Below are 57,671 nucleotides of genomic sequence, written 5' to 3'. Positions count from 1 at the left end.
GGGAATGCCCGGTCCCCGGTCTTCCACCTCGAACAGCAGCACTTCCCCGATGTCGGTCAGAAAGACGTTGACTTCCCTGGCGAAAGCCCCCGGTGCCAAAACCGCCTCCAGGGCGTTATCGACAAGGTTTCCCATGATGGTAATCAGATGGTGGCGGTCAATCCACGCCGGAATGTCGTGGAAGCTGCTTTCCCGGTCAATCTCCAGCTTCACCTTCAGTTCGTTGGCCCGATTCAGCTTGCCGAGCAGCAGACCGCCGATGATCGGGTCCGGGATCTCCCGCATGATAAACCGGGTGTGATTCACATGGACATCGGTTTCCCGGGTAATAAACTCAATCGCTTCCCGGTACGACTCCAACTGGATCAGGCCGGAAATCAGGTATAGCTTGTTGGAATACTCATGGGTTTGCGCACGGAGCGCTTCCGCGTATTCCTTGACGCGGGACAGCTCTTCGATAACCCGGTACAGTTCTGATTTGTCGCGAAAACTGGCCACAGCGCCGACAATCTGGTCGTGCGTGTCCAAAATGGGCACGCAGTTGACGACCAACACATGACCGGCTATCCAGGTCTCCTGGTCGACGACCGCCCGGCCTGCCTTCAGGACTTCCAGCAGCCGGAAGCTGTCCAGAATCTCGTCCGCCGGTTTGCCCGTGATTTCCTTCGAGCTGTCCAATCCCAACAGCTGCAGCGCCGTCTGGTTCGCCATGGTAATCGTCCCGTTTGCGTTGACAGCCACGATCCCTTCCCGGATGGATTCCAGGATGGCCTGCTTCTCCTGGTAGAGCTGACCGATCTGGGACGGCTCCAGGCCGAAAATCGCCTGTTTCACGCTGCGGGCGATCCAAAAGGTGCCGATCACGCCCAACGCGAGGGCAATCAACCCGATCGCAACGATCTTATCCCGATAGGAATGGATGGTTTTTTGAACATCTTCCAGCAAAAATCCGACCGAGACTACCCCGATGACCTGTCCTGCCTCGTTGAAAATGGGCGCCTTGCCTCGCAGAGCGGGCCCCAGGGAACCGGTCGTCTCCGAAACGATCGACTGGCCTGCAAAGACGGGCTGATTGTCGCCGCCCTGCATTTTCTGTCCGATCCGCTCCGGGATGGGGTGAGAGTAGCGAATTCCTTCCCGGTTTCCCACTGTCACAAAATCGGCATGGGTTTCCCGGCGAACTTTCTCCGCCAACGGGGCGATCGTCCTGGACGGATCAGAGTCGGAAAAAGCCCGTTTGATCTCCGGCATCGCTGCGACGGTTTCCGCGACATGGAGGGCGCGTGTGCCGATCTCCTTTTTCAGCGCGTTCGCCAGCATGTACTCATAGGAACATCCCAGGATCGCGATCACGCACAACAGCAGCGTGCAGATCACCAGGATCAGTTTGCTTTGAAACCGCACGAAACCACCTCTCCCCTCAGTGTAGCAGATTCCGGCGCAATCTCAGCCGCAAAAACAGTGAAAATAGAGGCCAAGGGGGCCTCTATCCGTTCGTGCGATTCTGTTTTCCCCAAGGGATGAGCTAGAACGACATCACTCCCGTAAGAACAGCGGTCACTATCATCACAAGCGATGTGCCGCAGGCCCACTTCAGGATAAACCGGTGATTTTCTCCGTAATCGACCCCCACCATTCCGAGGAGCAGATACTGGGCGGCATACAGCGGGCTCAAGACGTGCAGCGGCTGGCCCAGGATGGAGGCCCGGCCGATCTCTACAGGATCGACGCCATAGCTGGCTGCCGCTTCGGCCAGGATCGGCACCACGCCGAAGTAGTAGGCATCGTTTGACATGAAATAGGTAAAGGGCAGACTGGTAATTGCCACCAAAATCGGCATGTGTGTTCCCAGCGACTCGGGAATCAGGGAAACCAGCGTGTTGGACATTGCATCCACCATCTTGGTGCCGGTCAGGATGCCGGTAAAAATTCCGGCGGCAAAGACCATGGAAACGACGGTCAGCGCATTTCCGGCATGGGCGGTGATCCGTTCCTTCTGCTCCTGCAGGTTGGGGTAGTTGATCAGAAGAGCGGCTGCGGTCGCGATCATGAACAGGACCGGAAGCGGCATCCAGTTCATCACCAGGCCGGTCATCAGGGCGCAGGTCAGCAGCAGGTTGATCCACAGCCGTTTTGGACGATTGAGCTGGTCAGCGGCCGCCGCCTGTTCGGACATCGCCATCCGTTCGTCAGCGGTGTACTGAATCTCCGCCACGCCCAAACGCTTGCGTTCCCGCATGCCCAGTATACAGGCCACCGCGATCACCCAGATCAGCCCGCCGACCATCGTGGGAATGAGCGGCGTAAACAGTTCCGACGCATCCAGGTGCAGCACGCTCATCGCCCGTGCCGTCGGTCCGCCCCACGGCGTCATGTTCATGACCCCCATCGAGAGCATGGGCGTGACCGCCAGAATCAGCGGGTTCATGCCCAACCGTTTGTACAGCGGCAGCATCGCGGATACCGTAATCATGTAGGTCGTGGTCCCGTCACCGTCCAGTGCCACCAGCATCGACAGGACGGCGGTACCCACTACAATCTTCAGCGGGTCTCCTTTGGCCAGTTTCAGAATTTTCGCGATCAAAGGATCAAACAGACCCGCATCCATCATGATCCCGAAGTACAGGATGGCAAACAGCAGCATGATCCCCGTGGGAGCGATCTTGGCAATGCCCTCCAGCATCATCGCTCCCATCTCCGCCCCGAATCCTCCGATCAGGGCAAAGAATATGGGCACGACGATCAGGGCAACGAGCGCGGACAAGCGCTTTGTCATGATCAGGTACAGGAAGACGGCCATCATCAGGAAGCCGAGCAAAGACAGCATGTTTGTTTCCCCCCAAAAAGAATGCGCTTTCAAGAAAGTGTTTTCATTATAACAACAATATTTTGACGAGAATAGAAAACGGAAATAAACGATATAAGCCGCATAATCCTCATTTTGTTCATTAAATTTACTGACGCGAAACCCGCGTGATCATGCGGTTCACTACAGCAAGAAGGCTCCCGGACCAAACACGTCCCGGGAGCCTCCTTCACTAAGGATCGCCAGCCCAAAACAAAAGTCCCCAGGTTTGGGGACTTTGTCGTTCGTCAGATGCGCACCACGGTCAGCCGGCTGTCCGTGTCCAGTGTGCGCGGAATGCGGTTTTTCGTGTCAAACAGGATCGGCGTCGGCGCCATCAGTTCGGCGGCGTGCTGCCAATCCAATTCGGCAAACTCCTTCTGAACGGCGGTCAACAACAGCGCGTCCGCGCCGCGCAGCGCCTCTTCCAGGCTGTCCGTCTTGTGCCCGTAGCGGCTGGGCACTGCCGGGTCGTAGGAGCGTACCTCCGCGCCTTTGGCCTGCAGCAGCGCGATCAGGTCGTGTACCGGGCTCACCCGGTCGTCGTTGGAGAAGTCCTTCATCGCCAGACCCAGCACGGCGACGCGGCTGCCTGCCAGCGTCTTGCCTTTTTGCCGCAGGGCCTGTTCCAGCATCCCGACCAGGACGGCCGGCACGCCGTCATTCGTGTTGCGGGCCAACTGCAGCAAGGGCAGCGAGACGCCCAGCTCCTTGGCCTTGGGCTGCAGGTAGTACAGCGCGTTGGGCAGACAGAAGCCGCCTACACCCGGCCCCGGAGTCAACAGGTTGACGCGCTTGTGGGTGTTTGCCACTTTGATCAGCTCAAAGGTATCGATCCCGAATGCCTCGGCGAAACGGGCAAATTCCTGCACCATCGCGATGTTCACGTCGCGCTGGATGTTTTCGATCACTTTGGCGGTCTCAATCACGCGAATGTCGGAGACGATGATCTCCGTTTCACTGATGAAGGAGAGCAGTTCCTTGCCTTTGGCGGCGCTCTCCGCGTCAATACCGCCGAGCACGAGCGGCATGTGGATGAACTCTTCAAACGCCCGCCCTTCGGCAATTCGCTCGGAGCAGTAGGTCAGGTAAAAGTCGCTGCCCGCCTTCAACCCGCTGGCTTCCTCCAGGATCGGCAGAATCACTTCTTCCGTCGTGCCGGGAATCACGGTGCTGCGAATCATCACCATGTCTCCCTTTTTCAGCACGCGTCCCAAGGTGTGGGCACAGCTTTTCAGCGGTCTCAGGTCCGGGTCCCCGTTGTGGACAGGCAGACCGACCGTCACGATGTAGTTGTTCACTTCCGCTGCTGCTTCTTCGTAGGATGTCGTCGCCCGGAAGCGGCCCCCAGCGATTTGCTCGCGCAGGATTTCCGGCAGCGTCTTGCCTTGATAGGATTCAAGATGGTGGGAGATGCCGGCGTTGATCTCCTCGACGACGTTCGGCATGACGTCCACACCGACCACGCGGGCTCCTTTCATGGCGTACGTGAGTGCCAGCGGCAATCCGACGAATCCTAATCCGACAACAGCAACGCGTACAGGCTGAGTCATTGCAGATCTCCTCTTTCCCATTATCTGGTAAAGGTCCGCGCGGTCAGCGTGGCCTTTTTGCGTCAATTCGACAGGTACCATACTCCTGCCGCAAGAAACACTACACATAAGACGATGAGGACCTTGTACAAGGTTTCCAAGGTGAAGCCTCCTCATGCAGTGGCACCGTATGCCAAAGCCTTATTATACTCCTCAATGGGCAATGGTTCAACGAACGTTCACGGCCGGGCAGGGGCGGACGCATCCAAATAAACGGTCAAAGGACCGGTCACGTACACCTGACAGCTCAACCGCATCCCTGCCGCCACCGCCGCCTCTCCCAGGCGGTACCGCTCCGTGGAAGAAGGGGGTGCAGCCGAGCCGACCGGAATGTCCATGCGGAGACGACAGGTGGTACATTTTCCCGTCGTGCAGAAAAAGTCAATCGGCAGCCCTGCCTCAACCAGCGCCATGAGCAGGTTCGCTCCCTGCTTCAGGAACAGCTGCTTGCTTTCCCCATCGTGCAGCACCGTCACGACAACAACATCCGTCTGGCTCATCCTGCATCCCCCATATCCTTTAACTTCACATACGCTGGCGGACTACCGGTACGCTGTCAGACCACCGGTCCCATTACCGCATGCCCCCGGGCGATGATGAGCGTGCCGCCCTTCACTGCCCCGGCTTCGTCCGGCAGGGAGCCTGCTCTGTTCACCTGATCAGGCTGGCCCCGATCACGTAGGAAAACCCGACCGACAGCACCATGGCAATAAAGCCGATCGCCCGGTTGTCCGCGGCGATTTCCTCATCAATTTTATAGCTGGGCGTCATGAATTCAAAGATGAAATAGCTGGACAGCAGCAGGAAAAATCCCAGCGTTCCCCAGATCAACGCCTGTCCGATTGAGTCGTGATGCTGGATGGAGTAGCGAAAAATGTTGGCAATGCCAAAGATTTTTCCGCCCGTTGCCATCGCGACGGAGACGTTTCCCCGCTTCAGCTCCTGCCACACACGGTAGCGCGTGACCAGTTCAAACACGAATAAAAACACGATCATCGCCAATCCGGTGACAGTAAAGTATGCAACGGCGGCAAAGTATTTGTTGTGAAGCAAGTGTTCCATGCGGCACCTCCCGCTCTCCTACTTGAGCTCGACGATAGTGGCGCCCACGCCGCCTTCACCCTGGCCGCCCAACCGAAACGACTTGACGTTCCGGTGCTGGCGCAGATACTCGTGAACGCCTTTGCGGAGCACGCCGGTGCCGTGGCCGTGAATAATCGAGACGGAATGCAGGCCGGCCAACAGCGCCTCGTCCAGGTACCGGTCGATCTCCCTGATGCCTTCTTCCACGTTGTAGCCGCGCAGGTCCAACTCCATCTTGACCGTGTTTTTGGCCCGTTTGACCGACGTGTATGCGGCGATGGTCTGCTCCTGTTTGGAAGGCTTCACCACGTGCATGTCGTTTCGCTTTACCTTCATCTTCATGATGCCGATCTGGACCAGGAATTCGTCATCGCCTGCTTTTTCCAGGACGGTTCCCTTTTGGCCGAAGCTGGTCACCATTACTTCGTCACCCGGCTTGACCTGGGTGGCGCGCACGGCTTTGGCCGGCTTTTTCACCTTTTCCTTCTCCAGCTCCAGCACAGCGTCACCCAGGCGCTTCTTGGCCTCAATCAGCCGATGTTCCTTGATTTCCGCGCCTTCCGCCATCATGCGCCTGAGCTCGCGAATGACCGCGTCCGCCTCTTCCTTGGCAAGCTGCACAGCGATCCGCGCTTCTTCTTCTGCCCGTTCCAGCAGCTTGTTTTTCTCTTCGGCGAAGCGGGTCCGCTCTTCTTCAAGCTGCGCTCGCAGCGCTTCCGCTTCGCGCCGCAGCGCCTCGGCCGTCTGCCGCTCTTCTTCCGCCGTCCTGCGGTTTCGCTCCAGCGAGGCAATCATGCTCTCCACCTGATTGTCTTCCTCACTGATCGAAGCGCGCGCCTTTTCAATAATCTCCTCGGGCAGTCCCAGCCGCTTGGCGATGGCGAACGCATTGGAACGGCCGGGGACGCCAATCAGCAGACGGTAGGTCGGGCGGAGCGTTTCCACGTCAAACTCCACGCTGGCATTGATGACCTCCGGCCGGTCGTAGGCGTAGGCTTTCAGCTCGCTGTAGTGGGTCGTGGCAACCAGCCGGGCCCCGCGCCTGATCACGTCGTCGATGATCGCCATTGCCAGCGCCGCCCCTTCGGTGGGGTCGGTTCCCGCTCCCAATTCGTCAAACAGCACGAGGCTGTTCTCATCCATCGCACCGAGGATGTGAATGATATTGGTGAGGTGGCTGGAGAAGGTGGACAGGTTTTGCTCGATGGACTGCTCGTCGCCGATATCGGCAAACACGGAGGAAAAGACGGCTGCTTCACTCTCTTCCTCTGCCGGGATGTGCAGACCGGCCATCGCCATCAACGAAAGCAACCCGATCGTCTTCAGCGAAACGGTTTTTCCCCCGGTGTTGGGGCCAGTCACCACGATTGCCCGGTAGCTGCCCCCCAGCTCCACGTCCACCGGCACGACCTTGTCATGCGGGATCAGCGGATGACGCGCCTTTTTCAGCCGCAGGTAGCCCCGGTCGTTCAGCCGCGGACAGACAGCTTTCATGCTGGCGGCCAACTGAGCCTTGGCGAACATGAAATCCAGCTCCGCCAGCGCGTCGACATTTTCCTTCAGCGCTTCCACCGCGCCGGATACCATCTCCGTCAGGACGAACAGGATCCGCTCCACTTCCTTTTCTTCGCGCAGACGCAGTTCGCGCAGCTTGTTGTTCATCGACACGACTACTTCCGGCTCGATGAACAACGTTGCGCCCGACGCCGACTGGTCGTGCACGATCCCGCCGAAGACGTGACGGTACTCCTGCTTGACGGGAATGACAAAACGGTCGCCGCGAATGGTCACGATGCTGTCCATCAGCATTTTCTGGTACGCCGAAGACCGTGTCATCTGATCCAGCTTTTCCCGGATGCGCGCCTCCAGTTGGCGAATCTCCTGCCGCACCTGACGCAGTTCCGCGCTGGCGCTGTCCAGGATGTCGCCGTTTTCGTCCACACAGCGGCGAATTTCCGCCTCCAGCTCGCGCAGCCCCTCAATCCGCTCGGCCTGAAAGCGCAGCAGCGGCAGTTCCTGCTCCTCGCACAGGTCAAGCAAAAAATTGCGCAGCCGACGTCCCGCCATTACGGTGTCGGCGATATCCAACAGTTCCCTGGGCGCCAGCATTGCATTCAGCCGGGCACGCTGCACGGCGGCGCGGATATCGCGGATGCCGCCCAACGGCACGCTTCCCTTCAACCGCAGCACGGTTGCCGCCTCTGCCGTTCCCTGTTGGGCCGTCTGCACTTCGTCCAAGCGGACAAAGGGCGTCAAGGCGGATGCTTTTTCTTTGCCGTATGCAGATGTCGCTTTCTCCATCAGGAGGGCGACGATCTTGTCGTATTCCAAGGTTTTTAACACCCGTTGTTCCAAAATGGTGCCTCCTTAACGTGGTCAACGCTAACATTCCCCATTATAACATGCAGTCCGCCGCAAGCATAAATTTACACACCCGGTGCGGCATATTTTGTCGAAAAACAAGCCAGAATGAGTAGTGAAACAAACTCCAAAGGAGGATTCTTCATGACGATTTTGCGCCATGTCATTCGTTTCGTGGTCGCGGCAGTCGTGCTTATGTTCGTCGGGTTTCTCGTTCCCGGCTTTTCTGTAAACGGTTTTTGGCCCGCACTAATGGCCGCGGTGGTCATCGCCGTAATTGGTTGGCTTATTGAATTGATGTTCGGCGACCGGATCTCCCCGTACAATCGCGGGATTGTCGGTTTTCTGGTGAGCGCCGTGGTAATCTGGCTGACTCAGTTTGTCGTCTCCGGGTTCCGGGTGACCATCCTGGGTGCCCTGCTCGCCGCGCTGGTGATCGGGATCATTGACCTGTTCATCCCGATCAAGACGCATATGGACCTGCGCAACGGCGACGCCGGCAACAAACAGGAAACCTAATTTCACGTCCGTGAGCGAAGAGCCAACCCCTTGTCGGGTTGGCTCTTTTTATTACGGTTGCAGCGAGGCAGCGGCGATCTGCCGGTGAATCATGCCGGCCAGGTAGCCTGCGCCAAATCCGTTGTCGATGTTTACCACAGCCACGCCGTTGGCGCAAGAGTTGAGCATCGACAGCAGCGGGGCCAGGCCGTTGAAGTGAGCACCGTACCCGACGCTGGTGGGCACGGCGATGACCGGCTTGTCCACCAGTCCGGCAATAACGCTGGCCAGCGCTCCTTCCATGCCGGCGATGCAGATGATCACCGCCGCCTCCCTGATCTCATCCAAGCGCTGGAACAGCCGGTTGATGCCGGCCACCCCCACATCGGCGATCACTCTCGCTTCGCTGCCAAAACAGCGCACCGTCCAGGCCGCCTCCTGAGCGACCGGCCAGTCGGACGTGCCGGCGGTCACCACCGCCACGTATCCGTCCCGCACAGGCGTAAGCGGGCTGCTGGTGCCGATCAACAGTCCCGCTTCTCTCACATACTGCACGTCGGGCCACCGCGTCAGCACGGCCTCCGCCTGCTCGGCCGTCACCCGCGTGGCCAGCACGATTGTTTGATGTTCCCGCAGCCTGCTGAAAATCCCGACCAACTGTTCCGCTGTTTTGCCGGCCGCGTACACCACTTCGGGAAAACCGGTTCGCCGCGCCCGGTCGAGATCAAGCGTGGCGTACTCCAGACGGCTCGTGCCCGCAAGCAGCTCTTCCGCCTCTTCCACGCTCAATCTTCCTGCCTGCACCTGACGCAAAATCGCCGCTACATCAACCATGCGCCGCTTTCACATCCTTGTCCAGAACGGCGTTCATGCTGCCCGTCTGGTAGCCGGACAAATCCAGGGTGACATACTGAAAACCAATCTGCCGCAGCGTCCGGGAAATCTCGTCGCTATGCTCCAGCAGACGCGGAAAGTCGGCTGGGTCTACCTCAATGCGGGCGATTGCATCGTGATGGCGCACGCGCACCTGATGAAAGCCGAGACTTATCAGATACCCCTCTGCTCTGTCAATCTGGTCGATCTTTTCCAGGGTGATTGGCGAGCCGTACGGGATGCGCGACGACAGGCAGGCAAACGACGGCTTGTTCCAGGTGGGCAGCCCCATGGCCCGGGACAATTGGCGTATCTCCTCCTTGAACAAGCCGGCTTCCTGCAGCGGGCTGCGGACACCGCGCTGGACGGCGGCCAATCGTCCGGGACGATAGTCGCCCAGGTCATCCATATTGGCCCCGTCGCAGATGACGGCATTCCATTGATTTTCTTCCGCCAATCGGCCGAGATGCTCGTACAATCCGTCTTTGCAGTAAAAACAGCGGTTGACCGGATTGGCGACGAACTGCGGATTTTCCATTTCGCGGATCTCGGTGGTCACAAAACGGGCACCCAGGCGTTTGGCCAACTGCCTGGCCGCTTCAAACTCCCGCGTCGGGAACGTCTCCGACGCCGCGGTCACGGCGATCGCCTCATCGCCCAGTTCCTGGACGGCGCATGCCAGCAAAAAGGTGCTGTCAACGCCTCCGGAAAACGCGATCAGCACGCGCCCCATATCGCGCAGCAGCCCGCGCAGTTTTTCCTCTTTTTCTGCGAGAGACAGCCGGCGGGCCGCCTCCCGCAGCGCTTCTCTGTCCATCTCCTGACCCATCTTTTGCCCACGCCCCTCTTATTGACAAGCTTTTTCGCGACAATGGGAAAAGAGAGGCATACACTGCCCCTCTTTTTATGTGATTCGTCTATGCTTGGTTCGCGTCGTCATGCAGGATCTTCAACAGTGCCTCGTACTCCTGTCGCAGGCGGAAGTACTCGTCCGCAATGTTGACCGCGGTGAGCACGGCGATTTTGGCAGTGTCCAGGCGATGGTTGCCCTTGGCGATTTCATTCATCTTGTCATCGACGAAACCGGCCACCATGCGGATATGGTTTACGCTTGCCTTTCCGCTCAGCCGGTATTGCTGGCCAAATATATCAACCGTCAACCGATTTTTCCCATCACCTTGCACGAAGGCTTCCTCCTTCAACACTACTCTGCGACTTTTGTACTCCTGTATCTTTTTTAGGTTACTGAAAATGTCAGAATCCGTCAAGGTCCCTTACATGCGCAGTTCCGCGCCCGTTTGCGCCTTCAGTGCGTCCACGACGGCGGCAGTCACCTGCTGGATTTCGTCGTCCTGCAGCGTCCGTTCCGGATGGCGGAAGACGAGGGAGAAGGCGACGCTCTTCTTGTCGGCGGCGATGCGCTCCCCGGTGTAGACGTCAAACAGCGTGAGCGATTCCAGGAGCTCTCCTGCCGCCTGGCGAATCGCCGTTTCGAGAGCGGCCGCCGGCACACTGCGGTCCACTACCAGTGCGAGGTCGCGGGTCACGGCCGGGAACTTGGGCAGCGGCTTGTAATAGCCTGCATCCTCGACTGCTGCTGCCAGCTCCGTCAGGTCGAACTGAAACACGTACGTTTCCGACACGTCGTAGGTTTTTTCCAGTGCCGGGTGAATCTGTCCGAGATAGCCGAGACGCCGCTCGCCGACCCATACCTCCGCCGTGCGGCCGGGGTGCATGCCAGCCAGATCGGATGCAGGCTTGTAGGTCGCACCGACAATTCCCAAGCGGCTCAGGAGTGAGTCAACCAGTCCCTTGACGAGGTAGAAGTCAACCGGCTGGTTTGCGCCCATCCAATTCTGCGGCAGCCACTGCCCGGTCAAAGCTGCCGCCACGTAGAGGCGTTCCTCGGGAAGCTGTGTCAGCTTTTCTTCTGTGGTCAGAAAGACACTGCCCAGTTCAAACACGGCCACATCGTGGTTTTGCCTGTTTTTGTTGTAGGCGATCGTCTGCAGAAGGCCAGGGATCAGGCTGGTGCGCAGCACGCTGTGCTCTTCGCTCATCGGCATGGCCAGCGAAATCGGCTTGGCGTCAATGCGGTGCAGACCGGCTACATCCCCCACCCGCTCCGCGTGAACCAGGGAGTAGGTAATCGCCTCGTGCAGTCCCGCGCCAATCAGGTGGTGGCGAATTGTCCGGCGCAGACGCTGGTCGGGGTAAGCTGCCCCTGTGTGGCCTGGCCGCTCGGCAAGCTGGTCGGAATGTTGTCGTAGCCGTACAGGCGGGCCACTTCCTCCACCAAATCCTCCGGCAGGGTGATGTCACCGCGGCGGGTCGGTACGGTGACCGTCCAGGTGCTGCCGTTCTGCTCATACGAAAAGCCCAGGCGGTCGAAAATTGCGGAGACGTCCGCTGCGGTCAGCGACGTGCCCAGATGCTGGTTGATCTTCTCCAGCGCAACCGTTACGACGGCCGGCTTCACTTCACGGACAACAGCCGACGCCACTCCTTTGGAGACGGCCGCGCCCGACAACTGCTGGATCAGCGCAGCAGCCCGCTCGCCTGCTTCCTGGACGCGCGCCTGATCGACGCCTTTTTCCCAGCGGACGCATCCTTCCGTGCGCATGCCCTGGGTCCGAGCCGTGCGGCGAACCGTCTGCGGCGTAAACCAGGCGGCTTCCAAAATGATTTCCGTCGTCTCGTCGGTGATCTCCGAGTTGGCGCCGCCCATCACGCCGGCGATGGCCAGCCCTTTTTCCCCGTCGGCGATCAGCAGGGTCTGGCTGTCCAGCGTTCGCTCCTGATCGTCCAGCGTGACCAGCTTCTCCCCGTCTTGTGCCAGGCGCACGACGATGGCGCGGTCTTTTACCTTGGTCGCGTCAAACGCGTGCAGGGGTTGGCCGTATTCCAGCATGACGTAGTTGGTCACGTCCACGACGTTGTTGATCGGCCGGATCCCCGCCGCCATCAGGCGGTTTTTCATCCACTGCGGCGAACTGGTGATTTTCGCTCCGGTAAAGTGGCGTCCCACGTAGCGGTAGCAGTGATCGTCCGCTTCGATGCGCACGCTTACCGGATTGTCGCCGCCGTTTTCGGTGACGGCAATCTCCGGCAGCTTGACCTCCCGGCCGAGAATGGCTGCCACTTCGTAAGCGACCCCGATCATGCTGAGGCAATCGGAACGGTTTGGCGTCAAGCCCAGCTCCAGCACGTAGTCGTCAAGCCCCAGGTAAGAGACAGCATCCATGCCCACTTCGGCGTCCTCGGGCAGGACCATAATCCCTTCCTGCTGGTCTTTGGCCAGCAGCTTGTCATTGAGGCCCAGTTCCTTGGCCGAACAGATCATGCCGTGCGACTCCACGCCGCGCAGCTTGGACTTCTTGATGTGCAGGCCGCCCGGCAGTTTCGCTCCGATCAATGCTACCGGCACTTTTTGTCCCTGCGCCACGTTGGGCGCACCGCAGACGATCTGCAGGTCCTCGCCCTGTCCTGCATCCACGATGCAGACGCTCAGGCGGTCGGCGTCCGGATGCTTGCTGCGCTCCTTGACGTACCCGACCACTACGTTGGAGACGCCGGCGTTGCGCGGCTCTACAGTCTCCACTTCAATCCCGCTTCTGGTCAGCTTTTCCGCCAGTCCGTACGGGGTGATATCGTGTAAATCCACGTATTCCGACAACCATTGGTACGATACCTTCATCTCTGAAACGACTCTCCTTTCTAGCCTCGGTTGAACTGCCGCAGGAAGCGCACGTCATTGGTGTAGAAATGGCGAATGTCCTCTACCCCGTACTTCAGCATGGCGATGCGCTCCACGCCCATTCCGAAGGCAAACCCGCTCACTTCCTGCGGATCATAGCCGGCCATTTCCAATACGCGCGGGTGCACCATGCCGGAGCCGAGAATCTCGATCCAGCCCGTCTGCTTGCAGACGCGGCAGCCGTCTCCGCCGCAGCTGAAGCACTGCAGGTCCACTTCCGCGCTCGGTTCGGTGAACGGGAAAAAGCTGGGGCGCAGGCGGATTTGCTGGTTGGCCCCGAACATCTGGCGGGCAAACGTGAGCAGAATCCCTTTCAAGTCGCTCATGCCAATGCCTTTGTCGACGACCAGCCCTTCGATCTGCGTAAACTGGTGGGAGTGGGTGGCATCGTCGTCGTCGCGCCGGTACACCTTGCCCGGAGAGATGATTTTTACCGGCGTCTGGCCGGCCTTTTTCAGCATGGTGCGCGCCTGCACCGGAGACGTCTGGGTGCGGAGCAAAATGTCCTCCGTCAGATAGAACGAATCCTGCATGTCGCGCGCGGGATGATCCTTGGGCAGGTTGAGCATCTCGAAGTTGAAATGATCCGTCTCCACCTCGGGCCCTTCGGCAATTTCAAAGCCCAGACCGATGAAAATGTCCTCGATCTCTTCGATAATGCGGGAAAGCGGGTGCATCGTTCCGGTCGGAACCGGACGGCCGGGCAGTGTAACGTCCAGCGTTTGCGACGCCAGTTTGGCTTCCAGCGCTGCTTGTTCCAGTGCGGCCTGCTTGTCGGCAAACGCCGCTTCCAGCGCCGCGCGCACCTCGTTGACGAGCTGGCCGACGACAGGCCTCTCTTCCGGCGAAAGGCTGCCCATTCCGCGCAGAAGCTCGGTCAGTTCACCTTTTTTCCCCAGATATTTGACGCGCAGGTCTTGCAGCTGACCCGCGTCTGCGGCCTGGCTGATCTGGTCCAGCGCCGCCTGTTTCATCTCCTGTAACCGCGTTTGCACGTTGTATCGCTCCTTTGCTCAAGATTTGCAACCTTCCTGCGGTCCCGTCCGGCTGCGGCTGCCGCGTAAACCGGGAGGGCCCCGAAAAATAGAAAAACCCGCCCCGAAAAGGGACGAGCTGTTACTCGCGGTACCACCCTTGTTAAGCAGAAGGCTTTTCCCCCAACGATGCCTGGGGAACCCAGTCTTCCGCCTCACTTTGACCATGATAACGGGAATGTCCCGGCTGCTCCTACTGGGCTCATCTCGAGCGGTTCAGAGTGCGGCTCCAGAGTGAATTCGGCAGACATGGCGTTGGGATGCTTTCAGTCTGCGGCATCTCCTCCCTGCAAACGCATGGGGCCTGCGTACTACTCTCTGTCATCGCTTTCCGTTATATTACACACATTCAGGAAAATTATAGCGCAACCCTGGCGAACTTTCAATGATGCAAATCCTGCATGCGGTCAAGCGATTTTCCAACAGGCGCTGTGGCCATGGCTTGGGACGAACGCAAGCGGCTGGCGAAGCGTGTGCAGCGGACAGCAGCCGCTACCTATGCCTGCGTCTGCGCTGCGCCTCGTAGATGAGGATGCCGGCGGCGACCGCCGCATTGAGCGATTCCGCCCGTCCGTACAGCGGGATGTGCACGAACCCGTCAGCCGCTTCGCTCACGGCACGGGAGACCCCCCGCCCCTCATTGCCGATCACGATTGCCGTTTTGCCTGTGTAATCAGCCTCGTCATACCTGAGGCTGTTTTCATTGAGGGAGGACACGATAACCCGCGCGCCTTGCCGTTTCAATTCGGCGGCGGCCTCCAGCAGCGGCCGGGAAAAAACGGGCAGCCGGTACAGCGCCCCCATCGTGGCCCGCACCACTTTGCCGTTGTACGGATCGACGCTGCCTTTGCCGAGAATCACTGCGTCGACACCAGCCGCTTCCGCCGTGCGCAGCATGGTGCCGAGGTTGCCCGGGTCCTGAATCTCGTCCAGCATCAGCAGCAGGTAATCACGTTCTTCCGCCGCCTGCAGCCATGCGTTCCAGTCGTGCTCTGTCTTTTTCACTTCGGCGACAATTCCCTGCGGTGTCTTGGTCTCCGACAGCTTGGCCAATACCGCCGCGGAAGCGGGAACTACTTCGACTTCCCCCGCGCGCCTGTCAATCGCCCGCCGGCAGGCCGGGTCCATCTCCCGGCTGCTGTCGTACAGGACGGTGATCACCTCCGCGCCGCTGTTCAGGGCTTCTTCCACCAAATGGGCCCCTTCGACGAGAAACCGCCCCTGCTCGTCCCGTCCTTTTCGCTCCAGCAGGCGGAACAACCGCTTCACCAAGGGGTTATGCACCGATTGTATGACGTCGTGCTTCATTGTCTACGCCTGCTCCTCAAATGCATTCAGATGTTTGTTGTTGCCGATGACGACCAGCACGTCCCCGTACTGGATCACCTCGTCCGGACTGGGGGCGATGTTGAACTTCTCGCCGCTTTTGATGGCGATGACGTTCACTCCGTATCGGGCGCGGATGTCCAGCTGACGCAGCGTCTTGCCCACCATCCCGGATGAGACCACCACTTCGGCCACGCTGTAATCCTCCGCCAGTTCAATAAAGTCAAGCACATTGGCGGAGATCAGATTGTGGGCGACGCGCACCCCCATGTCCCGCTCGGGAAACACCACCCGATCCGCCCCCACCTTGTACAGCACCTGACCATGCCGCTCGTTCTGCGCTTTGGCGACGATCTTTTTCACGCCCAGTTCCTTGAGGATCAGCACGGTCAAAATGCTGGCCTGAATGTCAGCCCCGATCGCGACGACGACCACGTCGAAGTTGCGAATGCCGATCTCCTTCAGCGCCCGCTCGTCGGTCGAATCGGCGGCGACAGCGTGGGTGACGTACTGGATGTTCTCGTTGATGCGCTCTTCGTTTTCGTCAATGCCCATTACTTCATAATCCATCTCATACAGGGTCCGGGCCACGCTGGAACCAAACCGGCCCATCCCGATGACGGCAAACTGCTTTGACATGCTTTTCCACTCCTTGTGCTGTGGCCACATGACCAAAACGTCCTGCCTGGGCTGCCCCATCCGGAGCACCGGCAGGGCACTTTTAATACCAAGCATTATACCACAACGCTTCCATCGGCTACAAAACGGGTATGAGCCGACGATGCGGGACGAATACTATAGGCGCAGCCATCACGACAAAAGGAGTGGATGTCCGCCATGAACATTGCCGCACTCAATCTGCGCCAGGCGATCATGTACAAAATGCAGGGCTCCAGTGCCAACGACGTGCAGGAGACGATCACGGACGCGATCGCAAGCGGTCAGGAAAAAACCCTGCCCGGTCTGGGCGTGCTGTTTGAAGTCCTGTGGCAAAACAGTGATCAGGCGACTCGGCAGAGCATGGTGCAAACAATCGCCGACCATCTGCCAAAACAGGCACAATCGCCGGTGTAAGGACGCTTGGACCAGCGGGAGAGGCGCTGTCGTCTCTCCCGTTTTACGTGCGTCACAATTACGATTCTGCATCCACCTGTTGGACGAAAACCCCCCTGCTTAGCAGGAGCGGCTTCTCTCACCAGTTGCCTATTGGTTGAGCAGACAAACCCATATCAGAACGATCTGAACTGCGCAAATGAGCGGCACCCCCGTCATGAACAGCGCATGCCGGGTCTTGTGGCGCCAGGCCAGCATGCCCAACAGCGCGCCCGCTCCGCCGCCCACCAACGCGCTCAACAGCAGGCTCGCCTCCGGAACGCGCGGTCCGCCCCGCCGCGCAGCACGCTTGTCAGCGGCCATCAGACCGGCGGCGTACACGTTCAACACCAACAGTCCCGCTGCGACAAACGGCAGACGCGACAGCCACCAGCCGCACAAAACGAGCAGCCAGCCCGCCACCCATACCGCGTTGCGGCTCTGCCTGTGCCTTGTTACCCATTTATGATGACGCATCTCTTTATTCTCCTTTTGCCCGAAAGGAGCGGCCGGCCAGAAACAAGCGGTGAACCGCCCAGCCCGCAACGAGCAGCGCGATCACGATAAACAGGGCGAAGAAGCCGTAGGTGCGGATCATCGCCACGACCACATCCACGTTTTTTCCGAACACGTAGCCAATCAGATAAAAAAGGATCGTCCACAACAACCCGATCGGATAGGACAGGACCGCGTAGCGCCGATACGTCATCCCGCCCATGGCGACGATGTAGGGAACGACGTGGCGAACGACAGGAAACAGATAGCTGAAGCAGAGGGCAAAGGTCCCGTACTTCTCCACGAGACCGGTGGAGCGCTCTACCGTATGCCTCATCTTCTCACTCTTTGACAACCATGCAAGGATCGGCCGGCCGAAGAACTTCCCCAGTAAAAACCCAATCGTCAATCCCGAGGCCACGCCCAGGTAGCCGGCAAGAAACGCGCAAACAGGGTCCAGCAGCGCCAAGGACGCCAGAAACCCGCCGGTAGCGACGACCAGTTCGTCGGGGATCGGCAAACCGACAATGCCCAGCCAGAGCAAAAAGAAGATGGCCGCATATCCATATTGCTCGATAATTGACATCAGCATGTTCATTTCCATGACGCAAAATCCCCTACCCTCGCCACTCAGCGGCATTGTTTCCTGTCCATTTCCGGCATAGTTCCTTTTTCACAATCTGTAAGTAATACGGTTCGGGGCAAAAAAAGTTACGCGTGCACCGTCATCCCGTCCGCAGGCTGCCGCGGCTGCGCGCCTTCCTTATTCCGGCCGATTGATCTGTTGCACGTCTGTTCTCCAAATTTGTATTCTGCCCCGTTTTTGTCCGCTTACGCCAATCCGCTCGCGGCGGCTTCCCGTCTCACCACGACAAAGTCGTTCTCCCGTCCGTCTTCATACGGAAAATATACCACCAGAACATAGTCCCCTTCCACCAGCTCACCCGTCTCGATCCACGTCGCAATGTCAAAGCTGATGTTAGCCAACAGTGTGTGCTTGAAGAAGTCCTTTTGCTGCGCCGCCCGCCGGGCAAAGTCAGGCGGGAGATCATCCAGCCGCTGTTGCACTGCTTCAAAGGCTGCCTGCATCTCCCGTTTGTCCAGCAGATCATCCCACCACAGCTTGCGCGGACGGTGCTTCTGCTTGCGCAGGTAGTCAAATTTCATCAGGCTGATCACGTGGTCGAGGTGCTCCACCTGCCGCGTCTCCAGGAAGCGGCGTAGCCGCACAAACAGGTCTTCCAACTGGTGGCCGATCCGGCTCCAGCCCTGTTCTTCCCAAAAATCGCCGAATGCCTGGAAGAAATCAAATGGCGTCTCAAAACAGCGGGTCACCAGCCATTCCAGTGTGGTATCCATGCGGTGGGCGTTCCAGTATTTTTCCAATACGTCCTCCACCCGCTTGATCCGCTGGATGTCGGCAAACGACAGGACGTTGTTGCCGAGAATCTCATACGGCGCCTCGTCCATGAAAATGTACCCGTGGTTGGCCGCACGCGCGCGGACGCCGGTGCCGCGCAGCATTTTCAAAAAGCCGAGCTGCAGTTCCTCCGGCCGCAGCGCAAAGACGTCGTTGAATGTCTTGCGGAAAGAGTGGTAATCCTCCTCCGGCAGACCGGCGATCAGATCCAGGTGCTGGGCAATTTTTCCCGACTGCTTGATCCGGGTGACGGTGTGGGCCAGACGATCGAAACGCTGAATCCGCTGGACCAGCCGGTTGGTCTCGTCGTTGGTGGACTGGACGCCGATCTCAAAACGGAAAATGCCGGGCGGCGCGTTTTCCGTCAAAAAGTCGAGTACGTCGGCGCGCAGGATGTCGGCGGTAATTTCAAACTGAAAGATCGTGCCGTTGTGGTTGTCGATCAAAAACTGAAAGATTTCCAGCGCGTATTTTTTGTTGATGTTAAACGTGCGATCGACGAACTTGATCGTCTTGACACCGTGCTGAATCAGCCGCAGCAGGTCGGCCTTCACCCGCTCCAGACCGAAATAGCGCACGCCGTCCTCAATCGACGACAGGCAGTACTGGCATTTGAACGGACAGCCGCGGGACGCCTCAAAGTAGACGACGCGGTTGTTCAGTTCGTCCAGGTTGTCGGCATACGGAGACGGAATCGTGTCCAGGTTTTCGATCTGCGCCCGGGGAGCGGTGAAGCGCACGTGCCCCCCCTCGCGATAGGCAATCCCGGCTACATCCCGCAGGCGGGGCGGCTCTCCTGTCCGGCGGGATTCGTCGTAGACCTGCAGCAGTTCCAAAAACGTCTGTTCTCCCTCACCGATGACGATCACGTCAATCTCCGGATGCTTCTTCAACCACTCGTCGGCGTCGTAGGTCACTTCCGGCCCGCCCAGCACCACCGGCAGGTCGGGCCGCACCTTTTTCAGGTTGCGGATCACATCGAGCGTCTCGCGGATGTTCCAGATGTAACAGGAAAAGGCGGCAACGTCGGGTTGCCGCTTGTAGACGTCGGCGACAATGTTGAGCGTCACGTCGTTGATCGTGTATTCAACCAGCTCGATGTCGGGAAACGTCGGCCGGGCGTAGCTTCGCAAGTAACGCAGCGCCAGGGATGAGTGAATGTACTTGGCGTTCAGCGTAGACAGTAAAATCTTCATGTGTCTGTCGACTCTCCTTGAAATACGTGCTTGTTCTATCCGTAACCGTAACACAAGCCGCCGGCAGCGGCAAATGAAGATCCTGGCTCCGGCGGCCCTGCCCGCCTACTTGTTCAGTTCCCGGACGACGTGCCCCAGTTCTGGCACGATCAGCCGAGTCATCGCCAGCCGCACTGCACCGGTGGAGCCTGGGGTGGAAAAAATCGCTTTTCCCTTCCGGGTGCCGGCAATGGCCCGGCTCAACATTGCCGCCGAACCGATGTCCTCGGTGTAGCTGAGCATGCGAAACAGTTCGCCAAACCCGGGCATTTCCTTCTCCAGCAGTCTGGAGACCGCCTCATACGTGTTGTCGCGCTGAGAAATGCCGGTGCCGCCGTTCAGAAGGATCACCTGTACTTCCGGATGGGCAATCCCGGCTTCGATCGCCGCTTCCACCTCCGCCGGCTCATCCTTGACGATCCGGTACAAGATCGCGGCATGGCCGGCCTCCGCCAAGAGCTCTTTCATCAGCTGTCCGCTCTTGTCCGTCTCCTCGGTGCGCGTGTCGGAAACGGTAATCACCATGCAGCCCACCCGTTTGGGGGCCCCCGCTTTGTGTTCCTGTGTGCTCATTGCCACTCTCTCTCCTGTCTTGGCAGGCTGCTGCCCTCCCCATGGGGAACAACACACCCGCCGCTTTATCGCAAACGACCCTGTCTTGTCTGAAGCCATGATACCATGGAGCGAAAAGTCTATCCAGTCGGCTGCTTGAAGCGGTGGTGATCGACGGCCATCAGGCCCGGGGCACAATGAAAGGCACCGTCCAACCAGTGACGTTGTACGGTGCCCCTGCTGTGTTATTAAAAGCCCCACCAGTACCGGTGCATCCCGTTCGCGTATTGGGTGGCAAGCGTTTGACGGAACGAGCTCTGCGCCAGTTTGGACGCATCGGAGGCGTTGGAAATGAAGCCGGTCTCGCCAAGCGTCGCCGGCATATTGGTATAGGTCAGCACGTAGTACGCATATTCCTTCACCCCTCGGTGACTGGAGAAGGAACTTTTCAATTGATTGTACGTTTCGGTAGCCAATCGCTTGCCGTTTACCGATCCCGGGTACGCGTACGTCTCGATTCCGTTGGCCGAAGTGTTTGTCGCGGAGTTGATGTGCATGGAGACAAAGAAATCGGCATTCCTGGCGTTGGCAAATGAGGTCCGGCTGGACAGGGAAACGGTAGTGTCAGAGCTTCGCGTCATGTACACCGTAGCCGGATAATTGGCCACAATGTAGTTTCTGGTCCGCAGCGCGATGTCCAGCGTCAAGTCCTTCTCTTTCAACCCGTTGCCCGTGGCGCCCGGGTCGTCCCCGCCATGTCCGGGGTCGATGACGATGATTGGATTGGCGGCCATTCGAATCGATTCCTTGTCAAAGACGCGTTTGTCCGCTTCCTCCCGCTTTTTCGGGTCGAAGTTGCGCGGGGCGGGTTCACTGTCCCACGCTGGTTCGTTGGCGATTTCCCTCTCCGCAAACGCGGGAGCGGCAGCCGCCAAGCTGCTCACAATCAGTGTGACAGCCAACATTTTTGACCATTTCATACCCATCTCTCCTTTTTCCTGGTTTTTTTCTATTCGAAACGACGAATCGTCTCGGATAGACTACGCATGCGATTGGAACAACAACTGCAACCGCACAGGCAGGTCACTCCAGAACGCCCAAAAGCGATTGTTTTTTAAATTTTCTGTAAACAGGCAGTACAGATTTGCCCTCTTCTGCTCCTCCAGCCATTTTCCGTACACAATTGATTCTTTCTCCAGATAGAGCGTCCGGTAAATCTTTTCCCTCACTTCCGCAAGGCTTTGCGTTTTGGCCGGCATTATCTCATCCGGCAAAAACCAATACGTCCACTGTTCAGAGACGATCGGACCGACGACCTGCTTTATGGGCGAGCGAAACACGGCCTCAGCAGCCTCCTCGCCGACAGTGGCGGACAGTTCGGCTTGTGAAATCCATTCGTGGAATCCGGCTCGTCCCTCCAGATCGTACTCTTTGAGGAGGGAGGGAAAACGTTCTGCACGGATGGTTTTCAGCTTGTCCATCAACGGCTTGTCAGCTTGTCCAGCCCGGACATAATAGATGGTGCGCAGTTCGGGAATGCGAAACGACTCGAGATGCTCCCGGTAGTAGCTGTTTATTTCTTCCTCGGACACGGTGATCTCCCCGGTTACCCTACGCTTCACTTCAAAACCGATCAGGGCCCGCCGTATGTTCGTGACGCTGTCCGCTTCCGTCATGTTCATCTGCCGCAGCACCTGTTCGCGCTCCTCTTTCGTGCTCCCCAACTGCTTCATGTGCTCGTCGATGATTCGCTCGTCAATCCGGACGCCCATTTGTCTCCCCATGTAGAGAACCAGTTCTTCCAAACTGCGCTGTTCCAGCAGCCTTTCCTCTTCTTCTGGCGTATGCGGCCTCCCGTGAAAATAGATGGGTTTGATTCTCTCCCAGTCATCTTTGCGAAAGATGTGGTCGCCGGCAACAAAGAGAATCGGCTGGTACACCGCCATAGCGTAGATCAGCATCGCTGTCAGCGACAGGCATGCCGCGCACAAAAAGAGCCATTTCTTGCGCGTTTTCATCCAATCACCTGCGTCTCGGTATGGATAATTTTAATAAATATGCAAAAATATACCTATTCCTATAGTAACAGGAATTTACATTTTTGGGTATATATTTTTGAATATTTTTTATTTTCCTTCTTTTGTTTTGACAATAGGGAAACGCACCTTCAAAAGCAGAACATGCAGCCTTTTGCTCATGAAAAGGCTGCATGTTTCAAGAAAAGGTATGGCCCTCCTGCTCAGCCCATCGGCCGAAGCGACGGGGTGTTGCGTGCGATCATGCGGCCGGCCAGCAATGCAGCCGCGCTCCACAGACCGCTCACGTACAGCGGATCGATGCCGGTGAGGGGCAACAGCCACCACGCCCAGACGAGCGCGAGCAACGGTGCTCCCCAGACTGCCACGACCGCCCAATGCCGCTCCACCGGTGATATGTGAAAGAGGTAGAACAGCACCGGAAAGAAGATCGTCACTCCCCTGAGCGTCATGGCCAAAAATGCCCAGTGCAGGATCAACGCGTTTTCGTCCAGGCATACCACCGCATAGGCAACTGCGATGACGACCAGTATGAGCGCCCGGGACAGGCGCAGCTTGCTCTCCTCTGAACGGAACCGGGCGGTGTAGCTCTGGATCACGTCCCGGTTGAGGATCGTGGCGATGCTCAGCGCCAGAGCCGCTCCGGTCATCACGACGGACAGGAGTATGACGGCATAAGCGGCTCCCGCCAGCCAGGACGGTGCATGGATCAGGAAAAACATCGGGACAGCCTCGCGCGGCGCCAGCTCGGGGTGGGTGTCGTGCATGAACATGCCGATCCAGGCGCTGACCAGCCCGATGAGGATGATGATCAGACCGGCTGCAATCGAACCGCTGCGCGCTTCTCGTTCACTGCGGCTCGCAAAGATAGGCTGCAGATAGGCCTGCGTGGAAAAAATCCCCACAATCATCGACGCTCCCTGCACCCATCCCAGTCCCGCTTCGGGAACCACCAGGGAAAGACGCCCCTGCTGCCACCAGCTGACAATCGTCTCACCGCCCAACGCTCCCCACAGCCAGACACCCGTTCCCAGCAGCAGGAGGATGAGCATAACCGTTTTCAGCGTGCCGACGATACTCGCCCCCATAAATCCCCCGGCCAGCACGTAGGCGAAGATCAGAACAGCGGGAATCAGCGCCAGCAGCGGCAGCGGAGCCTTCCAGAAGACGGAGACAAAGGGCAGGGCGGCCAACAACTGCGCGATCACCTGGATAAACATCCCCAGCGACAGAAACAGGCTGGCTCCAAGCTGGGCTCGTCCGCCGTACTGCGTGCCGATCAGCTCGGGCAGTGTTTCCACCTGCAGCCGGAGGAAGCGAGCGGCACACAATCCGAGCAGGATAACAGCCACCCCGCCTCCCAGCGTAAACCACACTGCGGCCAGTCCATGCCGGAAAGCAAGTTCGCCCGTGCCGACAATCGACGTGCCGCCGACAAATCCGCCGACAAGCGCACCGGCCACCATTCCCGCCGACAGCGAACCGCTGGCGTTGCTAAAGTCACTGCTGCGGCGAACGGATCGCTTGGCGATCAGGCCGGCAGCGATCGTACACGCCAAAATGGCAACAAAACTGAGCAGAAAGCCAAGCGAAGACACGATGACACCTCTTTCGCACGAATCAGGAAATTGCGACTCATTCTATGAATGTTATTAGTATATGACGAGAACCGGTACAGTGACAAGTAAAAAACCACCGTGAAGACGGACCAGCGTGTAGGCTAAGTCCATGGCACGCAGTGGCTCCTGATGAAACGGCTATGTCGCCGGCCCGGTATGCTGGAAAACGTTTTTGCCAATCGGAAAAACCCTGAGTCTCCGTCCAATCCGTCGGACGAAGACTCAGGGTCTTTTTGCGGTACTCTGCTCTTATCGGGAAATGGCCTGGCTTTGGAGAGCTTCGCGGACCAGTCTGCCCATCTCCGCCGTACCGATCGCCCGGCTGCGGTCGGCAGCGATGTCACCGGTCCGGTGCCCCGCCTCCAACACCGACCAGACCGCACGCTCCACTGCGTCCGCTGCCGCGTCCATCCCGAATGAGTGGCGCAGCATCATCGCCGCAGAGAGAATCGTTGCCAGCGGATTGGCGATGCCTTGGCCGGCGATGTCAGGTGCCGAGCCGTGAACCGGTTCGTACAGCCCAAAGCTGCCTTCCGCCAGGCTGGCCGACGCCAGCATACCGATCGAGCCGGTCAGCATCGCTGCCTGATCGCTCAGGATGTCGCCAAACATGTTTTCCGTAACGATCACATCAAACTGCTTGGGCGCGCGAACGAGCTGCATCGCGCAGGCGTCCACCAGCATGTGGGACAGTTCCACATCAGGGTAGTCGGCTGCCACTCGTTCGGTCACCTTGCGCCACAGGCGGGAGCTTTCCAGGACGTTGGCCTTGTCGACCGAGACGAGGCGCTTCTGCCGCTTGCGGGCAATGTCGAAGGCAACGCGCACGATGCGCTCGATTTCCGCTTCGTGGTAGATGCACTGGTCTTCCGCCACTTCGCCATTGGGCCCGTCATAGCGCTTTTTCTCGCCGAAGTAAATGCCGCCGGTCAGCTCCCGGACAACGATCAGATCGACTCCGGAGACTACTTCCGGTTTGAGCGAGGAGGCCTCCACCAGCGAAGGGTGCATCGTCGCCGGACGGATGTTGGCGAACAGCCCCAACGCCTTGCGGATGCCGAGCAGCCCCGCCTCCGGACGGAGATGGCCCGGATTCTGATCCCACTTGGGACCTCCCACGGCGCCGAGCATCACCGCGTCCGCCTCCTTGGCGATCCTCAACGTCTCTTCCGGCAGCGGCGTGCCGTCCGTGTCGATGGCGATTCCGCCGATCCGTCCGTGCTTGAATTCAAATGTAACTCCTTCCCGTTCCGCCACGAGGGAGAGAACCTTTACTGCTTCCTCCATGATCTCCGGTCCGATTCCATCCCCGGGCAGAACGGCAATGCGAAAGGTTTTCTTCATCGTTTCATCCCGCTTTTCCGTGTATAGTTGTTTCTATTATATAGTGGTTCTGTACGTACTCTTTTCCGAACGTTCCTGGTTTCTCTTCCATCCTATCCTGCCGTCCTCGTCAGTTGGCGGCCACTGTCAGCGTGTTCTTGCGCTCCAGGATCTTGTTGACGGCCCGCACATACGCGATCGCGCTCGCCTCCAGCACGTCGGTGCTGACCCCGCGACCGGTAACGGTAAGGTCTCCCTGCTGCAGGCGGACAAACACTTCCCCGAGCGCGTCCTTGCCGTGCGTGACAGAAAGAATCTTGTAGTCCGTCAGCGTGACTTCCTCGCCTGTCGCCCGGTCAATCGCCTTGTAGATCGAGTCGACGGAACCGTTGCCGCACGCCGCTTCCTCGCACACTGTACCGTCGGCACGCACCAGTCTGACACTTGCCGTCGGCAGGGAGATGTTGCCGTAGGAGAGCTGCACCGACTCCAGCCGGTACATTTCTGTTCCGCGAACCATCTTGGCGTCAACCAGCGCGAGGATGTCGTCGTCGCTGACTTCTTTCTTCTTGTCGCACAAGTCCTTAAAGGCAGCAAACGCTGCGTCGATTTCCTCCTGTTCCAGATGGTAGCCCAGTTCCATCAGTTTCTCCTTGAAGGCGTGACGGCCGGAGTGTTTGCCCAGCACCAGTTTGTTCGACTTGAAGCCGACCGTCTCGGGACGGATGATTTCGTAGGTGGATGCCTCTTTCAGCACGCCGTCCTGGTGAATGCCGGACTCGTGGGCAAACGCGTTGGCCCCTACCACCGCCTTGTTGCCCGGTACGATCATCCCGGTCAGACGGCTGACCAGCTGGCTGGTGCGGGCAATCTCTTTCAGGTTGAGCTTGGTCGTGGCCTGGTAGTAGTCCTTGCGGGTCTCCAACGCCAGTGCCACTTCTTCCAACGCCGCGTTGCCCGCCCGTTCGCCGATGCCGTTGATCGTGCCTTCCACCTGGGTCGCGCCCGCTTCGATCGCCGCCAGGCTGTTGGCCACGGCCATGCCGAGGTCGTCATGACAGTGACAGCTCAAGCGGACTCCTTCGATGCCGGGAACGCGCCGGCGCAGTTCGCGGAAGATGTTGCCGTACTCGTACGGCGTCATGTAGCCGACCGTGTCGGGGATGTTGACAGTGGTGGCGCCCGCCTTGATGACTGCCTCCACCACTTCCGCCAAAAAGTCAATTTCGGTGCGGGCTGCGTCCTCCGCGGAGAACTGGACCTGCGAGAAGTACTTCTTTGCGTAGGTAACCGCCTCCACCGCCCGCGCCAGCACCTGCTCCTTGCTCATCCGCAGTTTGTACTGGCGATGGATCGGCGAAGTTGCGATAAAGACGTGGAGGCAGGCATCCTGCGCGTGGCGCAGCGCCTCGTACGCCTTATCCATGTCGTCCTTGACGGCACGGGCGAGGCTGACGATGGTGGAATTCTTCACCCGCTTTGCCACGTCGGCCACGGACTTTTGATCGCCCGGGGAAGCAGCGGCAAACCCCGCCTCGATTCTCGTTACGCCCAGCTTCTCCAGCTGCAGGGCGATCTCCACCTTTTCGTTCGTGCTGATGTTGACACCGGGAGTCTGCTCCCCGTCGCGCAATGTTGTATCAAAAATCTCTATGGTCCGCATGAACTCTCCACCTCCACTGGGTTCCCATTTCAATCTTTTGTCAGCCATTTTTCAGGCTGTTACTGACCAACCTTTGCTTCTTCTTTTTTTGTCTCGTTGTTCAGCCAGGACATCATGCTGCGCAGCTTCGCCCCTACTTGTTCGATACCATGCTCCGCTTCCAGACGGCGGCGTGCGTTGAATGCCGGACGGTTTGCCTGGTTCTCCAGGATCCAGTTGCGGGCAAAGGTGCCATCCTGGATTTCGGCGAGCACTTTTTTCATTTCCTGACGTGTCTGTTCCGTGATGATGCGGCGTCCGGTGCTGTAATCGCCGTATTCGGCGGTATCACTGATGGAGTAACGCATGCGGGCGAGGCCGCCTTCGTACATCAGGTCGACGATCAGCTTCAGCTCGTGCAGACATTCAAAGTAGGCGATCTCCGGCTTGTAGCCTGCTTCCACCAGGGTGTCAAAACCAGCTTTCACCAGCTCGCTCACGCCGCCGCAGAGTACTGCCTGCTCCCCGAACAGGTCGGTTTCGGTCTCTTCGCGGAAAGTCGTTTCGATGACGCCTGCTTTGGTGCAGCCGATGCCGCTCGCGTAGGCCAGCGCCGTCTCTTTTGCCCTGCCCGACGCATCCTGATAGACAGCGATCAGGCCCGGCACGCCAAAGCCTTCCTGGAAGACGCGGCGCACGAGGTGACCCGGGCTCTTCGGCGCCACCATGATTACGTCAACATCGGCCGGCGGCACGATCTGGCCAAAGTGGATGTTAAAGCCATGGGAGAAGCAGAGCGTAGCTCCAGCTTTCAGGTTGGGTGCGATTTCGTCGCGATACACCTGAGCCTGGCGTTCGTCCGGCATGAGGATTTGCACCACGTCGGCGCGGCTGGCTGCTTCAGCAACGGTTACCACCTGGAAGCCGTCCTTAACCGCCTGTTCCCAGGACTTGCCCGGACGCAGGCCGACGATTACCTGATAGCCGCTGTCACGCAGGTTCTGCGCCTGTGCGTGCCCTTGGCTGCCGTAGCCGATGATGGCGATGGTCTTGCCTCGCAATGCCTCTTTATTTACGTCTGCTTCGTAGTACATGTTTACCATTTGTTTAGCCTCCTTAAAAATTTTTAGATGGAATCACTATTCTGAATTTGACTGCTGCTGCTTACACGGTGGCCGGCACCACACTGCGCGCCATCGCGAGCGTGCCGGTTCGCGTCAGTTCGACGACGCCGTAGTTCTGCAGGAGCACCAGCAGTGCATCGATTTTCTCGGTATCTCCGGTCACCTGCACAATCAGCGAGGTGGGGCCGACATCGACGATCGTCGCCCGGAACGGTTCGACGATCCCGTTCAGCTCCGCAAGCTGGCTCGGCGTGGCGCTCACCTTGATCAGCGCCAGTTCCCGCGACACGAACGGATTCTCGCTCAGGTTGGTCACCGAGATCACGTCGATCAGTTTGGACAACTGTTTCATCAACTGCTCAATTTTCTGTTCGTCACCCCCGGTGGTGATGATCATCCGGGAGAGACCCGGCTCTTCGCTGGCGCCCACCGTAATGCTGTCGATGTTGAAGCCGCGCTGACCAAACAGATTGGCGACGCGCATTAACACGCCGGGGTAATCGTTGACGAGTACCGCAATCGTATGTCGCTGCATCTATTCGTCCCCCAATACCATTTGATCTAATGTGTTGCCCGCTGCCACCATCGGGTAGACGTTTTCCTCCTGGGCCACCCGGAAGTCCACGACCACCGGACCGTCATGCCGGAGCGCCTCCGCCCAGACATCTTCCGCCTCTTGCGGCGTGGTTGCCCTCAGTCCTTTGACGCCGTACGCTTCCGCCAGCTTGACGAAGTCGGGGCTGTGGGTCAGGTCAATCTGGCTGTAGCGGTTGTCGTAGAACAGCTGCTGCCACTGACGCACCATGCCGAGGCACTGGTTGTTGATGATTGCCACCTTGACCGGCGTGTTGTACTGGGCGAGAATCGCCAGCTCCTGACTGGTCATCTGGAAACCGCCGTCTCCCACCACCGCGATCACAGTGCGGTCCGGGTGGGCGATTTGCGCCCCGATCGCCGCCGGGAAACCGAATCCCATCGTGCCAAGGCCGCCGGAGGAGATAAGCGAACGGGCGTGCTTGAACTTGTAGTACTGCGCCACCCACATCTGGTGCTGACCGACGTCTGTGGTGACGATCGCTTCCCCGTTGGTGGTGCGGTACAAGAGCTCGATGACTGCCTGCGGCTTCAGCACCTGCTCGTCGCGCTTGTAGCGGTACGGATGCTGCTCCTGCCACTGTTTCAACTGGGCGATCCAGGCTTCCGAGTCGCACGCGGTGACGAGCGGCAGCGCCTTTTGCAGCGTGCTCTTCACGTCGCCTGCCACCTTGACGGCGGTGGCTACGTTTTTGCCCAATTCCGCCGGGTCGATGTCGACGTGGACGATCCGGGCCTTGGGGGCAAACTCTCTGGTGCGTCCCATCGTGATCCGGTCGTCAAAGCGGGCGCCGAGGCCAATCACACAGTCTGCGTTGAGCAGCGCCTGGTTGGCGGTGTAACTGCCGTGCATCCCCGGCATGCCCAGCGCCAATTCGTGTACGCCAGGGAAACCGCCCAGTCCCATGAAGGTGTTGATCACCGGAATCCGCGTCTTTTCCGCGAAAGCGAGCAGTTCCCGGTCGGCCCCCGCCGATATGATCCCGCCGCCGGCGAGAATGACCGGACGCTTCGCTTCCCGGATCGCCGCGACGAACGCCTGCACGTCCTCATCGCTCGGCACCTGAGATGCCTGGTAGCCGCGAATTTCCACAGTTTCCGGATAGCTGAACGGCGCCTTGGCGTTGCTCACATCCTTGGGGATGTCGATCAGGACCGGTCCGGGCCGCCCCGTCGTGGCGATGTGGAACGCCTCTTTGACGATGCGCGGCAGGTCGCGGACGTCGCGAACGAAGTAGCTGTGCTTGGTAATCGGAATCGTGATCCCCGTGATGTTGGCCTCCTGGAAGGCGTCGGTGCCGATCAGGTTCTGGGCCACGTTGCCGGTGATGCAGACCAGCGGCACGGAATCCATCTGCGCGGTGGCGATGCCGGTCACCAGGTTGGTCGCCCCCGGGCCAGAGGTGGCGATGACGACGCCCGGCTTTCCGGTCGCCCGCGCATACCCGTCGGCGGCGTGAATCGCGCCCTGCTCGTGACGGGTCAGGATGTGCTTGAAGTAGCTGCCGTACAGGGAGTCGTAAATCGGCAGCACCGCACCGCCCGGATAGCCAAAGATGTACTCCACCTGCTCCAGGATGAGACATCGCAGAAGCGTCTCCGCTCCCGTCAACTTTTCACCGAACCGGACCGGCGGCATGCCGCTTTTTCCCTGCAATTCGGCGATCTGAACACTCATTTTCTCTCCTCCTCCACTCCCATATTGAAAAAACCTATTGGCTAATAGAAAAACCCTTTCGCCCCGACACGGTTCTGGTTCCATGTCTGCTTGGGGCGAAAGGGTTCGCGGTACCACCCAACTTCATCGGCGCCTCACGGTCAGCCGATCTCAGCCAGTCATTTCGTCGACTGCAACACGCTAACGGGTGTCATCCGGTCTTGCCTACTGATTGACGGACAGGAGCAACGTTCGGCAAGACGGCTCGGAGGTGAGCAGTGCGATCGCATTCTTTACCCATTCTCAGCTCCCTGGGCTCTCTGTAAAAGAAGAGGCGGGCACCATCCTCGTCACAGCCTGTGATTATACCAATATTGCCAATTTTGAAGTTGTCAGAAAATAAAGTGTTATGTCTGATTATAGTCACGCGCCCAAGGGGTGTCAACGAGATCAAAAACATTTTTCCAGACTTTTGTCCGAACGAATGTTCAGTCAAAAACCGCGAAACGGCGCGGTTTTTACGTGTAAGCGGATACATGAAAATCGCTTTCTGTCCCCGCTTTTCTGCCCGGCATAGACCTAAAGCAGGACGAAGAAAAAAGCCCGGGAAAATCCCCGGACCCGCTGCCTCAGAAGATTGGTTTTCTCCTCCGTCACGATTTGGCGCAGCCTGCTTCAGCCAGCCCGGCGATCAGCACCTGGGCCACCTCGGGCCGGGTAATCTCGGGCGGCGGCGTCTGCCCGCTCTTCAGCATTTGCCGCACCTTGGTCCCGGACAGCGCCACGTGCCATTCCGCTCCGTGCGGGCAGGTCTTGGCTGTGGCCATCCCCTGGCAGGCCGTGCAGTAAAAGCTGTGTTCAAAAAAGAGCGGCTGGATGCCCAACTCACCCGGCGAAAATGCGGAGAAAATGCGCTGGGCGTCGTAGGTTCCGTAAAAGTTGCCCACGCCGGCATGATCGCGGCCGACGATAAAATGGGTGCAGCCGTAATTTTTGCGCACGAGCGCGTGGAACACCGCTTCCCGCGGACCGGCGTAGCGCATCGCGGCGGGAAAGGCAGCGAGGAAGACGCGTTCCGGGGGGTAATAATGGCGGAGCAGCACCAGATAACTTTCCATGCGTACGGCGGCCGGCACGTCGTCCGCCTTCGTTTCGCCCATGAGCGGATTGAGGAACAACCCGTCGACGATTTCCAGCGCCGTTTTCTGAATGTACTCATGCGCCCGGTGGATCGGATTGCGCGTCTGAAACCCAACGACAGTCTTCCAGCCCCTTTCCTTGAACGCAGCCCGCGTCTCTGCCGGCGTGCAGTAATAGGCGGCAAACTGCCGGGGGATCGGCCGCTGCATTAGCTCGATGGGACCGCCCAGATAGAGGGCGGGCTTGGCAAAGAGCTTGCTCACGCCGGGATGGGACGGGTCTTCGGTGCCAAAGACGAGCCTCGCCTCCCGCCGTTTGTCTGGACGATACCGGCTTTCGACGGTGAGCACGGCGTATGCCTTTCCGTCTTCTCCGCGCAAGAGCAGGCGCTCACCCTCCCGCACATCCGCGTATTCCTTCTCATCAACGGCAAGCGTAACCGGCAGCGGCCAAACCGTCCCGTCGGCCAATCTCATCGTCTCCACGACGGCGTCGTAATCGCGCTCCCCCAGAAACCCGGTCAGCGGAGAAAACGCCCCGATCGCCAGACAATCGAGATCGGACAACGTCCAGCGGTCGACCGTCACGCTTCGCAGCCGCTCGTCAACGCCATCCTGACAGGCATTTTCCGCGAGCCGATTGACCAGCGTACCGCCGTGCGGCAGGATCGTATGGCTCATGCTCATTCCTCCCTTGACATTCATTTGTGCAGCCCGCACTCAGTCTTGGCGAAGCCCGACCAGCGGCCGGCACGCAGGTCTTCTCCCGGACGAACAGGCCGCGTGCAGACACGGCAGCCGATGCTGGGATAATTCCGGTCGTGCAGCGGGTTGTACGGCACGTCGTGCTCCCGGATGTACTGCCAAACCTGTTCGTGGCTCCAATCGGCGAGGGGATTGACCTTGACCAACTGAAACTTTTCGTCCCACTCTGCCTTTTTCGCACCGGCCCGCGTCGGCGCCTGCTGCCGGCGAATCCCGGTGATCCAGGCGTCATACCCGGCGAGAAACTCACCCAGCGGTTCCACCTTGCGCAGTTGGCAGCAGAGATTGGGCTCCCTCTCCCACAGGTTGTCGCCGTATTGTTCCGCCTGTTCAGCCAGCGTCAGCTTGGGCAGCACGCGGATAAACTCGATCCCGTACCGTTCCCGGAGACGGTCGCGGACACCGTAGGTTTCTGCAAAGTGAAGTCCGGTATCCAGGTAAAACACGGGAGTGGCGGGTGCCAGCTTGTGCAGCATGTCGATCAACACCACGTCCTCCGCGCCGAAGCTGGAAGCCAGCGCCAAGCGGTCGCCAAACTGTTCGACCGCCCACGCCAGTGCGTCCTCAGGCCGCATGTTCTCCAACCGGCTGGCTGTCAGATTCAACTCGTCATCCGTTATCCTGCGGCGATGGTTCATGCTGATTCTCCCTTCTTGCTAGGCGTTACCCCAACATCATATGAGCCGCCGAGGCAAGTGGAGATTCGTCCACGGTGGCGATTGTCGTTACTTTGACGCAAAAAAAGAAGTAGACCTCCCTTGAGCCTGCCAGCCAGGAGGTTCACTGGTTGTACTGAGCCGTCCCTCTGCAGCGATCAAGTCCGTATTTGTGTGTAAAATTCCCTTGATCCCCACCGTTGGCTGAAAAAATCGCTTGTATGGTTTTTGGGAATATAGGCCCAATCACGACCAATGCCCCCAGACTCCGGGCCCCAGGTCGCAGGCCGCATCTCCAGCGCGATCAGCGCATAAAAAAAGCACCCGATTGCTCGGATGCTTTGTCGTGCGCAGCAAAACAGCTTACGCGTTCAGTTTGCTTTTAGCCAGTGCTGCCAGGTCGTTGAATGCAGCCTTGTCGTTAACCGCCAGGTCAGCCAGCATTTTGCGGTTTACTTCCACGCCGGCTACCTTCAGCCCGTGCATCAGACGGCTGTAGGACAGACCGTTCAGGCGAGCTTGCGCGTTGATACGGGTGATCCACAGTTTGCGGAAGTCGCGCTTTTTCTGACGGCGGTCACGATATGCATACAGCAGGGATTTCATTACCTGCGCATTTGCAGTCTTAAACAGGCGGTGTTTGGAACCGAAGTATCCTTTCGCCAGTTTCAGGATTTTCTTGTGACGACGGCGTGTAACAATGCCACCTTTTACTCTTGGCATACGTAATTCCTCCTGGTCATTCCAGCATGGCGGCCCCGCTTACGAGGCGCTTAGGGAGCGCATGCTGCGTAATAGTGTATGGTAGTGCGAAACAATCTTACAGGTACGTAACGAGTTGTTCGATACGTTTTTGGTCGCCTTTGGACACCAGAGAGCTTTTGCGCAGATGGCGTTTTGCCTTGGTGGATTTGTTGGCGAACAAGTGGCTGGTGTAGGCGTGGTCACGCTTCAGTTTTCCGCTACCGGTTTTTTTGAAGCGCTTCGCTGCGCCTTTATGGGTTTTCATTTTCGGCATGGTAGAAATCCTCCTGTCCTAAACGCTGATTACTTATCCGATTTCGGCGCCAGAATCATGATCATGCTGCGTCCTTCGATCTTCGGCTTACGCTCTGCGACAGCGATGTCCTCGCAAAGGGATGCGACACGCTCCAGGACCTGTTGACCGATTTCGGCGTGGGTGATTTCACGTCCGCGGAAACGAATGGAGCACTTCACCTTGTGATGGTCCTCCAAAAACTTGCGGACGTTGCGAAGCTTCGTCTGAAAATCGTGTTCCTCAATGTTGGAAGAGAAGCGCACTTCCTTCAGTTCGATGATCTTCTGGTTGCGGCGCGCTTCCTTTTCCTTTTTCGCCTGTTCGTACTTGTACTTGCCGTAGTCCATGATCCGGCAAACAGGCGGCTTGGCTGTAGGAGCGACGTTCACCAGATCCAAATCAGCTTCTTGCGCAATGCGCAGCGCTTCCCTGAGGGGCACGACACCCAACTGGTTTCCGTCCGGTCCGATCAAGCGGACTTCACGGGCACGAATCGCTTCGTTGACTAACAGTTGATCCTTGCTAATACTTGCCACCTCCGTCAATTTCGAGAAGGAACAAAAATGTGCGAACGCTGACGCGCCCGCACATATCTCACCTAGCAAATTCAACAGATCCACAGTTTGCTATTGCGTAAGAGTGACCTGTCAACAGTCAGGATGACGTCGAACCAGGTGAGAAGCTGGGCGCTTCTGCTTGTTTCTCGAAGAATGAAGTTTTGCACTGAACATTATGATACCGTGCAGATTTTGTCCTGTCAAGGATTTCATGACTTTGGGCCTCCAAAGTCACCCGCCGATGTGCGACATCTCCACCTTGGACCGATGGGACAGGCCCGGCGTCTGCTTCAGCCGCTGCTCCGAGTAACGGTCGTCGCGGCGGACCCAGATCGATTGAATGAGCTCCCGAATCTCTTCGTCGCTTTTTCCCTCCCGCAGCGGGCCGCGCAAATCTTCCCCGGACGAGGCGAACAGGCAGTTGTACATTTTCCCTTCCGCCGACAGCCGGGCACGCGTGCAGGTGGAACAGAAGGCCTGCGTAACGGAGGAGATGAAGCCGATCTCTTGATTCGTCCCTGCATACCGGTAGCGCGAAGCCACTTCTCCAAAGTAATTGGGCTCAATTGGCATAAGCGGCATCTCCTTGTGGATCATCTGCACAATTTCGCTGGAGGGTACTACCTGATCTAGTTTCCAGCCGTTGCTGTTGCCCACATCCATGAACTCAATGAAGCGCAGGATGTGCCCTTTTTCGCGGAAATAACGAGCCATCGGCAGGATGTCCTGGTCGTTGACGCCGCGCTGCACGACCATGTTGATCTTGACCAGCATGCCGGTTTCAGCCGCCGCATCAATGCCGCGCAGGATGTCCTGCACCCGATATCCTCTGTCGTTGATCCGGCCGAACCGCTCGTCATCCAGGCTGTCCAGGCTGACGGTCACTCTGTCCAATCCCGCCTGCTTCAGCGCCTTGGCATGTTTGGCCAAAAGCGAACCATTGGTGGTCATGGCGATGTCGCGCACGCCTTCCACCTGGCGAATCATCCGTATCAGTTCGGGCAGGTCTCTTCGCATCAGCGGTTCCCCGCCGGTGATGCGGATTTTTTCCACTCCAAGCGATGTGAAAATTCCGACGAGGCGCGTAATTTCTTCGAACGTCAACAGCTTGTGCCGCGGCAAAAACGGGTAATCCGTGCCGAAAATTTCGGCTGGCATGCAGTATCGACAGCGAAAATTGCACCTGTCCGTCACAGAAATTCGCAAGTCTCGGAGAGGACGTTTGCGTGCATCCAATACTTGTTCAGGCATATCGGATCACTCTCCTGATTCCATACTAGACCTGCAGCCTGCCAAGATCAAGCCGGAACAATGGCAGAAGTGTGACGCGGATATTGAGTGTCCGCAAAGAAACGGTCTTTCATCGTTTCCAGGCAAAAAGGCCTGCGCATTGATCAACCGAAGGTGGAGAAAACGTACGAGGCATGGATCAAGAGAGCGAGCGGGTGCTATCACCCATGCGCAACGGACTTTATCTACACGCTGAGGGCCGTCCCAATCGGGAACGGCCCTTTTGCAGCAGCTTACTTCATCTCGCTGATTTCCTGTTTGATTTTGGCGATGAACTCATCCACCGGAAGCGCCCCTTCGTCGCCTACGCCGCGTTTGCGGACGGACAGGGTGCCCTCCGCCACTTCTTTTTCCCCGATGACCAGCATGTACGGAATCTTTTGCACCTGGGCCTCGCGGATTTTGTAGCCGATTTTTTCGTTGCGGGCGTCCAGTTCCACGCGGATGCCGGCCTGTTCCATTTTCGCGAGCACCTCTTCGGCGTACGGCACGTGCGCGTCACTGATCGTCATCAACCGCACCTGTACCGGCGACAGCCAGGTCGGGAACGCACCCGCGTAGTGCTCGATCAGGATGCCGATGAAGCGCTCCATGGAACCGTACATGGCGCGGTGCAGCACGACCGGACGGTGCTTCTCGTTGTCCTGGCCGATGTAAGACAGGTCAAACTTCTCCGGCATCTGGAAGTCAAGCTGGATGGTGCCGCACTGATGGCGACGTTTCAGCGCGTCGGTGATCTGGAAGTCGATCTTCGGTCCGTAGAACGCGCCGTCCCCTTCCTTGATCTCGTACGGCATGCCGGACTCCTCCAGCACTTTTTTCAGCGAGCTTTCCGCGATCTCCCACAGTTCGTCGGAGCCCATCGAATCCTCCGGACGGGTGGAGAGCGCCACGCTGTACTCGAAGCCGAACACCTTGTAGATGCGGTCGATCAGCTGGATCATGCTTTTGATCTCGCTCTCGATCTGATCCGGACGAACGAAGACGTGCGCGTCGTCCTGGCAGAACGTCCGCACCCGCAGCATCCCGTTCAGCGCACCGGAAAACTCGTGGCGATGCACTTGACCGAATTCGGAGTAGCGGATCGGCAGATCGCGGTAGGAGTGAATCTTGTTTTTGTAAATCAGCATGTGGCCTGGACAGTTCATCGGCTTCAGGGCGTAGGTGGTGTTGTCCACCTCAGAGAAGTACATGTTCTCGTGGTAGTGGTCCCAGTGGCCGGATTGCAGCCAGAGGCGCTGGTTCATGATAAACGGCGTGCGCACCTCGGTGTAATGGGCCAACTGCTGCAAACGACGGGAGAACTGTTCCAGCTCGTTGCGGACAGTAAAGCCCTTCGGCAGGTAGAACGGCATGCCCGGCGCCTCTTCGGAGAACATGAACAGCTCAAGCTCTTTGCCCAGTTTGCGGTGGTCGCGCTTTTTCGCCTCTTCGATGAAATGCAGGTATTCGTCCAGCTCCGCCTTTTTCGGCCACGCGGTACCGTAGACGCGCTGCAGCACCTGGTTTTCCGCTTTGCCGCGCCAGTACGCGCCAGCCACGCTCATCAGTTTGAACGCCTTGATGTAGCCGGTGGACGGCAGGTGCGGCCCGCGGCACAGGTCGAAGAACTCGCCCTGCTCGTAGATGGTGATCACAGCGTCTTCCGGCAGGTCGCGGATCAGCTCCAGTTTCAGATGGTCGTTGATTCCCTGAAAGATCTGAATCGCTTCTTCGCGGCTGACCACCTTGCGGCGAATCGGCAGGTCTTCCTTGATGATCTTTTCCATCTCGGCTTCAATTTTGCCCAGATCGTCAGGGGTGAGCGTTACCGGAATGTCCATGTCGTAATAGAAGCCGTCTTCAATGACGGGACCGATCCCCAGCTTCACCTCTTTTCCGTAGAGGCGCTTGACGGCCTGTGCCAGCAGGTGGGCGGTGCTGTGGCGGTACACTTCCAAACCTTCCGGGCTGTCCAGCGTCACGATCTCGATCGCCGCGTCGTCTTGCACCGGCGTGTACAAATCCACCACCTTGCCGTTCAGCTTGCCGGCGACGGCCTTTTTCTTCAGGCTCGTGCTAATGGAGCCCGCGATGTCCTCGATGGTGATGCCGGATTCGTATTGGCGTACGGCCCCATCCGGGAACGTAATGTTGACTTGTGCCACGATCCATACGTCCTTTCTGCGTAAAATAATAAATAATGGATTTGGAAAAAATAAAAACACCCATCCCAAAGGGACGAGTGTTTCTTACCCGTGGTACCACCCTCATTTGATTCGGCTTGACAATTGCCGTCGGGACATCCTCCCGACCAATCGGACGAAAGCCGAATCCTTCCTTGCCATAACGGTATGCCCGGCGTGCCGATACTGAAAGCGCGTAGCTTTGTTCCCGGCCGCTACTCGAAGGGGGTAGAGCGATACGCGTTCGCAGCGGGCTTCCAGCCAGCGGCCCGCCTCTCTGCAGCGACGTGGATATCGTCCATGTCCTTCTCATCGTATTTCAACACATCTGCAGTTGTTGTCTGTCATTATAGAGGAGTCGGCTTGTGTCCGTCAAGTGCACGTCTGCCCGCCAGGCAGAGCGGACAGGAATGGCACGACATCACCTTGCCGTCAAAGATGCTGCGGACGGTCTGGAGCAGTGCGGGCCTGTCCTGCGCCAGATGCATCACGATGCGCTCTGGAGCGAGCGTTACCAGCGCGCTCACCAGGTAGTCTTCTTCGCGGCTGTTCTGCTCGCCAATGCTGAATATGGCATCGAGCTGGTCCAGCCGCAGCCGTGTGCCGTGTTTGTCATAGAGCAGGAACGGTTTGTCTACACTAGGAACGACGTGAACCACTTCCTGTTTGGTCTCCTGCGCGGCGATATAGTACCGCAGCAGCTCGACAAATTCCTGGTACTGCTTGTCTTCCAGATAATCGTCCAGGCCGGTTTCCACCAGTTCAAACAGTTCGTTCCAATGATCTTGCAGACGGAAACGGACGAAGCCGAGTACATTCAGCTCCCGCTCCTCTTCCAAATAAGCGAATACTTTGCGGTAGACGGCTGCCTTGCGGGCGGTGGCATGGAGCAGGTCCGTGTCGCCTTCTTGCTGGTCTTGACAAATCCGCTGCACATACGGAAGGATCAACGGCCACTCCTCTTCCAGAGCTTCCGCTGCGAGCAAGTCGGCGGCGATTTCCTCCAGCACTTCCGGTTCCTTGACCCGGAGAATCCATTCAGCCACTGCCAGGGAAACAAACGCACGGGCCCACTCAATCGTCTCCGCGTTGTACTCCTCGGTAGACGTGCTCTGAAAGAGGAACAAACGGTAGTCGCCCTGCTCCTGTTCCCTGTATGTAATGCGCACCGGCTCCATGTTGACCCGCTTCTTCAGCTCGGACACGATGGAGCGAAACGCGTCACAATGTGCAGGGACATTTTCCAGCCAGACGGCAAAACGCTGCATATCCATCCCCCCCATCCGCAGTGTAGTTACAGTATATGTCCCACCTGGGGCGATATACTTTTAAACGGTTGGAAACAGGGGAAGCCGCTTGCATAAAACAAACACGAAGCCGTCACGGCTCCGTGTTTGTTTGTGTCGGATCGGTCAATTCTGCATGACAAAGTCGTGTTCCGCCATCTCGCCTTCGCGGAAGATGCGCAGGATTTCATAGCGGGTATTGCGCTGCGCGGGGATTTTGCCCGCTTCGCGGATGAGTTTCAGGATCAGGTTGGTGTTCACCTTGTAGGTGCATGCGGCAGCGGAGACGACGTTCTCCTCCATCATCGTCGAGCCGAAGTCGTTGCAGCCGTAAGAGAGCGACAGCTTGCCGATCTCCGGTCCCATTGTCACCCAGGACGACTGAAAGTTTGCGATGTTGTCCAGCATCAGGCGGCTGATCGCCAGCGTTTTCAGGTATTCCTCCGGGGTGTTGTTGACCGCCTTCATGTTGGTGTTCTCCGGCTGGAACGTCCAGACGATAAAGGCCGTGAAGCCCTTGGTCTCGTCCTGCGCCTCGCGGATGCGCATCAGCGACAGCACGCGTTCTTCCATCTCCTCGCCAAAGCCGATCACCATCGTCGCCGTCCCCGGCAGGCCGACGCGGTGAGCCGCCTTTTGCGTCTCGATCCAGTCTTTCCAGGAACCCTTGAGGCGGGAAATCTTGCGCCGCGTGCGGTCGTCCAGGATCTCCCCGCCCGCGCCCGGCAGCGAATCGAGCCCGGCTTCCTTCAACTTCTTCAGCACTTCCTCCACAGGCAGACCGGACACCTGCGCCATTTTTTGCACTTCCGCAGTGGAAAACGAGTGCATCGTGATTTGCGGGAAGCGCTGCTTGATGTTTCGCAGCAGATCCAGGTAGTACTCAAACGGCAGGTCCGGGTTGGTGCCGCCCTGCATCAGGATTTCCGTGCCGCCTACATCCACCGTCTCCTGAATTTTTTGGTAGATGACTTCGTTGGGCAGCACGTATCCTTCCGGGGAACCCGGAGGGCGGTAAAAGGCGCAGAACCGGCAGTAGGTGTCGCACACATTGCTGTAGTTGATATTGCGCCCGATGACAAACGTGGTGATCGGCTCCGGATGCCACTTCTTCATGACCAGGTCGGCGTAGTGGCCCATTTTCTCGATCTCGTCACTCGCAAACAGGGTGAGGCCGTCTTCCAGACCGAGGCGTTCACCGGCGAGCGCCCGCTCCAAAATCTTATCGATCAAAAGGATCACTCCTTCTATACTGCGTCCACGATTCATCGTAACACAAAAAAACAACCCTGCCTATTGGCAAGGTTGCGCCAACACTATTCAAAACCGATTTCCTCGTACACTTCCGGCTCCCAGTAAATGACAGTCTGGACGAGCGGCAGATTCGTTTCCCGCGCGCCGTTTGGCCTTCCGTTGAAATAGATAATCTCCGTGACGGCCACACGGTCCCCGCGAACGTCGATTTCCCCTTTCAGCTCCAGGGTTGTCCCGTCCGGTGCATAGAAGATGACTTTCCCCGATCCCAGCGTTTTCATCCGGTACCTCCCGTTGTATGGACTGCACCTCTATAGTAGTGGACAATCTTTCCTACCGTCAACGCCCAAATTGGAACTTAATGACCAATTGTCGGATCGGATGGTGCATCCTTTTTGCGCCTTTTTACCTGGCGACCCTCCGTATCACGGGACATTTCTCCCATCAGATCTGCCGTCATCGAAGCGTCCTGACCGGCGATCATCGTCGTTTCTCCTGCCGGTACGCCGGCATGTGCCTGTCGATAGGCGGGGGAGGAAAAAATCTGGCTGGCATTGACCGGCTGGCCCGCTGCTCCGCCTGCTTGCAGGGACGACGACAGCGGCGTCTGCTGGACCGCCCCTCCGGGATTGACCGCATTCGTCAGCGTGCTGTCATTGGACGGCGGCGTCTGCAGTTGACCGGACGCGGCGGGCGGGACCTGTGCGGACATGGCCGTCTGTCCGTTCACGGCAATCGGCTGATAGCCGCGCAGCAGTTGAGCGCTCGTCTCCTGCGGCAGCGTCGCCAGCGGATAGTAGCCTTTCCGCTGCATGTAGCTCCACATGTCGTAGGCCTGTTGGGCACAGTTGACCGCCCCTTGCAGGAGCATGCCGCGCAGATGAGGATGGGCCGACTCCAGCGCTGCGGCCATTTTTGCTTTGGCCCCCGCCTTGTGCAGGCCGAGCACCGCTGACGCTACGTCGTGATCGTCCATCTGATCCGGGCGAGCATTGGGCTGGTGAGATGCAGCCTGCTGTGGAGCTGCCGGCGGTTGGGCAGCGGCGGTAGTAGGCAGGGCGCGCGTCTGCCACACCTGCGTGCTGGGCCGGTACGGCAGGCATTCCCCCACTCCCAGCCCGTGCACGGTATGTACCATGCTGTTGTATTCGTTTTGCATAAACTGCATCTGGTAACCGACCAGCTGGACCAGTTCCGGGTCGCGGATATAGGGGGTGTACAACTGCATCGTATTCAGCGCGTCAATCGTGCAGGTGAGCGCCTCGTGCAGTTCCATCACTTCATGAGCTGTGTACGAATGAGCTTGCAACATGATGGTTTCCTCCTTTTTTCCAAATCCCTAACAGTATGTCCGAAACGGCCGGCAGATAGAAGCGCACAGGAAAAAACCCTTGCTTCGTACAAAAAATGGGGGAGAAACCTTTTGACATGTGACGCGTATTACCTTGTCAGAAAAACATCGCTCCACTCCACCAATAATCATTCTGTTTGGCAAGAGCCTGTCATAGGATATCACTACAGAAACCTTTTTGTTTCCGGTATAATGAAGAAAAACGCCGGATGAAGTCCTTTCGCAGAAGCTGGCTCTGCTCAAAGCGACAGACGAGGAAAACCCTCCTGAAGGAGACGCTCATGTTCGATCAAATTACACAAATCTTTATGCAGTACGGTATATGGGGATTGTTTGGCCTCGCCTTTCTGGACTCATTTATTGTCCCTGTCCCGCCCTTTTTTCTGCAAATCGGGATGAGCCTGATCGATCCCACGTCCGCCATGCGGTACGCCACCGTCGCGTTTACCGGTTCCATCCTCGGTGCACCGGTGGGCTACATGCTGGGCAAATGGCTGGGCAAACCGCTCTTGCAAAAGCTGCTTCCTGAGAAGTGGACGGCGATGGCGACAGAGCAATTTGCCAAAAATGGCGATGCCGCCGTACTGATTGGTTCATTTACCCCCATTCCGTTCAAAGTCTTTACCATTTTGAGCGGCGTGTTCAACTACTCGCTGACCAAGCTGATGCTGTTTGCCATCCTGGGACGCGGCATCAAGTTTTACCTCATCGGGTTGTTGTTCCACCTCTACGGCAAACACGCCAAGGAGCTGCTGGACAGCTACCTGGAAGTGACCGTACTCGGAATTGGCGCCCTAGTCGCCATCGTCTGGCTGATCTGGAAAAAGCGAAAAAAATCGGCGTAACGCCGCTATTTCTCATGTAATGAAAGACGCGCCTCGCAGAGCTGCTGCGAGGCGTGTTTTTTTGCTGCCGGAGATGACGGCGCCGACAAAAAATTGGCGGGACATTCACCTACCGGCGTGCCGTCCGTATATTGTAAGTGTGAGTTTTCGGAGGAGGTGAAGCAATGGCCGTTATAAAAGCGAACAGCAGGGATGTAGACATGCTGGCGAGACTGATGCGTGCCGAAGCGGAAGGCGAAGGGGACTTGGGCATGCTGATGGTCGGCAACGTCGGCGTCAACCGCATCCTCGCCAACTGCCTGGACTTTCGCGGCATTCGCACGATGAGACAAATGGTCTTCCAATCGCCGGGCGGCTTTGAAGCGGTGCAAAAGCCGTATTTCTATCAACGCGCCCGCGACAAGGAAAGGCGCTTGGCCAGACGCGTCGTTAACGGCGAACGCCAACACCCTGCTTCAAACGCGCTGTGGTTCTTTCGGCCAGCCGGAAACTGTCCGCCTCAGTGGTATAACCAACGAAATGTAGGTCGCTATAAAGCGCACTGCTTTTTTGTACCCAACCCACAAGATTGTCCACGAGTTTACTAAAGGAGAGAGTTCATCATGAGCCAGCAATTTCCTTATCCGCCTTATGTGAATCCGTACGTCGATCCGTATGCGTCGTCGTCTTATCCGTATCCGGCGGCACAGCAGCCGACGATGCCAATGCCAACGCAAATGCCGATGCCGCCCAGCGGGTCCTTCATCCCCGGAACGCCGTTGGCACCGGGGCAAATAGTGGAGGAGTCCTACATCGAAAACATCCTCCGCTTAAATCTGGGCAAAGTGATCACCGTCTACCAAACGTTTGAGAACAACACCCAATGGAACGCCAAAATCTTCCGGGGCCGCCTGGAAGCAGCGGGACGGGATCACATCATCCTCAGCGATCCGCAAACGGGCCGACGCTATCTGCTGCTGATGGTCAACACGGACTACATCACCACTGACGAAGAGCTGAACTACGTGCCGCCGGCGCTTCCGCCCATGCCTCGGTGACAGCACGACTGCTCCACCGCACAACCTCATCCGCCAGGGATGAGGTTGTGTTCTGTTTACAACTGCTCCTCCCTTAAGCGGACCGCAGCCAAAAACTCTCTTCTGTCCCCCTGCAAAAACGAGCCGGCGGGCAATGCCCCTTTCTGCCTCAGGCGAATGGCCAGGCGATTGACCACCCGGTTGATCTCCCGGTGCATCGCCTCTTCCATCGTCAATTTGACCGCGTACTCGTTGATCCCGACGTCCCACTGCGCACTGCGCACGATATGTCCGTACATTTTCAGGGATTGGGAAAATACGTTCGTCTCAAACTGCAGGACGAGCTGATCGTGGACAGGCAGCTTCAAGTGGGTCAGAAAGCGAAGTCCGCCTCCGCTGATGTCTTCAATCAGCACACTGGTGCTGCCCACTTCCATCGTCTTTCCCTTGATCATGACGATAGTCATGTCCGCGCACAAAGGCGGGGCCAGTTTCAGGCGAAAATATTCCCGTTGGTGCATAGTGACCAAACGATCCACGAAGTTCACTCCTGTATAACGGTATGAAAGCGATCATGTGAGACTTCCTTTGCCGACGTGCAGGAAAAGAGCGCCGCAAAACCGGCGCTTCAGCGTGTAGACAAAGTCCGTGGCGCATGGGTGATCGGGCCCGCTCGCTCTCTTGACGACCAGCAAAGAAGTTGGCGGCCTCCGCTTCAAAACGCGACGCGGGCAGGGGGCAAACATCTGGGTATTTCAATGAAGTGAGACTTGTGCCCCCTGTATACCCCGCGTCTAGCGTTTTTCCGCTGAGCAGGTCGTCAAAGGAGCTCGCTTGGCCCATCACTCCATGCCATGTCCTTTTTCTCCACCTTCGTTGATCAATGTGCAGGCCTTTCGGCCTGGAAACGATGAAAGATCGTTTCCATGTGGACACTCGATAAACAAACAGTTTGTCTTCAGTCTGGAGGGCCGAAAAACCGGCGCTTCCTTATTTTTTCTTTGTCGGATAGTGCATGTCCTGCAATGTAACCGAAAACTTATCCCACAGCTGGTCTGTGTCATAGCTGATCGAATCGCTGCGGATAAACCAAAAGAGGAGCTCCACCACACCCCACACGATGAGCATGAAAAAGAAAAACACGTACAACGAAGCCCACACGCTACATTCCCCCTCCCATTTTGTACCACTATATGGGAGAGCGGCAGTAATGATGCCCGGCAGCGCGTGTGCACCAAAAAAGCCTCCCGCAGCATCGATTCCTGCGGGAGGCTTGTAAGGTGTTACGCCACTTTTGTCGTAGCTTCACGGATATACGCTTTTGCTTTGTTTTGGTCAAACTGCCCTTCCCAGCGAGAGATGACGACAGCCGCCAGCGAGTTGCCGATGACATTGACCACCGTGCGGGCCATGTCGAGCAGACGGTCAATACCGGCGATAAAGGCGAGCCCTTCAAGCGGGATGCCCACCGAACCGAGGGTGGCGAGCAGGACCACGAAGGAGACCCCGGGAACACCGGCAATGCCTTTGGAGGTAACCATCAAGACTAGCACCAGGGTAATCTGCGCGCTGATCGGCATGTCGATCCCGTACATCTGGGCGATGAACAGGGCCGCCAGCGCCTGGTACAGCGTGGAGCCGTCCAGGTTGAACGAGTACCCCGTCGGAATCACGAAAGAGGTGATAGCCTTCGGACAGCCGAGGCGCTCCATTTTTTCCATGATTTTCGGGAGAACCGTCTCGGAGCTGGCCGTGGAGTATGCCAGCAGCAGCTCGTCCTTCAAGATTTTGATCAGGTTGAAGATGGAGATGCCGCTCATGCGGGCGATTACGCCCAGCACCACGATCACGAAGAAGAGCATCGTGAAGTGTACGAGAATCATCAGTTTCCCCAGCGGAACAAGCGACGAGAGACCGAATTTGGAAACGGTTACGCCAATCAGGGCAAATACACCAAACGGTGCAAATTTCATAATCGCGTTAACCACCCAGAACATGGCGTCGGCCACACCCTGGAAGAAATTCAGCACCGGTTTGCCTCTCTCTCCGGCTGCCGCTACCCCGAGCCCAAACAGGACGGAGAAGAAGATAATGGCCAGCATGTCCCCTTTGACGATAGCCTCGAAGACGTTTTTCGGCACGATGTTGACAAAGGTCTCAATAAATCCGTGGCTTTGGGAGGTTTCAGCCGTTTCCACGTACTTGTTGATATCGGTCTTGGTCAATTGCGTCATGTCCACCCCGACACCGGGCTGGAACAGGTTTGCCGAGAGCAGACCGACAATAATGGCAATCGTGGTAACGATTTCAAAATACAGAATTGTTTTCCCGCCGATTTTCCCCAACTTCTTCACATCGCCCACACCGGCTACACCCACAATCAGGGTGGCAATAACAATGGGCACGACGATCATTTTGATCAGGCGGATAAACACGTCACCAATCGGCTGCAGGAAAGTCTCCACTGCAGGATTCCCGTAGAACAGAGCACCCACGAGAATACCGAGTACAAGACCAATCACAATTTGAATGGCCAGTCCAAAACGTTTCATCCTGACACCTCGCTATCCTTTCTTCATAATCTATCTGGCACAAAAATTCGACTAAATGTCGAGTTTTGCCGATTAACCATTCCTGATCGTAAGGCACATCTCGACTGCGCAGTGAAATTGGAGCGCTTCATTAAAGCGGTTACGTAGCGCAGTAAGATGTGAACCGTGGATTTTATAGTAACATGAAATTTTTTAAGTGCCCCAAATTTCTATTCTTTTTTATTTTGATACTATTTTTGATTTTGGGGATTGTGTTGAACATTGTCGAATGATCATGTGTGGACTGACCGTTAGACCCGCCTTGCCGGACATGCAAAAGCGGTCTGTTCGGCGCGTGCCGATCAGACCGCTTTGTTCTGGTTTTCTGCCGTGTCCGGCTGTCTATCATTGTAGCCTCACAGCCTCGATGGAAGGGGGCTACCCTTCCGTTTCCGCGTCACGTCGAACGCGCGACAACAAATCGACGAGATGGACTGCCTCCATCCGGTCCTCCAGTCCCGCCTGCTTGATGCCCGCTTTCATCTGCAGGAGGCAGCCGGGATTGGACGTGACCAAAATGTCGGCTCGCGTCTCAGCCACGTGGCCCATTTTTTCCTCCAGAATCCGTCCTGCCATGTCCGGCTGCACCAGGTTGTAGATGCCGGCAGATCCGCAGCAGCGATCCGCTTCAAACAGCGGAACAAACGTTGCCTCCGGTATGGATTGCAGCAGCTTCACCGGCTCTTCGGTCACCTTCATACCATTGCGCAGATGACAGGAGGACTGGTAAGTAATGCGTTTGGGCAGCGGCTGCAAAGGGAGTGTCTCCGAAAGCCCGGCCAGCACTTCGCTGATGTCCCGTACGCGCCGGACAAACCACTCCGCATCTGCCTGCCAATGGGGATCATCCTGCAGCAAATGGTGGTACTCCTGCAGCATGGCTCCGCACCCGCCCGCGTTGGAGACAATCAGCTCCACGTCTGCCTGTTTGAATGCAGCGATGTTTTGCCTGGCGAGCTGACGCGCCTGCTCCCGCTCCCCGCTGTGGGCGTGAAGGGCACCGCAGCACGCCTGGCCGGGCGGAATCACCACTTCACATCCGGCGTCCGCCAGCAGAGCGACCGTGTTCACATTGGTCTCGTGAAACAATACGTCCATGATGCAGCCGCGAAACATGCCGACCCGCAGCTTCTTCTCCCCTCTGGCGGGCACGACAGTTCCCACCGCCTCTGTCAATCCCTTTCCTGCCGCTTTGGGGAGAACTGCTTCCATTGTCCGCATCTGCTCGGGCAGGAGGCGAAGCAAGCCCAGCCTGCGAGCCAGCCGCTGCAGGCCTGAGCGCTGGTAGAAGCGGAGCAGCCTGCCGGCAAGGTAGAGGCGTTCCTGCCGCGGAAGGAGCTGGCGAAACGCCAGCCAGCGAAGCAGCCGCACCGGCCACGGATGGACGCGCTTCCGCTCGATCGCTTCCCGCGCCTGCTCGATCAGCCTCCCGTACTTCACCCCGGCCGGACAGACCGGCTCACAGGCGCGGCAGCCCAGGCAGAGACTCATCTGGTCGACGACGTCCTGATCCGGCTCCAGGATGCCGTCGGCCACCGCCTTCATCAAGGCGATCCGGCCGCGCGGCGAGGCTGCTTCGTAGCCGGTCTGCCGAAACGTGGGACAGGCCGGCTGGCAAAAGCCGCAGCGCATGCAGTTGGACAGTTCCTCGTAATCAAGTGCCGCTTTCCAGTCAGCGCTGTGCATGGTTGACCACCACTCTGTTCCGGCGCTCCCGGGCAAACATTTTGCCCGGATTCAGCAGGTTGTTCGGATCAAACGCCCGTTTGATCGCCTTCATCACCTCGACGCCCGCTTCCCCCAACTTCCATTCCAGATAAGGAGCCTTGACAATGCCTACGCCGTGCTCTCCCGTGATGGTGCCGCCCAGTTCGATGGCGACGGCGAAAATCTCTTCAAACGCCCGTTCCACCCGTTCGATCTCGTCGGGATTGCGGGCGTCCGTCATGCAGGTGGGATGCAGGTTGCCGTCCCCGGCATGGCCAAACGTGCAGATGTGTACATTGTGTGCGGCGGCAATCCGCTGAATTGCTTCCACCATCGGCGTGATTGCGGCGCGGGGGACAGTAGCGTCTTCGAGAATCGTCGTCGGCCTGAGCCGGGAGAGTGCGGCCAGCGCACTGCGCCGCGCTGTCATCACCTCGTCCGCCTCCTCGGCATTCGTCGCCACTTTTACCTGAACCGCCCCGTTTTGCCGGCAGATGGAGGCAATCCGCTCCACGTCCCGGTGCACCGTTTCCGGATCTCCGTCCTGGCCGATCAGCAGCATGGCGGCCGCGTCCGTGGGCAGGCCAATCTGCTTGAAGTCCTCCACTACCCGCAGCGTCCCCTGATCCATAAACTCCAGCGTCGCCGGAATGATCCGGCTGGCGATGATGTCGGAGACCGTTCGGGCTGCGTCCGTCAGGTTGGCAAACGTCGCCAGCATGACGCGCTGCATGGCCGGTTTGGGAATCAGCTTGAGAATGGCTTCGGTAATCACTGCCAGCGTGCCCTCGCTGCCGACCAGCAGCTTGGTCAGGTCGTATCCGGCCACGTCTTTCATCAGTTTCCCGCCGGTGCGGATCACCTCGCCGTTTGGCAGCACCGCCTCCAGGCCGAGCACGTAATCCTTGGTCGTCCCGTACTTGAGTCCCCGCAATCCTCCGGAGTTGAGCGCGATGTTCCCCCGATGGTGGAGACGACCATGCTCCCCGGGTCCGGAGGGTAAAACAGACCGCGTGCTTCCACCGCCTGATGGATGTCGGACGTGCGCACGCCCGGCTGCACGGTTATCGTCAGGTTTTGTTCGTCAATCTCCAAAATGCGGTTCATCCGGTTGAGCACCAGCACGATTCCTCCACCGACCGGAACCGTCGCCGCGCACAAATTGGAACCGGCTCCCCGCGTGACAACGGGGATGCCCGCTTCCGCCGCCAACTTGATCACCTGCTGCACTTCTGCCGTGTCTTTGGGCATCACGACCGCGTCCGGCAGTGCCTGGTGCATCGGCGTGGCGTCATAGGAATAGGCGACGAGCGCTTCCGGTCTGTCGAGGCAGTAGGCCTCCCCGACGATCGCCCGCAGCCGCTCGCGCACATGTTGAGGCAGCATGGCCATCCTCCCTCCCGCTTTTCATCATTGTGAAATCATTGTGCCAACCCGCCGGGAATGGCCCAGCCCATCCAGCACATCCCTGGGCACAATTTCCCGCACCGAGAGTCGATCCAACTGCTGCGTTTCTTCATTCGGCAATTGAGTGGTCAATCCCTCCAGTTCTTCCATCATCTTCTCTGTTCCTCATCAAACGGCTTCCTCTCCTGCTGTCATTTACCCCAGATGGCAGGCGACCAAATGCCCGGGCTCTGCTTCCTTGAGCGGCGGCACGGTCGTCCGGCACACCTCCATGCAGTGGCGGCAGCGCGGATGAAACTGGCAGCCTGCGGGAGGATTGGCCGGACTGGGCAGGTCCCCTTCCAGGAGAATCCGCTTTACCTCCCGGGTGGGATCGGGAACGGGGACGGCGGAGAGCAGCGCCTGCGTGTAGGGATGGATCGGCCGTTCGTACAGAACCGTCTTGTCCGCCACCTCCACCACTTTTCCCAGGTACATGACGGCCACCCGGTCGGAGATGTGGCGCACCACGCTCAGGTCGTGGGAGATAAACAGATAGGTCAGCTGAAACTCCCGCTGCAGGTCTTTCAGCAGATTGAGAATCTGCGCCTGGATGGAAACGTCCAGTGCGGAAACGGGCTCGTCGGCGACGACCAGCTTGGGCCGCAGAATCAGCGCCCGGGCGATGCCGATTCGCTGTCGCTGTCCGCCGGAAAACTCGTGCGGAAAGCGGTGCAGATGCTGTCTGGTCAGCCCGACAATCTCGATCATCTCCTCCACCCGCTTGCGCCGCTCGGCTGGCGTGCCGATGCCGTGAACGATCAGCGGGTCCAGCAGGATTTGGCCGACGGTCTTGCGCGGATTCAACGAGGCGAACGGGTCCTGAAAGACGAGCTGCATGTCGCGCCGGGCTGCGCGCAGCTCGGCGGCGTTCAGCGCGCGGATGTCCCGACCCTGAAACAGAATCTCCCCTTCCGTCGGTTCAATCAGCCGCAGAATGCAGCGGCCGGTCGTCGACTTGCCGCAGCCGGACTCGCCGACGATGCTGAGCGTCTCTCCCGGATAGACGGTCAGATGCACGCCGTCTACGGCACGCACGACCTTTTCCTTGCCCCAGAAACCTGATTTTACCGAAAAATACTTTTTCAGCCCCTTCACTTCCAGCAGCGGCTGACTCACGCTTCTCCCCCCTCCCGGTACAGCCAGCAGCGGCATTTCTGCGTCGCGGAGACGGGGAACAGCTCCGGCACCTGCTCACGGCAGATCGCCATCGCCTTGGGACAGCGCGGCGCAAACCGACAGCCGGCGGGCATTTCGTGCAACTGCGGCACTGCTCCCGGTATCGCCTGCAGACGTTCCTGTCCGCCGCTGATGCTCGGCATGGAGGCCAACAGGCCAATCGTGTAAGGGTGCCGGGGGTCGGCAAACAGCCGCCGTACGTCCGCTTCCTCCACGATCTGACCGGCGTACATGACGACGACGCGGTGGCACATCTCGGCGACCACCCCCAGGTCGTGGGTAATCAGCAGGATGGCGGTGCCGTGCTCGCGGCGCAGCTTTTTCATCAGCTCCAAAATCTGCGCCTGAATCGTCACGTCCAGCGCCGTGGTCGGCTCGTCGGCGATCAGCAGTTGAGGCTGACAGGCCATCGCCATCGCGATCATCACCCGCTGCCGCATGCCGCCCGAGAGCTGGTGCGGATACTCTGCGGCGATCTCCTCCGCCCGCGGGATGCCCACTTCCTTTAACAGATGGACGGCCCGCATTGCCCCCTCCCGCCGCGACAATCCGAGGTGGCGGCGCAGCGGCTCGGCGATTTGTCTGCCGATCGGATGCAGCGGATTAAGCGCGGTCATCGGCTCCTGAAAAATCATCGCAATCCGGTTGCCGCGGATCGACTGCATCTCCTTTTCCGACAGCCGCAGCACGTCCGTTCCGGCAAACCGGACGCTGCCGTCCAGCTTGGCGTTTTTGCCCAACAGGCGCATGATGGACAGGCTGGTGACGCTTTTGCCGCAGCCGGATTCGCCGACGATGCCCAGCGTCTCCCCTGCTTCGACGGAAAAGCTGACATCCTCGACAACCGTCAGCGTGCGGCCGGATTGGGCAAACGTGGTGCGCAGGTGTTCCACTTCCAATATAGGTGGCATGGCGTCTCCCCCTTTCTCCTCAGGATGTTCGGGCCGGTCCGCTGACGAGCGACATGACCCGGTTGTGAAACGCTTTTCGCCAGCGCGGCATCAGCGGACTGACTGCGGGATGAACGCGGTTGGTGAGCACGATCAGCGTGGCTCCCCGGATTGGATCACACCAGATCGACGTGCCGGTAAACCCGGTGTGACCAAAGGCGTCGGGAGACAGCAGATCCCCTCCCGTGCAGCCGGCGGACGCCGCCTCCAAGGGCCCCGCCGCGGCGGACGCCTCCCAGCCCAGTGCGCGCGCCGGAGCCAGCCGGCCGGTCCGGCAGCCAGCCGCAAACGTGCGCAATACCGGGTCCAGGCGCACTGGGGCGTCAGCAGACGTCCACATCCGCATGTAGCGCTCTACGTCGCGGGCGGTGGAAAAGAGGCCGGCGTGGCCGCTCACGCCGTCCAGGCCGTAGTGGCAGTTGCCGTCATGGACCGTTCCGCGGATCATCCCCTCCCGCCAGGCGAAAGAGTCCAGACGCTCCTGCAGCTGCCCGGCGTGCGGATGGCCGGCCGCCATCATCTGCTCCGCCTGCTGGCGGGACTGTTCCCGCTCGTACGCGTTGCCATTCTCTGTCGGGGCGATCTTCCGGATGTCGACCCCGCGCGCCAGCGGACGGTACCCTGTCGCCGTCATGCCCATCGGCTGAAAGATCAGCCGCTCGGCCAACAATTCCAGCGGTTCGTCCCAGACGCGCTCCAGGAGAAAGCCCAGCAGCATGAAGCCCAGATCGCTGTAGATCACCTGTTTACCCGGCTCGCCGATCAGCGGTTCGGCGGCGATCAGGGAGAGGTAGTCATCCCTCCCGTGCCCCAACAGATAGTACGGACGCCATGCCGGCAGGCCGGAGGTGTGGGTCAGCAGGTGCAGGAGGGTGATCCGCCGTTTGCGGGCGTCTGCTGTCCGCTCCCACTCCGGCAGGTGAATCTCCAGCGGATCGCTGAGCGACAGCTTCCCCGTCTGCATGCTCAACAGCACGAGCGGCAGAGTGACGATCACCTTGGTCAGCGAAGCCAGATCGTAGATGGTATCCGCTGACGGGAGCGACGTATGTTCTCCTCTCCCGATACTTCCGCGCGCGACCACCACCGGCGGCTCGCCTCCGATCGTCAAGCTGGCGACGCCTCCGGGGAAAATCCCCCGGTCAATGCCTTCGTCCAAACTTTCCGTCAACTCACACCGGATGCGTTCCGCGTCCATCCGCGCTCCCTCCTTATCTGTTGCGATGCTTCGGATCGAGTATGTCGCGCACCGCGTCGCCAAACATGTTGAAGGCGAGAATCGTAACCGTCATGGTGACGCACGGCCAGACGATCATTCCTGGCGCCAGCTCCATGTAGCGGCGCGCTTCGGAAATCATCCCGCCCCATGACGGGTCGGGCGGCTGAATGCCCAATCCGAGAAAGCTGAGAGCCGATTCCGTCAGGATGGCGCCGGAGATGGCCAAGGTCGCCTGCACCAACAGCGGCGCTGTGACGTTCGGAAAAATCTCCAGAAACAGGATGCGCGGCGTTCCTGCCCCGATCGCCCGGGCGCTTTCCACAAACTCCAGGTTTTTCACGGACAGGACGGCGCTGCGCACCGTCCGGGTAAACACCGGAATGTTGACGATTCCGATCGCCAAAATCGTATTGCTCGTGCCCGGTCCCAGCGCCGCCACGATCGCCAGCGCCAGCAGGATTTCCGGAAAAGCGAACAACACATCCATCACCCGCATGATCAGTCCGTCCATCCAGCGGCCAAAATACCCCGCGATCAGCCCGAACAAGGTGCCAAACCCGGCGCTGAGCAGCACGGACAGCAAGCCCACCGTCAGCGATACCCGCGCGCCGTAAATAATCCGGCTGACCAGGTCGCGGCCAAACTGATCCGTCCCCAGCCAGAACTGCCCGGAGCTGCCCTCCATGCGGTGGTCCGGAAACATCTGCGTCGGATCGTGTGGGGCGATGACCGGCGCCAGCACTGCCGCGGCAGTCAACACGGCAAGAACGGCGAGACAGACGACAGCCGTTTTGTTTTCCCAAAAGCGTCGGCGGTATGTGCTCATGAACGATTTCTCCTCGCTAGTACTTGATGCGCGGGTCAATCCAGGTGTAGATGATGTCGATCAGCAGGTTGACCAGGACAAACACCAGCGCCACAAACAGCACGCCTCCCTGCACCACCGGATAGTCGCGCTGATAAATGCCCTCCAGCACGTACTGCCCCAGGCCGGGTATGGAAAACAACTGCTCCACGATCACGGAACCGCCGAGCAGGTAGCCGATCTGCATGCCGGCGATCGTCACGATCGGAATGGACGAGTTGCGCAAGGCGTGGCCGAAGACGACCGTCCAGATGCTGTTTCCCTTGGCCCACGCGGTGCGAATGAAATCCTTTTCCATCGTCTCCAGAAAGGCAGAGCGCGTCATCCTGAGCACTCCGGCGGCAATGACGATGCCCATTGTGATCGCCGGCAGCAAAAACACCTGCAGCGCCTCCCCCGGGTCTTCCCAAAAGCTGACGACGTCAATCGGCGGAAACCAGCCGAAATACAGCGACAGCACGAGCAGCAACAGCGTCCCGACAGCGAAGTTGGGAACAGAGATGCCAAGCAGGGCGGCGATGCGCACGACGATGTCCGTTTTCGAGTGGACGCGGATCGCTGACAGAATGCCCAGCGGGATCGCGATCGACCAGCCGATCAGCACGGCGAACAGCGTGAGCTGCAACGTGATCGAAAAACGCTTCAAGATCTGCGGCAGAATCGCCTCGCCGGTGTGGACGGAAACGCCAAAATCCCCTTTTACCAGGCCGCCCAGCCAGGACAGGTACTGGGTGATCAGCGGCTGATCCAGCCCCATGCTTGCGCGCAGGGCGGCAATCGCTTCCGGCGTGGCATTGGTCCCCAGCATGATGGAAGCAGGGTCGCCCGGCACGAGATGCAAAATGGTAAAGACGAGCACGGAGATGCCGAACAGGATGGGAACAAGGCCGACGAGGCGTTTGATGACATAGCTTCCCACGTATTACTCCTCCTTAAGAGACGAAGAAGCGGGGAGACGGCTGCTCCCCGGCTTCCCAGGCGTTTCCTGTGCTATTGGACGGTCGCTTGCAGCAGCGCGATGGATTCGCCCGCCGCCGTCGGCTGGAACGACACGTTGTCGCGGACCGCGTAAAAGTTTTTCGGGGAAGCGAGGAACAGATTGGGCGCGTCCTCCACCAGCAGCTTCTGCGCCTCGTCGTACAGCTTTTTCCGCTCGGTCTGGTCGACGGTCTGCAGCGCTGTGACGACCAGCTCATCAAACCGCGGATTGGAGTAGTTCCAGACGTTGGCGGAGCCCTCCGTATGGAAAAAGAAGCGCAGGGAGCGGTCGGAATCTGTCCCGGACGTGTTGCGGCCGACCAGAAGCGACATCTCCTTGGACTTCCAGGTCTCGATGTAGTTGCCCCACTCCAGTTGGTTGATCCGCGCATTGATGCCGATGGCCTTTAACTGCTGCTGCAGCACCTGCGCCGTCTCCACCATGTCCGGATAAGTGGAAGCCGTCTCGATCACAGTGTCAAAACCGTTGGGGTAGCCGGCTTCCGCCAGAAGCTGCTTTGCTTTGTCCAGGTTTTGCTTGTAGCTGTCGTAGGCGGCAGGATCAAGCGCCCAGTTTGCTGCGGCCGGCGAGATGGGACCGGTCAGCGACGCCTGTCCCTTCCACACCGTCTGCACGATCTGGTTGCGGTCCACCGCATAGCTGATCGCCTGACGCACGCGTGGGTCGTCAAACGGCTTTTTCTTTACGTTGATGCCGAGGTAGCTGTACTCCAGCGACTGGTAGCTTTTCACCTGCACGCCCGGCTTGCCTTCCAACAGCGTGGCCGAGTCGGCGGAGATGCTCGCGATGTCCACCTTGCCGGAGCGGATCGCGGCCAGCCGCTCCGCTTCGTCCTTCATGATCTGGAACTTGATCGCGTCCACTTTCGGCAGCCCGGTTTTGAAATAGTCGGGATTTTTCTTCAACAGCACGTACTGCCCCGGTTCGTTTTTCTCCAGGATGAACGGTCCTGTCCCCACCGCTTCCTTGTTGAGGTCGGCCACTTCCTTCGGCACGATCGCGGCAAACGAGCTGGCCATGTTCGTCAGCAAAGCGGCGTCCGGGTGTTTTAGCTTGAACACGACCGTGTGCGGATCTTTCGCTTCGATCACGTCCACGCTGGCGAAGTACGACTTGGCGATGGAACCCGTCTCGGGATTGAGAATCCGCTCAAAGCTGTACTTGACATCGTCCGCCGTCATCTCCCGCCCGTTGTGAAACGTCACGCCCTTGTGCAGCGTGAAGGTAACCGTCTTGCCGTCCGGGGAAATCTCCCACTTCTCAGCCAGGCTGGGGGTGACGTTCAGGTTCTCGTCCAGCCGGGTCAAGCCGTCATACACCAGTGCGTAGATGCGGGCGCTGGACGCCGCCGGCACCTTGTGCGGATCCAAGCCGACAGGGTCCTGATCCGCCGCGACGACCAGTTCGGTCTTGCCGCTTCCGCCCTGCTGCCCCGGTTGTGGATTCACCGTATCGCTTGCAGAACCACCTCCGCCGCTGCAGGCGGAAAGCAGCAAGGAAAATGACAGGAAAATCGCTGCCCATGCCCGTTTTTTCACATTGATTCCCCCCTGTATTTGTTTAATAACAAATGGTCCCCAAGACGACCGCCCGTTTGGCCCCGGTGACAGACGGCACGTTGCTCGGCCGTCCCATCAGTGTTTCGTGGCCCAGAATGGCAAAGGCGATCGCCTCCTTGGCTTCGTCCGGGATGCCGTACGCGTCCGTCGTCATCAGCTGGATGCCTGCCGGCAGACGGTCCCGGAGCATCTGTAGCAGCGTCTTGTTGCGGGCGCCGCCGCCGGAGACGATCACTTCATGCACCGGCGTGGACGGCAGCACAAACGATTCGTACGCTTCCACAATCGTGGCCGCCGTCAGCGCCGTCGCCGTCGCCACCAGGTCGGCAGCGGAGAGGCCGCGCACATCCTTTTCTGCCCACAGCTTCTCGGCAAACGCCCGGCCGAACATCTCCCGCCCCGTGCTTTTCGGCGGCACCAGCCGGTAGTACGGATCAGCCAGCAGCTCCTGCAGCAGTTCGGCGCAGACCGTCCCTTCGGCTGCCATCCGGCCGCCCTCGTCAAAGCGTTGCCGGCCGTTCGTCGCCATCTGCACGATCTGGTCGATCACCATGTTGCCCGGACCCGTGTCAAAGGCAACCAGATCGTCGATGGAGGCGCCCGGCGGCAGTACCGTCACATTGGCAATCCCGCCGATGTTTTGCAGCAGCCGCCCTTTTTCGCCGTGCCGAAACAGGACGTAATCGGCGTACGGAACGAGCGGCGCCCCTTCGCCGTCCGCCGCCAGGTCGCGCGAGCGGAAATTGCCGACGACGGGAATCCCGGTCCGCTCCGCCAGCGTCGACAGCTCGCCGATCTGCAGGGAAGCCCGGATATTTGCCGTGCCCGCCGGACAGGGAAACGGCGCCCGGCCGGCGACATGCCAGACAGTCTGCCCATGCGTGCAGATCGCATCTACTTCGCCGGGAGCGACAGCGGCCGCTTCCAGCAGTTCGCCGACCGCGTGGGCGTACCATTCCGCCAGTCCAAAATGGGCCAGGGTCAGCCGGTCAATTCGGGCCGTTTGCGGACTGCACAGCTCGGCCAACCACTCCCGCAACTCATCCGAGTACGGCAGATAGTAAAAATGTTGGAGACGGACGGCGGCAATGTCGCCCGCCTGGTCCGTTTCAATCGCCACCAGTGCGGCATCCACTCCGTCGAGCGACGTCCCCGACATCAACCCGATGACCAAATGTTCCCGTTTCTCCCGGTAGCGCCGCTGTACCTGAACGTTCAAGGGGCCACCTCCTTGCAAGCATTCTTCAATCAGAATGTTGAAAAGATACTGACGATAATCGTTACCACCATTATATGTAACAAAATTTCTTGGGTCAATTAATGATTACTAAATTTTATTACTACAATGTAAACAAAAAAGGGCGGCCAGTCAGGCATGTCCGCCGCCGGCCTTGGGCATCACAGGACACGTGTATGAAATGAGCTCCGACAGCAGTTGGGTGTACAGCGGATTGCTCGCAGGCCGACAGGTGATGGAAGACGTGTCGAACGTTCTCGTGAAATAAACGCGCAAAAAAAGCCGGACACCCACCATAAGGTATCCGGCTTTTTTCGTTGGGCACACTGCAGCTTGGACGACCTTTGGAACAGCCGTGAACGCCCGCAGAGCTGAGGATGCGCCTTTTTTGTACACG

52 protein-coding genes, 2 pseudogenes and 1 other annotated feature (1 of these 55 cut by a window edge) are annotated in these 57,671 nt (G+C 58.7%); of the genes and pseudogenes, 5 read left to right on the top strand and 49 right to left on the bottom strand.

Features of this window, described 5'->3' with window-relative positions; translation table 11 throughout:
* The 6 genes from IRT44_RS10910 to IRT44_RS10885 all read right to left on the bottom strand — a co-directional run.
* Positions 1-1,404 carry the 5' portion of an ATP-binding protein gene (locus IRT44_RS10910; RefSeq protein WP_230076651.1) on the bottom strand. It extends 207 nt beyond the left edge of the window, so only the first 1,404 of its 1,611 coding nucleotides appear in the window; it begins with the start codon at positions 1,402-1,404; its stop codon lies beyond the left edge, outside the window.
* Positions 1,405-1,525: 121 nt separating this feature from the next.
* Positions 1,526-2,827: a CitMHS family transporter gene (locus tag IRT44_RS10905; RefSeq protein WP_212132704.1), complete on the bottom strand. Its 1,302-nt coding sequence runs from the start codon at positions 2,825-2,827 to the stop codon at positions 1,526-1,528.
* 266 nt (positions 2,828-3,093) lie between these two features.
* Positions 3,094-4,398 carry a nucleotide sugar dehydrogenase gene (locus tag IRT44_RS10900; RefSeq protein ID WP_212132703.1) on the bottom strand — a complete coding sequence of 435 codons (1,305 nt, stop codon included), beginning with the start codon at positions 4,396-4,398 and terminating at the stop codon, positions 3,094-3,096.
* A gap of 218 nt (positions 4,399-4,616) precedes the next feature.
* The gene (locus IRT44_RS10895) at positions 4,617-4,937 is read right to left on the bottom strand and encodes a 2Fe-2S iron-sulfur cluster-binding protein (protein WP_171566638.1); all 321 of its coding nucleotides are present in this window, start codon (positions 4,935-4,937) and stop codon (positions 4,617-4,619) included.
* A 151-nt stretch (positions 4,938-5,088) separates the two neighbouring features.
* On the bottom strand, positions 5,089-5,499 hold the full coding sequence (locus IRT44_RS10890) for a DUF350 domain-containing protein (RefSeq protein ID WP_230076650.1): 411 nt from the start codon (positions 5,497-5,499) through the stop codon (positions 5,089-5,091).
* Positions 5,500-5,517: 18 nt separating this feature from the next.
* Entirely contained in the window at positions 5,518-7,875 is a 2,358-nt protein-coding gene (locus IRT44_RS10885; RefSeq protein ID WP_171566640.1) for an endonuclease MutS2, read from the bottom strand.
* 150 nt (positions 7,876-8,025) lie between these two features.
* On the opposite strand from IRT44_RS10885, the gene IRT44_RS10880 reads away from it, so the two are divergent.
* The gene (locus tag IRT44_RS10880) at positions 8,026-8,400 is read left to right on the top strand and encodes a phage holin family protein (RefSeq protein WP_171566641.1); all 375 of its coding nucleotides are present in this window, start codon (positions 8,026-8,028) and stop codon (positions 8,398-8,400) included.
* 51 nt (positions 8,401-8,451) lie between these two features.
* Here IRT44_RS10880 and larB read toward each other — a convergent pair whose 3' ends face one another.
* From larB to IRT44_RS10845, 7 genes and pseudogenes are all read right to left on the bottom strand, one after another.
* Entirely contained in the window at positions 8,452-9,213 is a 762-nt protein-coding gene (gene larB, locus IRT44_RS10875) for a nickel pincer cofactor biosynthesis protein LarB (protein ID WP_171566642.1), read from the bottom strand.
* Complete coding sequence (gene larE / locus IRT44_RS10870) at positions 9,206-10,081, bottom strand: ATP-dependent sacrificial sulfur transferase LarE (protein WP_230076649.1); 876 nt, start codon at positions 10,079-10,081, stop codon at positions 9,206-9,208. The genes larB and larE overlap by 8 nt, the downstream gene beginning before the upstream one ends.
* An 88-nt stretch (positions 10,082-10,169) precedes the next feature.
* Positions 10,170-10,436 (bottom strand): cell division protein ZapA, encoded by a 267-nt coding sequence (gene zapA / locus IRT44_RS10865; protein ID WP_171566643.1) that lies wholly within the window; start codon positions 10,434-10,436, stop codon positions 10,170-10,172.
* Positions 10,437-10,526: 90 nt separating this feature from the next.
* Positions 10,527-12,949, bottom strand: a pseudogene (gene pheT / locus IRT44_RS10860) (phenylalanine--tRNA ligase subunit beta).
* 20 nt (positions 12,950-12,969) lie between these two features.
* Positions 12,970-14,004 (bottom strand): phenylalanine--tRNA ligase subunit alpha, encoded by a 1,035-nt coding sequence (pheS, locus tag IRT44_RS10855; protein WP_171566645.1) that lies wholly within the window; start codon positions 14,002-14,004, stop codon positions 12,970-12,972.
* 531 nt (positions 14,005-14,535) lie between these two features.
* A complete protein-coding gene (rlmB, locus tag IRT44_RS10850) occupies positions 14,536-15,351 on the bottom strand; it encodes a 23S rRNA (guanosine(2251)-2'-O)-methyltransferase RlmB (RefSeq protein ID WP_171566646.1) in 816 nt (271 codons plus the stop codon).
* Between the two features lie 3 nt (positions 15,352-15,354).
* The gene (locus tag IRT44_RS10845; protein ID WP_171566647.1) at positions 15,355-16,008 is read right to left on the bottom strand and encodes a potassium channel family protein; all 654 of its coding nucleotides are present in this window, start codon (positions 16,006-16,008) and stop codon (positions 15,355-15,357) included.
* Positions 16,009-16,206: 198 nt separating this feature from the next.
* On the opposite strand from IRT44_RS10845, the gene sspI reads away from it, so the two are divergent.
* Positions 16,207-16,443, top strand: a complete 237-nt coding sequence (gene sspI / locus IRT44_RS10840; protein ID WP_171566648.1) for a small acid-soluble spore protein SspI — start codon at positions 16,207-16,209, stop codon at positions 16,441-16,443.
* A 129-nt stretch (positions 16,444-16,572) separates the two neighbouring features.
* Here sspI and IRT44_RS10835 read toward each other — a convergent pair whose 3' ends face one another.
* The 23 genes from IRT44_RS10835 to IRT44_RS10725 all read right to left on the bottom strand — a co-directional run bounded on the left by IRT44_RS10835 (position 16,573) and on the right by IRT44_RS10725 (position 41,621).
* Positions 16,573-16,938 carry a DUF1294 domain-containing protein gene (locus IRT44_RS10835; RefSeq protein WP_171566649.1) on the bottom strand — a complete coding sequence of 122 codons (366 nt, stop codon included), beginning with the start codon at positions 16,936-16,938 and terminating at the stop codon, positions 16,573-16,575.
* Positions 16,939-16,942: 4 nt separating this feature from the next.
* The gene (locus tag IRT44_RS10830) at positions 16,943-17,560 is read right to left on the bottom strand and encodes a DedA family protein (protein WP_171566650.1); all 618 of its coding nucleotides are present in this window, start codon (positions 17,558-17,560) and stop codon (positions 16,943-16,945) included.
* Between the two features lie 227 nt (positions 17,561-17,787).
* A complete protein-coding gene (locus tag IRT44_RS10825) occupies positions 17,788-19,572 on the bottom strand; it encodes a B12-binding domain-containing radical SAM protein (protein ID WP_212132701.1) in 1,785 nt (594 codons plus the stop codon).
* 105 nt (positions 19,573-19,677) lie between these two features.
* Positions 19,678-20,184, bottom strand: a complete 507-nt coding sequence (locus IRT44_RS10820; RefSeq protein ID WP_171566652.1) for a MogA/MoaB family molybdenum cofactor biosynthesis protein — start codon at positions 20,182-20,184, stop codon at positions 19,678-19,680.
* Positions 20,185-20,411: 227 nt separating this feature from the next.
* Positions 20,412-21,143, bottom strand: coding sequence for an N-acetylmuramoyl-L-alanine amidase family protein (locus IRT44_RS10815; protein ID WP_171566653.1), 732 nt, complete (start codon positions 21,141-21,143; stop codon positions 20,412-20,414).
* Positions 21,144-21,203: 60 nt separating this feature from the next.
* Positions 21,204-22,181 carry a peptidylprolyl isomerase gene (locus IRT44_RS10810; RefSeq protein WP_171566654.1) on the bottom strand — a complete coding sequence of 326 codons (978 nt, stop codon included), beginning with the start codon at positions 22,179-22,181 and terminating at the stop codon, positions 21,204-21,206.
* Between the two features lie 221 nt (positions 22,182-22,402).
* Entirely contained in the window at positions 22,403-23,797 is a 1,395-nt protein-coding gene (locus tag IRT44_RS10805; protein ID WP_230076648.1) for a sodium:solute symporter family protein, read from the bottom strand.
* A gap of 270 nt (positions 23,798-24,067) precedes the next feature.
* Positions 24,068-25,162, bottom strand: a complete 1,095-nt coding sequence (gene leuB, locus IRT44_RS10800; protein WP_171566656.1) for a 3-isopropylmalate dehydrogenase — start codon at positions 25,160-25,162, stop codon at positions 24,068-24,070.
* Positions 25,163-25,271: 109 nt separating this feature from the next.
* A complete protein-coding gene (locus IRT44_RS10795; RefSeq protein ID WP_171566657.1) occupies positions 25,272-26,804 on the bottom strand; it encodes a 2-isopropylmalate synthase in 1,533 nt (510 codons plus the stop codon).
* A 59-nt stretch (positions 26,805-26,863) separates the two neighbouring features.
* Positions 26,864-27,886, bottom strand: a complete 1,023-nt coding sequence (ilvC, locus tag IRT44_RS10790) for a ketol-acid reductoisomerase (protein WP_171566658.1) — start codon at positions 27,884-27,886, stop codon at positions 26,864-26,866.
* A 61-nt stretch (positions 27,887-27,947) separates the two neighbouring features.
* Positions 27,948-28,442 carry an acetolactate synthase small subunit gene (gene ilvN / locus IRT44_RS10785; protein WP_171566659.1) on the bottom strand — a complete coding sequence of 165 codons (495 nt, stop codon included), beginning with the start codon at positions 28,440-28,442 and terminating at the stop codon, positions 27,948-27,950.
* Positions 28,443-30,179, bottom strand: a complete 1,737-nt coding sequence (gene ilvB, locus IRT44_RS10780; protein WP_212132700.1) for a biosynthetic-type acetolactate synthase large subunit — start codon at positions 30,177-30,179, stop codon at positions 28,443-28,445.
* Between the two features lie 632 nt (positions 30,180-30,811).
* On the bottom strand, positions 30,812-31,978 hold the full coding sequence (gene sat, locus IRT44_RS10775; protein WP_171566661.1) for a sulfate adenylyltransferase: 1,167 nt from the start codon (positions 31,976-31,978) through the stop codon (positions 30,812-30,814).
* Between the two features lie 20 nt (positions 31,979-31,998).
* A complete protein-coding gene (locus IRT44_RS10770; protein ID WP_230076647.1) occupies positions 31,999-32,700 on the bottom strand; it encodes a phosphoadenylyl-sulfate reductase in 702 nt (233 codons plus the stop codon).
* A gap of 381 nt (positions 32,701-33,081) precedes the next feature.
* The gene (gene rplT / locus IRT44_RS10765; protein WP_171566663.1) at positions 33,082-33,441 is read right to left on the bottom strand and encodes a 50S ribosomal protein L20; all 360 of its coding nucleotides are present in this window, start codon (positions 33,439-33,441) and stop codon (positions 33,082-33,084) included.
* 97 nt (positions 33,442-33,538) lie between these two features.
* On the bottom strand, positions 33,539-33,736 hold the full coding sequence (rpmI, locus tag IRT44_RS10760; protein WP_171566664.1) for a 50S ribosomal protein L35: 198 nt from the start codon (positions 33,734-33,736) through the stop codon (positions 33,539-33,541).
* A 29-nt stretch (positions 33,737-33,765) separates the two neighbouring features.
* The gene (gene infC / locus IRT44_RS10755) at positions 33,766-34,293 is read right to left on the bottom strand and encodes a translation initiation factor IF-3 (RefSeq protein WP_171566665.1); all 528 of its coding nucleotides are present in this window, start codon (positions 34,291-34,293) and stop codon (positions 33,766-33,768) included.
* A gap of 17 nt (positions 34,294-34,310) precedes the next feature.
* Positions 34,311-34,461, bottom strand: a sequence feature (ribosomal protein L20 leader region).
* Between the two features lie 84 nt (positions 34,462-34,545).
* Positions 34,546-35,565, bottom strand: a complete 1,020-nt coding sequence (gene moaA, locus IRT44_RS10750; protein ID WP_171566666.1) for a GTP 3',8-cyclase MoaA — start codon at positions 35,563-35,565, stop codon at positions 34,546-34,548.
* A 272-nt stretch (positions 35,566-35,837) separates the two neighbouring features.
* Positions 35,838-37,751, bottom strand: a complete 1,914-nt coding sequence (thrS, locus tag IRT44_RS10745) for a threonine--tRNA ligase (protein ID WP_171566667.1) — start codon at positions 37,749-37,751, stop codon at positions 35,838-35,840.
* Between the two features lie 365 nt (positions 37,752-38,116).
* Positions 38,117-39,037, bottom strand: a complete 921-nt coding sequence (gene ytxC, locus IRT44_RS10740; RefSeq protein WP_171566668.1) for a putative sporulation protein YtxC — start codon at positions 39,035-39,037, stop codon at positions 38,117-38,119.
* 144 nt (positions 39,038-39,181) lie between these two features.
* Complete coding sequence (gene mqnC, locus IRT44_RS10735; RefSeq protein WP_171566669.1) at positions 39,182-40,288, bottom strand: cyclic dehypoxanthinyl futalosine synthase; 1,107 nt, start codon at positions 40,286-40,288, stop codon at positions 39,182-39,184.
* Positions 40,289-40,371: 83 nt separating this feature from the next.
* Positions 40,372-40,590 carry a hypothetical protein gene (locus tag IRT44_RS10730; RefSeq protein ID WP_230076646.1) on the bottom strand — a complete coding sequence of 73 codons (219 nt, stop codon included), beginning with the start codon at positions 40,588-40,590 and terminating at the stop codon, positions 40,372-40,374.
* 77 nt (positions 40,591-40,667) lie between these two features.
* Positions 40,668-41,621, bottom strand: a complete 954-nt coding sequence (locus tag IRT44_RS10725; protein ID WP_212132695.1) for a spore coat protein — start codon at positions 41,619-41,621, stop codon at positions 40,668-40,670.
* Positions 41,622-41,941: 320 nt separating this feature from the next.
* Here IRT44_RS10725 and IRT44_RS10720 point away from each other — a divergent pair, with 320 nt between their 5' ends.
* The 3 genes from IRT44_RS10720 to gerQ all read left to right on the top strand — a co-directional run bounded on the left by IRT44_RS10720 (position 41,942) and on the right by gerQ (position 43,542).
* On the top strand, positions 41,942-42,505 hold the full coding sequence (locus IRT44_RS10720) for a YqaA family protein (protein WP_171566672.1): 564 nt from the start codon (positions 41,942-41,944) through the stop codon (positions 42,503-42,505).
* Between the two features lie 164 nt (positions 42,506-42,669).
* On the top strand, positions 42,670-43,092 hold the full coding sequence (locus IRT44_RS10715) for a cell wall hydrolase (RefSeq protein ID WP_171566673.1): 423 nt from the start codon (positions 42,670-42,672) through the stop codon (positions 43,090-43,092).
* A 15-nt stretch (positions 43,093-43,107) separates the two neighbouring features.
* On the top strand, positions 43,108-43,542 hold the full coding sequence (gerQ, locus tag IRT44_RS10710; protein ID WP_171566674.1) for a spore coat protein GerQ: 435 nt from the start codon (positions 43,108-43,110) through the stop codon (positions 43,540-43,542).
* Between the two features lie 56 nt (positions 43,543-43,598).
* On the opposite strand, the gene IRT44_RS10705 is transcribed toward gerQ, so the two are convergent.
* From IRT44_RS10705 to IRT44_RS10645, 13 genes and pseudogenes are all read right to left on the bottom strand, one after another.
* Complete coding sequence (locus IRT44_RS10705; RefSeq protein ID WP_230076645.1) at positions 43,599-44,060, bottom strand: PilZ domain-containing protein; 462 nt, start codon at positions 44,058-44,060, stop codon at positions 43,599-43,601.
* A 451-nt stretch (positions 44,061-44,511) separates the two neighbouring features.
* Complete coding sequence (locus tag IRT44_RS10700) at positions 44,512-44,682, bottom strand: hypothetical protein (protein WP_171566675.1); 171 nt, start codon at positions 44,680-44,682, stop codon at positions 44,512-44,514.
* Between the two features lie 122 nt (positions 44,683-44,804).
* A complete protein-coding gene (gene gltP, locus IRT44_RS10695) occupies positions 44,805-46,073 on the bottom strand; it encodes a glutamate/aspartate:proton symporter GltP (protein ID WP_171566676.1) in 1,269 nt (422 codons plus the stop codon).
* 417 nt (positions 46,074-46,490) lie between these two features.
* On the bottom strand, positions 46,491-47,798 hold the full coding sequence (locus IRT44_RS10690; RefSeq protein WP_212132694.1) for a (Fe-S)-binding protein: 1,308 nt from the start codon (positions 47,796-47,798) through the stop codon (positions 46,491-46,493).
* Positions 47,785-49,205, bottom strand: a pseudogene (locus IRT44_RS10685) (FAD-linked oxidase C-terminal domain-containing protein). The gene IRT44_RS10690 and the pseudogene IRT44_RS10685 overlap by 14 nt, the downstream one beginning before the upstream one ends.
* A gap of 24 nt (positions 49,206-49,229) precedes the next feature.
* On the bottom strand, positions 49,230-49,379 hold the full coding sequence (locus tag IRT44_RS10680) for a hypothetical protein (protein ID WP_171566679.1): 150 nt from the start codon (positions 49,377-49,379) through the stop codon (positions 49,230-49,232).
* Between the two features lie 42 nt (positions 49,380-49,421).
* Positions 49,422-50,384 carry an ABC transporter ATP-binding protein gene (locus tag IRT44_RS10675; RefSeq protein WP_304414543.1) on the bottom strand — a complete coding sequence of 321 codons (963 nt, stop codon included), beginning with the start codon at positions 50,382-50,384 and terminating at the stop codon, positions 49,422-49,424.
* Entirely contained in the window at positions 50,381-51,355 is a 975-nt protein-coding gene (locus IRT44_RS10670; RefSeq protein WP_171566681.1) for an ABC transporter ATP-binding protein, read from the bottom strand. Before IRT44_RS10670 ends, IRT44_RS10675 begins: the two co-directional genes overlap by 4 nt.
* Before the next feature lie 19 nt (positions 51,356-51,374).
* Positions 51,375-52,592 (bottom strand): serine hydrolase domain-containing protein, encoded by a 1,218-nt coding sequence (locus IRT44_RS10665; RefSeq protein WP_230076644.1) that lies wholly within the window; start codon positions 52,590-52,592, stop codon positions 51,375-51,377.
* A 13-nt stretch (positions 52,593-52,605) separates the two neighbouring features.
* The gene (locus IRT44_RS10660; protein WP_230076643.1) at positions 52,606-53,439 is read right to left on the bottom strand and encodes an ABC transporter permease; all 834 of its coding nucleotides are present in this window, start codon (positions 53,437-53,439) and stop codon (positions 52,606-52,608) included.
* A 16-nt stretch (positions 53,440-53,455) separates the two neighbouring features.
* Positions 53,456-54,397: an ABC transporter permease gene (locus IRT44_RS10655; protein WP_171566684.1), complete on the bottom strand. Its 942-nt coding sequence runs from the start codon at positions 54,395-54,397 to the stop codon at positions 53,456-53,458.
* A gap of 71 nt (positions 54,398-54,468) precedes the next feature.
* Complete coding sequence (locus tag IRT44_RS10650) at positions 54,469-56,016, bottom strand: ABC transporter substrate-binding protein (protein ID WP_230076642.1); 1,548 nt, start codon at positions 56,014-56,016, stop codon at positions 54,469-54,471.
* A 22-nt stretch (positions 56,017-56,038) separates the two neighbouring features.
* Positions 56,039-57,256 carry an anhydro-N-acetylmuramic acid kinase gene (locus IRT44_RS10645; protein WP_256379895.1) on the bottom strand — a complete coding sequence of 406 codons (1,218 nt, stop codon included), beginning with the start codon at positions 57,254-57,256 and terminating at the stop codon, positions 56,039-56,041.
* Positions 57,257-57,671 lie beyond the last annotated feature (415 nt).

Source organism: Brevibacillus sedimenti, assembly GCF_020923495.1.
GTDB lineage: Bacteria > Bacillota > Bacilli > Brevibacillales > Brevibacillaceae > Brevibacillus > Brevibacillus aydinogluensis.
The sequence above is the reverse complement of the archived record's forward strand: the minus strand, read 5'-3'. Positions and strand labels throughout refer to the sequence as shown.

Excerpts from the sequence above, each read along its gene's own strand:
- gltP (WP_171566676.1), bottom strand. The coding sequence starts at position 46,073 with ATGAAACGTTTTGGACTGGCCATTCAAATTGTGATTGGTCTTGTACTC.
- IRT44_RS10670 (WP_171566681.1), bottom strand. The coding sequence starts at position 51,355 with ATGCCACCTATATTGGAAGTGGAACACCTGCGCACCACGTTTGCCCAA.
- rlmB (WP_171566646.1), bottom strand. The coding sequence starts at position 15,351 with ATGAAGCACGACGTCATACAATCGGTGCATAACCCCTTGGTGAAGCGG.
- rplT (WP_171566663.1), bottom strand. The coding sequence starts at position 33,441 with ATGCCAAGAGTAAAAGGTGGCATTGTTACACGCCGTCGTCACAAGAAA.
- IRT44_RS10680 (WP_171566679.1), bottom strand. The coding sequence starts at position 49,379 with ATGATGGAAGAACTGGAGGGATTGACCACTCAATTGCCGAATGAAGAA.
- IRT44_RS10845 (WP_171566647.1), bottom strand. The coding sequence starts at position 16,008 with ATGTCAAAGCAGTTTGCCGTCATCGGGATGGGCCGGTTTGGTTCCAGC.
- IRT44_RS10715 (WP_171566673.1), top strand. The coding sequence starts at position 42,670 with ATGGCCGTTATAAAAGCGAACAGCAGGGATGTAGACATGCTGGCGAGA.
- IRT44_RS10810 (WP_171566654.1), bottom strand. The coding sequence starts at position 22,181 with ATGAAAACGCGCAAGAAATGGCTCTTTTTGTGCGCGGCATGCCTGTCG.
- IRT44_RS10725 (WP_212132695.1), bottom strand. The coding sequence starts at position 41,621 with ATGTTGCAAGCTCATTCGTACACAGCTCATGAAGTGATGGAACTGCAC.
- IRT44_RS10830 (WP_171566650.1), bottom strand. The coding sequence starts at position 17,560 with ATGGAAATGAACATGCTGATGTCAATTATCGAGCAATATGGATATGCG.
- sspI (WP_171566648.1), top strand. The coding sequence starts at position 16,207 with ATGAACATTGCCGCACTCAATCTGCGCCAGGCGATCATGTACAAAATG.
- moaA (WP_171566666.1), bottom strand. The coding sequence starts at position 35,565 with ATGCCTGAACAAGTATTGGATGCACGCAAACGTCCTCTCCGAGACTTG.
- ytxC (WP_171566668.1), bottom strand. The coding sequence starts at position 39,037 with ATGCAGCGTTTTGCCGTCTGGCTGGAAAATGTCCCTGCACATTGTGAC.
- IRT44_RS10825 (WP_212132701.1), bottom strand. The coding sequence starts at position 19,572 with ATGAAGATTTTACTGTCTACGCTGAACGCCAAGTACATTCACTCATCC.
- IRT44_RS10660 (WP_230076643.1), bottom strand. The coding sequence starts at position 53,439 with ATGAGCACATACCGCCGACGCTTTTGGGAAAACAAAACGGCTGTCGTC.
- IRT44_RS10900 (WP_212132703.1), bottom strand. The coding sequence starts at position 4,398 with ATGACTCAGCCTGTACGCGTTGCTGTTGTCGGATTAGGATTCGTCGGA.
- rpmI (WP_171566664.1), bottom strand. The coding sequence starts at position 33,736 with ATGCCGAAAATGAAAACCCATAAAGGCGCAGCGAAGCGCTTCAAAAAA.
- ilvC (WP_171566658.1), bottom strand. The coding sequence starts at position 27,886 with ATGGTAAACATGTACTACGAAGCAGACGTAAATAAAGAGGCATTGCGA.
- gerQ (WP_171566674.1), top strand. The coding sequence starts at position 43,108 with ATGAGCCAGCAATTTCCTTATCCGCCTTATGTGAATCCGTACGTCGAT.
- IRT44_RS10835 (WP_171566649.1), bottom strand. The coding sequence starts at position 16,938 with ATGCGTCATCATAAATGGGTAACAAGGCACAGGCAGAGCCGCAACGCG.
- ilvN (WP_171566659.1), bottom strand. The coding sequence starts at position 28,442 with ATGCAGCGACATACGATTGCGGTACTCGTCAACGATTACCCCGGCGTG.
- IRT44_RS10890 (WP_230076650.1), bottom strand. The coding sequence starts at position 5,499 with ATGGAACACTTGCTTCACAACAAATACTTTGCCGCCGTTGCATACTTT.
- IRT44_RS10665 (WP_230076644.1), bottom strand. The coding sequence starts at position 52,592 with ATGGACGCGGAACGCATCCGGTGTGAGTTGACGGAAAGTTTGGACGAA.
- IRT44_RS10820 (WP_171566652.1), bottom strand. The coding sequence starts at position 20,184 with ATGAGCACACAGGAACACAAAGCGGGGGCCCCCAAACGGGTGGGCTGC.
- larE (WP_230076649.1), bottom strand. The coding sequence starts at position 10,081 with ATGGGTCAGGAGATGGACAGAGAAGCGCTGCGGGAGGCGGCCCGCCGG.
- larB (WP_171566642.1), bottom strand. The coding sequence starts at position 9,213 with ATGGTTGATGTAGCGGCGATTTTGCGTCAGGTGCAGGCAGGAAGATTG.
- IRT44_RS10690 (WP_212132694.1), bottom strand. The coding sequence starts at position 47,798 with ATGCACAGCGCTGACTGGAAAGCGGCACTTGATTACGAGGAACTGTCC.
- IRT44_RS10880 (WP_171566641.1), top strand. The coding sequence starts at position 8,026 with ATGACGATTTTGCGCCATGTCATTCGTTTCGTGGTCGCGGCAGTCGTG.
- IRT44_RS10770 (WP_230076647.1), bottom strand. The coding sequence starts at position 32,700 with ATGAACCATCGCCGCAGGATAACGGATGACGAGTTGAATCTGACAGCC.
- IRT44_RS10730 (WP_230076646.1), bottom strand. The coding sequence starts at position 40,590 with ATGAAAACGCTGGGATCGGGGAAAGTCATCTTCTATGCACCGGACGGG.
- IRT44_RS10815 (WP_171566653.1), bottom strand. The coding sequence starts at position 21,143 with ATGAAATGGTCAAAAATGTTGGCTGTCACACTGATTGTGAGCAGCTTG.
- IRT44_RS10905 (WP_212132704.1), bottom strand. The coding sequence starts at position 2,827 with ATGCTGTCTTTGCTCGGCTTCCTGATGATGGCCGTCTTCCTGTACCTG.
- IRT44_RS10720 (WP_171566672.1), top strand. The coding sequence starts at position 41,942 with ATGTTCGATCAAATTACACAAATCTTTATGCAGTACGGTATATGGGGA.
- sat (WP_171566661.1), bottom strand. The coding sequence starts at position 31,978 with ATGAGCCATACGATCCTGCCGCACGGCGGTACGCTGGTCAATCGGCTC.
- ilvB (WP_212132700.1), bottom strand. The coding sequence starts at position 30,179 with ATGAGTGTTCAGATCGCCGAATTGCAGGGAAAAAGCGGCATGCCGCCG.
- leuB (WP_171566656.1), bottom strand. The coding sequence starts at position 25,162 with ATGAAGAAAACCTTTCGCATTGCCGTTCTGCCCGGGGATGGAATCGGA.
- IRT44_RS10795 (WP_171566657.1), bottom strand. The coding sequence starts at position 26,804 with ATGCGGACCATAGAGATTTTTGATACAACATTGCGCGACGGGGAGCAG.
- IRT44_RS10895 (WP_171566638.1), bottom strand. The coding sequence starts at position 4,937 with ATGAGCCAGACGGATGTTGTTGTCGTGACGGTGCTGCACGATGGGGAA.